49 protein-coding genes and 1 riboswitch are annotated in these 47,963 nt (G+C 44.1%); of the genes, 33 read left to right on the top strand and 16 right to left on the bottom strand.

What is annotated here, in order from left to right; genetic code table 11:
* Nucleotides 1–263 precede the first annotated feature (263 nt).
* From D2910_RS15485 to D2910_RS15415, 16 genes are all read left to right on the top strand, one after another.
* The gene (locus tag D2910_RS15485; protein WP_084242504.1) at nucleotides 264–1,430 is read left to right on the top strand and encodes a dicarboxylate/amino acid:cation symporter; all 1,167 of its coding nucleotides are present in this window, start codon (nucleotides 264–266) and stop codon (nucleotides 1,428–1,430) included.
* A 103-nt stretch (nucleotides 1,431–1,533) separates the two neighbouring features.
* On the top strand, nucleotides 1,534–2,067 hold the full coding sequence (locus tag D2910_RS15480) for a hypothetical protein (RefSeq protein ID WP_084242503.1): 534 nt from the start codon (nucleotides 1,534–1,536) through the stop codon (nucleotides 2,065–2,067).
* Nucleotides 2,068–2,263: 196 nt separating this feature from the next.
* Nucleotides 2,264–2,422 carry a YuzK family famiily protein gene (locus tag D2910_RS17125; RefSeq protein WP_479692240.1) on the top strand — a complete coding sequence of 53 codons (159 nt, stop codon included), beginning with the start codon at nucleotides 2,264–2,266 and terminating at the stop codon, nucleotides 2,420–2,422.
* A 345-nt stretch (nucleotides 2,423–2,767) separates the two neighbouring features.
* Complete coding sequence (gene sufC / locus D2910_RS15475; protein ID WP_280522381.1) at nucleotides 2,768–3,550, top strand: Fe-S cluster assembly ATPase SufC; 783 nt, start codon at nucleotides 2,768–2,770, stop codon at nucleotides 3,548–3,550.
* 18 nt (nucleotides 3,551–3,568) lie between these two features.
* Nucleotides 3,569–4,873 (top strand): Fe-S cluster assembly protein SufD, encoded by a 1,305-nt coding sequence (gene sufD / locus D2910_RS15470; RefSeq protein ID WP_084242501.1) that lies wholly within the window; start codon nucleotides 3,569–3,571, stop codon nucleotides 4,871–4,873.
* Nucleotides 4,873–6,102: a cysteine desulfurase gene (locus D2910_RS15465; RefSeq protein WP_117314113.1), complete on the top strand. Its 1,230-nt coding sequence runs from the start codon at nucleotides 4,873–4,875 to the stop codon at nucleotides 6,100–6,102. Before sufD ends, D2910_RS15465 begins: the two co-directional genes overlap by 1 nt.
* Nucleotides 6,092–6,532 carry a Fe-S cluster assembly sulfur transfer protein SufU gene (sufU, locus tag D2910_RS15460; RefSeq protein WP_084242499.1) on the top strand — a complete coding sequence of 147 codons (441 nt, stop codon included), beginning with the start codon at nucleotides 6,092–6,094 and terminating at the stop codon, nucleotides 6,530–6,532. The genes D2910_RS15465 and sufU overlap by 11 nt, the downstream gene beginning before the upstream one ends.
* A gap of 21 nt (nucleotides 6,533–6,553) precedes the next feature.
* Nucleotides 6,554–7,951: a Fe-S cluster assembly protein SufB gene (gene sufB, locus D2910_RS15455; RefSeq protein ID WP_084242498.1), complete on the top strand. Its 1,398-nt coding sequence runs from the start codon at nucleotides 6,554–6,556 to the stop codon at nucleotides 7,949–7,951.
* Between the two features lie 132 nt (nucleotides 7,952–8,083).
* On the top strand, nucleotides 8,084–8,944 hold the full coding sequence (locus D2910_RS15450) for a DUF72 domain-containing protein (RefSeq protein ID WP_117314112.1): 861 nt from the start codon (nucleotides 8,084–8,086) through the stop codon (nucleotides 8,942–8,944).
* A 27-nt stretch (nucleotides 8,945–8,971) separates the two neighbouring features.
* Nucleotides 8,972–10,315, top strand: a complete 1,344-nt coding sequence (locus D2910_RS15445; RefSeq protein WP_117314111.1) for a bifunctional metallophosphatase/5'-nucleotidase — start codon at nucleotides 8,972–8,974, stop codon at nucleotides 10,313–10,315.
* 66 nt (nucleotides 10,316–10,381) lie between these two features.
* Nucleotides 10,382–10,563, top strand: a riboswitch (Lysine riboswitch).
* Nucleotides 10,564–10,674: 111 nt separating this feature from the next.
* Nucleotides 10,675–12,252 carry a Na+/H+ antiporter NhaC family protein gene (locus D2910_RS15440; protein ID WP_117314110.1) on the top strand — a complete coding sequence of 526 codons (1,578 nt, stop codon included), beginning with the start codon at nucleotides 10,675–10,677 and terminating at the stop codon, nucleotides 12,250–12,252.
* A 195-nt stretch (nucleotides 12,253–12,447) separates the two neighbouring features.
* Nucleotides 12,448–13,968 (top strand): sodium-dependent transporter, encoded by a 1,521-nt coding sequence (locus tag D2910_RS15435; protein WP_084242494.1) that lies wholly within the window; start codon nucleotides 12,448–12,450, stop codon nucleotides 13,966–13,968.
* Nucleotides 13,969–13,981: 13 nt separating this feature from the next.
* Nucleotides 13,982–14,104, top strand: a complete 123-nt coding sequence (locus D2910_RS15430) for a MetS family NSS transporter small subunit (RefSeq protein WP_117314109.1) — start codon at nucleotides 13,982–13,984, stop codon at nucleotides 14,102–14,104.
* A 197-nt stretch (nucleotides 14,105–14,301) separates the two neighbouring features.
* Entirely contained in the window at nucleotides 14,302–14,661 is a 360-nt protein-coding gene (locus D2910_RS15425) for a YutD family protein (RefSeq protein ID WP_084242621.1), read from the top strand.
* An 84-nt stretch (nucleotides 14,662–14,745) separates the two neighbouring features.
* Nucleotides 14,746–15,204 (top strand): DUF86 domain-containing protein, encoded by a 459-nt coding sequence (locus D2910_RS15420; protein ID WP_117314108.1) that lies wholly within the window; start codon nucleotides 14,746–14,748, stop codon nucleotides 15,202–15,204.
* The gene (locus D2910_RS15415; RefSeq protein ID WP_084242492.1) at nucleotides 15,191–15,955 is read left to right on the top strand and encodes a TIGR01457 family HAD-type hydrolase; all 765 of its coding nucleotides are present in this window, start codon (nucleotides 15,191–15,193) and stop codon (nucleotides 15,953–15,955) included. The genes D2910_RS15420 and D2910_RS15415 overlap by 14 nt, the downstream gene beginning before the upstream one ends.
* Before the next feature lie 21 nt (nucleotides 15,956–15,976).
* Here the strand turns inward: D2910_RS15415 and D2910_RS15410 are convergent, their stop codons facing one another.
* Nucleotides 15,977–16,213: a YuzB family protein gene (locus tag D2910_RS15410; protein WP_084242491.1), complete on the bottom strand. Its 237-nt coding sequence runs from the start codon at nucleotides 16,211–16,213 to the stop codon at nucleotides 15,977–15,979.
* A gap of 150 nt (nucleotides 16,214–16,363) precedes the next feature.
* On the opposite strand from D2910_RS15410, the gene D2910_RS15405 reads away from it, so the two are divergent.
* A complete protein-coding gene (locus D2910_RS15405; RefSeq protein WP_117314107.1) occupies nucleotides 16,364–17,431 on the top strand; it encodes an NAD(P)/FAD-dependent oxidoreductase in 1,068 nt (355 codons plus the stop codon).
* Nucleotides 17,432–17,476: 45 nt separating this feature from the next.
* Here D2910_RS15405 and D2910_RS15400 read toward each other — a convergent pair whose 3' ends face one another.
* A complete protein-coding gene (locus D2910_RS15400) occupies nucleotides 17,477–17,800 on the bottom strand; it encodes a YuzD family protein (protein ID WP_101803325.1) in 324 nt (107 codons plus the stop codon).
* Nucleotides 17,801–17,883: 83 nt separating this feature from the next.
* Between D2910_RS15400 and D2910_RS15395 the strand changes: the two genes are divergently transcribed.
* The 6 genes from D2910_RS15395 to D2910_RS15375 all read left to right on the top strand — a co-directional run bounded on the left by D2910_RS15395 (nucleotide 17,884) and on the right by D2910_RS15375 (nucleotide 22,070).
* Complete coding sequence (locus D2910_RS15395) at nucleotides 17,884–18,120, top strand: NifU family protein (protein ID WP_084242488.1); 237 nt, start codon at nucleotides 17,884–17,886, stop codon at nucleotides 18,118–18,120.
* 120 nt (nucleotides 18,121–18,240) lie between these two features.
* A complete protein-coding gene (locus D2910_RS15390; RefSeq protein ID WP_084242487.1) occupies nucleotides 18,241–18,603 on the top strand; it encodes a HesB/IscA family protein in 363 nt (120 codons plus the stop codon).
* 226 nt (nucleotides 18,604–18,829) lie between these two features.
* A complete protein-coding gene (locus D2910_RS15385) occupies nucleotides 18,830–20,044 on the top strand; it encodes an NAD(P)/FAD-dependent oxidoreductase (RefSeq protein WP_084242486.1) in 1,215 nt (404 codons plus the stop codon).
* 213 nt (nucleotides 20,045–20,257) lie between these two features.
* Nucleotides 20,258–20,383: a YuiA family protein gene (locus D2910_RS16975; RefSeq protein ID WP_158241206.1), complete on the top strand. Its 126-nt coding sequence runs from the start codon at nucleotides 20,258–20,260 to the stop codon at nucleotides 20,381–20,383.
* Nucleotides 20,384–20,560: 177 nt separating this feature from the next.
* Nucleotides 20,561–21,643, top strand: a complete 1,083-nt coding sequence (locus D2910_RS15380; protein ID WP_117314106.1) for a YkvI family membrane protein — start codon at nucleotides 20,561–20,563, stop codon at nucleotides 21,641–21,643.
* A gap of 97 nt (nucleotides 21,644–21,740) precedes the next feature.
* Nucleotides 21,741–22,070, top strand: coding sequence for a YuiB family protein (locus D2910_RS15375; protein WP_084242484.1), 330 nt, complete (start codon nucleotides 21,741–21,743; stop codon nucleotides 22,068–22,070).
* Between the two features lie 38 nt (nucleotides 22,071–22,108).
* Here D2910_RS15375 and D2910_RS15370 read toward each other — a convergent pair whose 3' ends face one another.
* Nucleotides 22,109–22,585 (bottom strand): divergent PAP2 family protein, encoded by a 477-nt coding sequence (locus D2910_RS15370; RefSeq protein WP_084242483.1) that lies wholly within the window; start codon nucleotides 22,583–22,585, stop codon nucleotides 22,109–22,111.
* Between the two features lie 150 nt (nucleotides 22,586–22,735).
* Here D2910_RS15370 and D2910_RS15365 point away from each other — a divergent pair, with 150 nt between their 5' ends.
* The gene (locus tag D2910_RS15365; protein ID WP_084242482.1) at nucleotides 22,736–24,229 is read left to right on the top strand and encodes a leucyl aminopeptidase; all 1,494 of its coding nucleotides are present in this window, start codon (nucleotides 22,736–22,738) and stop codon (nucleotides 24,227–24,229) included.
* Between the two features lie 20 nt (nucleotides 24,230–24,249).
* On the opposite strand, the gene mnhG is transcribed toward D2910_RS15365, so the two are convergent.
* From mnhG to D2910_RS15325, 8 genes are all read right to left on the bottom strand, one after another.
* A complete protein-coding gene (gene mnhG / locus D2910_RS15360) occupies nucleotides 24,250–24,633 on the bottom strand; it encodes a monovalent cation/H(+) antiporter subunit G (RefSeq protein WP_084242481.1) in 384 nt (127 codons plus the stop codon).
* A complete protein-coding gene (locus D2910_RS15355; protein ID WP_117314105.1) occupies nucleotides 24,617–24,898 on the bottom strand; it encodes a Na(+)/H(+) antiporter subunit F1 in 282 nt (93 codons plus the stop codon). Before D2910_RS15355 ends, mnhG begins: the two co-directional genes overlap by 17 nt.
* Nucleotides 24,895–25,374, bottom strand: a complete 480-nt coding sequence (locus D2910_RS15350; RefSeq protein ID WP_084242479.1) for a Na+/H+ antiporter subunit E — start codon at nucleotides 25,372–25,374, stop codon at nucleotides 24,895–24,897. The genes D2910_RS15355 and D2910_RS15350 overlap by 4 nt, the downstream gene beginning before the upstream one ends.
* A 5-nt stretch (nucleotides 25,375–25,379) precedes the next feature.
* A complete protein-coding gene (locus D2910_RS15345; RefSeq protein ID WP_101803328.1) occupies nucleotides 25,380–26,861 on the bottom strand; it encodes a Na+/H+ antiporter subunit D in 1,482 nt (493 codons plus the stop codon).
* Entirely contained in the window at nucleotides 26,854–27,201 is a 348-nt protein-coding gene (locus tag D2910_RS15340) for a Na(+)/H(+) antiporter subunit C (RefSeq protein WP_084242477.1), read from the bottom strand. The genes D2910_RS15345 and D2910_RS15340 overlap by 8 nt, the downstream gene beginning before the upstream one ends.
* The gene (locus tag D2910_RS15335) at nucleotides 27,201–27,623 is read right to left on the bottom strand and encodes a Na(+)/H(+) antiporter subunit B (protein ID WP_084242476.1); all 423 of its coding nucleotides are present in this window, start codon (nucleotides 27,621–27,623) and stop codon (nucleotides 27,201–27,203) included. The genes D2910_RS15340 and D2910_RS15335 overlap by 1 nt, the downstream gene beginning before the upstream one ends.
* Entirely contained in the window at nucleotides 27,610–30,021 is a 2,412-nt protein-coding gene (locus tag D2910_RS15330; protein WP_117314104.1) for a Na+/H+ antiporter subunit A, read from the bottom strand. Before D2910_RS15330 ends, D2910_RS15335 begins: the two co-directional genes overlap by 14 nt.
* Nucleotides 30,022–30,278: 257 nt before the next feature.
* Nucleotides 30,279–31,511: an MFS transporter gene (locus D2910_RS15325; protein WP_117314103.1), complete on the bottom strand. Its 1,233-nt coding sequence runs from the start codon at nucleotides 31,509–31,511 to the stop codon at nucleotides 30,279–30,281.
* Between the two features lie 130 nt (nucleotides 31,512–31,641).
* On the opposite strand from D2910_RS15325, the gene D2910_RS15320 reads away from it, so the two are divergent.
* Nucleotides 31,642–32,364 (top strand): peptidylprolyl isomerase, encoded by a 723-nt coding sequence (locus D2910_RS15320; protein ID WP_117314102.1) that lies wholly within the window; start codon nucleotides 31,642–31,644, stop codon nucleotides 32,362–32,364.
* 53 nt (nucleotides 32,365–32,417) lie between these two features.
* Here the strand turns inward: D2910_RS15320 and D2910_RS15315 are convergent, their stop codons facing one another.
* The gene (locus tag D2910_RS15315) at nucleotides 32,418–33,587 is read right to left on the bottom strand and encodes a MalY/PatB family protein (RefSeq protein WP_117314101.1); all 1,170 of its coding nucleotides are present in this window, start codon (nucleotides 33,585–33,587) and stop codon (nucleotides 32,418–32,420) included.
* A gap of 75 nt (nucleotides 33,588–33,662) precedes the next feature.
* Here D2910_RS15315 and D2910_RS15310 point away from each other — a divergent pair, with 75 nt between their 5' ends.
* Nucleotides 33,663–33,923: a DUF1871 family protein gene (locus D2910_RS15310; protein ID WP_117314100.1), complete on the top strand. Its 261-nt coding sequence runs from the start codon at nucleotides 33,663–33,665 to the stop codon at nucleotides 33,921–33,923.
* A 46-nt stretch (nucleotides 33,924–33,969) separates the two neighbouring features.
* Here D2910_RS15310 and D2910_RS15305 read toward each other — a convergent pair whose 3' ends face one another.
* On the bottom strand, nucleotides 33,970–34,188 hold the full coding sequence (locus D2910_RS15305; protein ID WP_084242470.1) for a helix-turn-helix domain-containing protein: 219 nt from the start codon (nucleotides 34,186–34,188) through the stop codon (nucleotides 33,970–33,972).
* A 100-nt stretch (nucleotides 34,189–34,288) separates the two neighbouring features.
* Entirely contained in the window at nucleotides 34,289–35,623 is a 1,335-nt protein-coding gene (locus D2910_RS15300; RefSeq protein ID WP_117314099.1) for a sodium-dependent transporter, read from the bottom strand.
* Nucleotides 35,624–35,774: 151 nt separating this feature from the next.
* Here D2910_RS15300 and D2910_RS15295 point away from each other — a divergent pair, with 151 nt between their 5' ends.
* Nucleotides 35,775–38,399 (top strand): RNA polymerase sigma factor, encoded by a 2,625-nt coding sequence (locus D2910_RS15295; protein ID WP_117314098.1) that lies wholly within the window; start codon nucleotides 35,775–35,777, stop codon nucleotides 38,397–38,399.
* Nucleotides 38,400–38,487: 88 nt separating this feature from the next.
* The gene (gene yugI / locus D2910_RS15290; RefSeq protein ID WP_084242467.1) at nucleotides 38,488–38,862 is read left to right on the top strand and encodes a S1 domain-containing post-transcriptional regulator GSP13; all 375 of its coding nucleotides are present in this window, start codon (nucleotides 38,488–38,490) and stop codon (nucleotides 38,860–38,862) included.
* Nucleotides 38,863–39,008: 146 nt separating this feature from the next.
* Here yugI and D2910_RS15285 read toward each other — a convergent pair whose 3' ends face one another.
* The gene (locus D2910_RS15285; protein ID WP_117314097.1) at nucleotides 39,009–40,325 is read right to left on the bottom strand and encodes a sigma 54-interacting transcriptional regulator; all 1,317 of its coding nucleotides are present in this window, start codon (nucleotides 40,323–40,325) and stop codon (nucleotides 39,009–39,011) included.
* A 140-nt stretch (nucleotides 40,326–40,465) separates the two neighbouring features.
* On the opposite strand from D2910_RS15285, the gene pruA reads away from it, so the two are divergent.
* The 4 genes from pruA (at nucleotide 40,466) to D2910_RS15265 (ending at nucleotide 45,883) form a co-directional block, all read left to right on the top strand.
* Entirely contained in the window at nucleotides 40,466–42,010 is a 1,545-nt protein-coding gene (gene pruA, locus D2910_RS15280) for an L-glutamate gamma-semialdehyde dehydrogenase (RefSeq protein ID WP_117314096.1), read from the top strand.
* 78 nt (nucleotides 42,011–42,088) lie between these two features.
* On the top strand, nucleotides 42,089–43,282 hold the full coding sequence (locus tag D2910_RS15275) for an ornithine--oxo-acid transaminase (RefSeq protein WP_117314095.1): 1,194 nt from the start codon (nucleotides 42,089–42,091) through the stop codon (nucleotides 43,280–43,282).
* Nucleotides 43,283–43,364: 82 nt separating this feature from the next.
* Entirely contained in the window at nucleotides 43,365–44,609 is a 1,245-nt protein-coding gene (locus tag D2910_RS15270) for a Glu/Leu/Phe/Val family dehydrogenase (RefSeq protein ID WP_084242463.1), read from the top strand.
* Between the two features lie 110 nt (nucleotides 44,610–44,719).
* On the top strand, nucleotides 44,720–45,883 hold the full coding sequence (locus D2910_RS15265; RefSeq protein ID WP_117314094.1) for an iron-containing alcohol dehydrogenase: 1,164 nt from the start codon (nucleotides 44,720–44,722) through the stop codon (nucleotides 45,881–45,883).
* A gap of 38 nt (nucleotides 45,884–45,921) precedes the next feature.
* Here the strand turns inward: D2910_RS15265 and D2910_RS15260 are convergent, their stop codons facing one another.
* Nucleotides 45,922–46,659: an MgtC/SapB family protein gene (locus D2910_RS15260; RefSeq protein ID WP_117314093.1), complete on the bottom strand. Its 738-nt coding sequence runs from the start codon at nucleotides 46,657–46,659 to the stop codon at nucleotides 45,922–45,924.
* Nucleotides 46,660–46,764: 105 nt separating this feature from the next.
* Here D2910_RS15260 and D2910_RS15255 point away from each other — a divergent pair, with 105 nt between their 5' ends.
* Nucleotides 46,765–47,667 (top strand): DMT family transporter, encoded by a 903-nt coding sequence (locus tag D2910_RS15255; protein ID WP_117314092.1) that lies wholly within the window; start codon nucleotides 46,765–46,767, stop codon nucleotides 47,665–47,667.
* Nucleotides 47,668–47,963 lie beyond the last annotated feature (296 nt).

The following is a 47,963-nucleotide window of genomic DNA, read 5'->3' as shown; positions in this document are numbered from 1 at the left end:
CGCCGTATACGCGAACCGTACGTACGGTGTTGTGAGAGGGGCGGAAATAAGTTAGCTTATTTTCCCTCTACTCGATTTAATGTAGGATTTGGTAAAAAGTATACATAAAGTTAGGAAGTTCAAACCAGTAGCTATGATTATTTCGATATAGTAAATTAATCTAATATTCCGTGTATTTTCGAAAAGCTTATCTTATTTCATCAACTATGGTAATTTGATAACTATTAATAAAAAAACATTTGTACACATAGGGGGGACATGCAGTGAAGTTTAAATTCGGTTTATTGCCCAGAATTATTGTGGCCATTGTATTGGGAGTTTTAATTGGTTCCATCGCTACGGAAAACATCGTGAGGATTTTTGCTACATTCACATCCATCTTCGGTAATTTCCTGAACTTTGTTGTGCCGTTGATTATTCTAGGTTTTATCGCGCCAGGGATCGCAAAATTGGGCAAAGGTTCCGGCAAGTTGCTTGGCATTTCAACGCTTGTCGCTTACAGCTCAACAGTAATTGCAGGAGTTTTTGCTTTTGTTGCGGCTATGTTCATTTTGCCTGGATTCATGGAAGGCCGGGCACTTACAAGCCTTGATGATCCTGAACATGCGCTGGCTCAAACTTTTATCGATCTGGAAATGGCTCCGCTATTCGGCGTAATGTCTGCTTTGATTTTGGCATTCCTGCTTGGTATCGGAATGGCATCGACAGGAAGCAAAACCATGATTGCCTTTTTTGATGAATTTCAGGCTATTATCGAGAAAACAATTTCTGTCATCATAATCCCGCTATTGCCTTTTTACATCTTCGGCATTTTCGCCAATATGGCATACGGCGGAGCGGTCATGGAAATCCTGTCGCTGTTTGGAATTGTTTTTGTCCTGATCATCATCCTGCATTGGTTGATGCTGCTGCTACAGTACAGTACTGCCGGCACTTTAAAGAAAAAGAATCCTTTTGTCTTGCTTAAGACAATGATGCCTGCCTACTTCACGGCACTGGGCACTCAGTCTTCTGCAGCCACGATTCCAGTGACATTGAGACAAACCCGAAAAACAGGAGCAGATGAGCGCATAGCTGATTTTTCGGTTCCGTTGTTTGCAACTATCCATTTGTCTGGGAGTACGATTACTCTGGTTTCCTGCGCGATCGGTGTAGTCCTCTTAACAGGACAGTCACCTGATTTCGGATCGTTCTTTCCATTCATCCTGATGTTGGGTATTACAATGATCGCTGCTCCTGGGGTACCAGGTGGTGCTGTAATGGCGGCAATCGGTTTATTGCAAAGCATGCTGGGGTTCGATGAAACAATGGTCGCTTTAATGATCGCTCTCTATATGGCCCAAGACAGTTTCGGGACTGCCGCAAACGTCACGGGTGATGGAGCTTTGGCCAATATCGTAGATCGTTTCACAAGCGGACGAAAAGTTTAGAATTATTTTTTGATTCAGTGCATTCCGGCTATTTCCTATTCTCTATACTCTTCTGTAAAGCTATGGTAATATATCAAAGTATTGAGAATAAGGAGGAAACACCATGAAAAAATTATTAGTAATTGGATTATCATCTTTGCTTTTTTTAGGTGCCTGCAGTTCTGAAGAATCCGGTGATACAAGTAAAGCGACGGATTCATCGAACAGCGAAACAGCTTCAACAGATAATGCAGAAGTGAAAAAAGAATTGATGAGATTTTATATGGCAGTCCCGAACACGATCAATGAAGTGGACGGCGATCTGAATACATTTGAACAGCAGCAGGCTGAAGAGATTCTGCCTGAGGGAGACGAATTGACAGCATTGAAAGAAGCGGCGGCAAGTTCTGCAGAAGAAGCTTCACAAGCTGTTGAAGGAATCGAAATTCCGGAAGCTTTGAGCGATAAAGAAGAAGATATCCAGTCAGCACTTGGCATGATTTCTGAATCCTACGATATGAAAGCAGCTGCGTTGGCTGAAGAAGAAACTTCTTTTGAAGCTGCCAATGAAAAATTTGCTGAAGCGGACGAAATTTTCAATTCCATTCTTGAAGAATATGAATTGATTCCTTCAAGCATTCAAAATGAAGTAAACTAATTAAAATCGAAAGTCCGGCATGCAAATGTCGGGCTTTTTCTTATATTTTCCAGAAACTATGACGATAGGTCCATTTTCAGACAAATTACCCTTTATTACGTTTAGCGCTAAATCATTGGGGTATAATTGATATTGAAAGATAATCTGAAAGGAATGATTCATTATCGAGTCAAACGGTATCGAGCATACTGAGAAAATGGAACAGGCATTTAGAAATGCACATGGATTTGGAATCAATGAGTATCAGAACGATCCGGGAAAAATTATTGAAGTGGAACAACGGAGAGAACAGGAGTATAATGACAGTCAAAGAATCGTTTCTCAGTTAGAGCGTCAAGTACACCGTGATATATAAAATAAGCAGTTGAAAACTGAAAGGAAGCCGATGCGTTTAGCATCGGCTTTTTCTTATGCTTGGACTTATGCCTTGCTTTACTGAATATACTGCCAGCATTGCAGCAGCCGCATAATATTTCACTTACTGAAAGCCATTCTCAATTATGCGGCTTTCATTGAAAATGAAATTCACTATTTTTTTTGGTAAATAATCGCTTTTCACTTTAGAAATACTGATTTTTAAATTGTTTTCCCGCAGCCGCAGAACCTGGTTTAATGATTTGCCAGAGCAGTCGATATCGGTTAAGATTAGAATGATACTAATTAAGAATGGTTATCCGTTCAACATTAACTATATGGAGGTATTTACATGTCAACTTTGGTCATCAAGGATTTACACGTTGAAATCGAAGGTAAAGAGATTTTAAAAGGTGTAAACTTAACTATTAATACAAGCGAGATTCATGCAATCATGGGTCCGAACGGTACAGGTAAATCAACATTGGCTTCAGCTATCATGGGCCACCCGAAATATGAAGTGACTTCTGGTTCCATCACATTGGATGGCGAAGATGTTCTTGATATGGAAGTTGACGAACGCGCGCGCGCAGGTCTTTTCCTGGCTATGCAATATCCAAGTGAAATTTCTGGTGTAACAAACGCTGACTTCATGCGTTCTGCCATGAACGCACGCCGCGAAGAAGGCGATGAAGTTTCATTGATGAAATTCATCCGCGAGCTGGACAGCAAAATGGAAGTTTTGGATATGGACCAGGATATGGCACAGCGCTACCTGAATGAAGGATTCTCAGGCGGGGAAAAGAAACGCAATGAAATTCTTCAAATGATGATGATCAAACCGACAATCGCTGTTTTGGATGAAATTGACTCCGGTTTGGATATCGATGCATTGAAAGTCGTTTCCGAAGGGATCAACCAAATGAAAGGCGAAGATTTCGGATGCCTGATCATCACTCACTACCAGCGTCTATTGAATTACATCACGCCTGACCATGTCCATGTCATGATGCAGGGCCGCGTTGTTAAATCCGGCGGAGCAGAACTTGCGCATAAATTGGAAGCGGAAGGCTATGACTGGATCAAACAGGAACTTGGAATTGAAGACGAGACTGTAGGACAAGCATAATTGAAGGGAGAGACTGGCATGACGGTTGAAACAAATTTAAAAATGACCGAGCAAGAGCTGCGCTCCTTTTCAGAAATGAATGGTGAACCATCATGGTTTACCGAGCTGCGCCTTCGCTCGTTTGCAGAAGCGGAAACATTGCCGCTACCAAAACCAGATAAGACAAAAATCCTGAACTGGAATTTTACAGACTATCCGGTTCATACAGTAAAAAGCTCAACATTCGGTTCAATTGAAGATCTGACTGAAGATATCAGAACCATTGTGGATCTTGAGCAAAAGAACCTTTACATCCAGCACAATAATACACCGGCGTTCTCGCGCATTTCAGAAGATCTGGCTGCTAAAGGCGTCATCTTGACGGATATTTTTACAGCTCTTCGCGAACATGGCGACTTGGTGAAAAAATATTTCATGACGAACGGTGTTAAAGCTGATGAGCATAAATTGACTGCCTTGCACGCAGCACTGATGAATGGCGGAGCTTTCCTTTACGTTCCAAAAAATGTTGAGGTTGAAGAGCCTGTGCAAGTCGTGTTCTATCACGATGATGCAGATGCCTCACTATTCAACCATGTGATTGTCGTTGCAGACACGAGCAGTAAAGTGACTTACGTGGAAAACTACTTCTCTACAGTAGCTAAATCAAACGGTTTGGCAAACATTGTTTCAGAAGTATTCGCCGAAGACAATGCGCAAATCACTTATGGGGCGGTTGATGTTCTTGCAGAAGGTTTCACTACTTATGTAAATCGCCGCGGTGTTGCTGCGCGTGACGCGAAAATCGAGTGGGCTTTAGGTTTGATGAACGACAGCGATACGATCTCTGAAAATGTTACGCATCTGGTTGGGGACAACTCAATCGGCGATACAAAAACGGTAGTTGTCGGCAGAGGCAGCCAGAAACAGAATTTCACAACGAAAGTGGTTCATTGGGGCAAGAATTCCGATGGCCAGATTCTTAAACATGGTGTTATGAAAGATTCTGCTTCTTCCATATTCAATGGAATCGGCAAAATTGAACATGGTGCCACTAAATCGAACGCTGAACAGGAATCTCGTGTATTGATGCTTAGCCCGAACGCCCGCGGCGATGCCAATCCGATCCTGTTGATCGATGAAGATGATGTCACTGCCGGCCACGCAGCATCTGTCGGACGTGTGGATCCGCTTCAGCTCTATTATCTGATGAGCCGAGGGATTACTAAACAAGAAGCTGAACGTCTTGTTATTCACGGTTTCTTGGCGCCAGTAGTTAATGTGCTGCCAATTGAAGGCGTTAAAAAGCAATTGACGGAGGTTATCGAAAGGAAAGTCCGCTAATGATCAGTAAAGAGATAAAAAGCTATTTTCCTATATTGAACCAAGAAATCAATGGACATCCGCTAGTATATCTGGACAGCGCAGCAACTTCACAGAAGCCTGTGCAGGTAATCGAAGCACTTGAAAATTATTATAAATTCGATAATTCCAATGTGCACCGAGGCGTCCATACGCTGGGCAACCGTGCCACAGAAAAATATGAAGGTGCCCGTGAAAAGGTCCAAAAATTCATCAATGCCAGTTCCACGGAAGAAATCGTATTTCTTCGTGGGACAACAACGGCTATAAATCTTGTAGCGCAAAGCTACGGGCGTGCCAATGTCAATGAAGGCGATGAAATCGTCATCACTTACATGGAGCACCATTCAAATATCATTCCATGGCAGCAATTGGCCAAGGAACGTGGAGCGATCCTGAAATATATCGAACTAGAAGAAGATGGCACCATTTCACTTGAGCAAGTGAAGGCCGCAATCACTGAACGGACAAAAATCGTTTCAATGGTCTATGTTTCAAATGTCCTTGGAACGATGAATCCGGTTAAGGAAGTTGCGCAGATCGCCCATGAAAATGGAGCGGTGATGGTAGTGGACGGTGCACAGGCTGCACCCCACCTGAAAATTGACGTCCAGCAATTGGATTGCGATTTCTTCGCCTTCTCAGGCCATAAAATGGTCGGACCGACAGGCATCGGAGTATTATATGGAAAGAAAGCATTATTAAATGAAATGGAGCCGGTTGAATTCGGCGGCGAAATGATTGATTTCGTCGGCCTTTACGATTCTACCTGGAAAGAGCTGCCATGGAAGTTTGAAGGCGGAACACCTATAATCGCCGGAGCAGTCGGACTTGGCGCAGCCATCGATTTCCTGAATGAAATCGGATTGGACGAAATCGAAAAGCATGAACATGAAATGGCAGCATATGCCATGAAAAAAATGAGCGGAATCGACGGCCTTGAAATTTACGGTCCGAAAGATCCGGCCAAGCGTGCAGGCATTGTCACATTCAACCTGAATGACGTCCATCCCCATGATGTAGCGACAGTGCTCGATATGAGCGGAATTGCTGTCCGTGCAGGGCATCATTGCGCACAGCCGTTGATGAAATGGCTGGAAGTATCCGCTACGGCCCGTGCAAGCTTCTACCTTTATAATGGCGAATCGGATGTCGACCGCCTTGTAGAAGGATTACGCTCTGCAAAGGAGTATTTCAACGATGTCTTTTAATAACTTAGATCAATTGTATCGGTCCGTGATCATGGACCATTATAAAACGCCACGGAATAAAGGCACTATCGAGAATGACAGCATCAACATCGAAATGAACAACCCGACGTGCGGAGACCGCATCCATCTGACTTTGCAGGTTGAAGACGGAATCGTCAAAGACGCAAAATTCGATGGTGAAGGCTGCTCCATTTCGATGGCTTCCGCTTCAATGATGACACAGGCAGTAAAAGGTAAAGATGTGGATACAGCTCTTGGGCTGTCCAAAACTTTTTCTGACATGATGCTTGGCAAAGAGTATGATGATTCTGTAGATCTGGGTGATATTGAAGCGCTGCAGGGGGTATCACAATTCCCAGCACGCATTAAGTGCGCTACACTAGCCTGGAAAGCCATGGAAAAAGGTGTGCACGAGCAAGAAAAATCGTAACACAAGAACGGAGGAACGATAATGGCTAAAAAAATGCCTGAAATCGGTGATTATAAATATGGGTTCCATGACAAGGATGTCTCGATTTTCCGCTCTAAACGCGGTTTGACAGAAGATATCGTCAGAGAAATTTCTAATATCAAAAGCGAACCTGAGTGGATGCTTGAATCACGTTTGAAAGCCCTAAAATTGTTCTATTCAATGCCGATGCCACAATGGGGCGGCGATTTGGCGCCTTTAAACTTTGACGAAATCACTTATTACGTCAAACCATCTGAAGCAAGCCAAACTTCATGGGATGAAGTGCCTGATGAAATTAAACAGACTTTTGATAAATTGGGTATTCCTGAAGCTGAACAAAAATACCTTGCAGGTGTCTCTGCACAGTATGAATCAGAAGTTGTCTACCACAACATGAAGGTTGAACTTGAAGACATGGGCATCATCTTTAAAGATACTGATGCTGCACTTCGTGAAAACGAAGACCTGTTCCGCGAATACTTCCAGACAGTCATTCCGGCTGCCGACAATAAATTCGCCGCTTTGAATACAGCTGTATGGTCAGGTGGTTCATTCATCTATGTACCGCCTGGCATTAAAGTGGAATCGCCGCTGCAAGCCTATTTCCGCATCAACTCGGAAAATATGGGGCAGTTCGAGCGTACGCTGATCATCGTTGATGAAGGCGCAAGCGTCCACTATGTGGAAGGCTGTACAGCACCGGTTTACACAACGAATTCACTGCACTCTGCTGTAGTTGAAATCATTGTTAAAAAAGATGCTTATTGCCGTTACACAACTATCCAGAACTGGGCAAACAACGTCTATAACCTGGTTACAAAACGTTCATTCGTTGATGCCAACGGCACAATGGAATGGATCGACGGCAACATCGGTTCCAAATTGACGATGAAATACCCTGCAGTTTACCTTCGTGGTGAAGGCGCACGCGGTATGACATTATCGATTGCAATCGCAGGTAAAGGACAGCATCAGGATGCTGGCGCGAAAATGATCCATATGGCACCGAATACTTCATCTTCCATTGTTTCGAAATCGATTTCGAAACAAGGCGGTAAAGTATCGTACCGCGGGATTGTCCGTTTCGGCCGTAAAGCTGACGGCGCCCGTTCAAACATTGAATGTGATACGTTGATCATGGACAACTTGTCCACGTCTGATACGATCCCATACAATGAAATCCTGAACGACAATGTATCTTTGGAGCACGAAGCGAAAGTTTCAAAAGTGTCCGAAGAGCAATTGTTCTACTTGATGAGCCGCGGCGTTTCTGAGCAGGAAGCTACTGAAATGATCGTTATGGGCTTCATCGAACCATTTACAAAAGAACTTCCGATGGAATACGCGGTTGAAATGAACCGTTTGATCAAGTTCGAAATGGAAGGTTCAATCGGTTAATAAATTCTTATACAAATCCCCATTGCTTAATTGCAGTGGGGATTTTTTCTGTGTTTTACGGGTAAAGCTCAGGTAGGACGTTCTATTTTTTCTGTGCTATCATTTAACTAACAGTATCTCGGAGGTGGCGGAATGATTTATGCGGGATTGACGGGGTGGGGAGACCATCCGGATGTCTATAGTCCAGGCTCGAAGCAAAAAGACAAGTTGACCGATTACACAGGACATTTTCCGATCGTTGAATTGGATTCTTCATTTTACGCCGTGCAGCCGGAAAGAAATATCCGGAAATGGATTGCCGAGACACCAGATTCTTTTCAATTCATCGTGAAGGCATATCAGGCAATGACCGGACATTTGCGCGGAGAAAACCCGTTTGATACAGAGGAGGAAATGTATGAGGCGTATATTAAATCCATCAGGCCGCTGAAAGAAGCGGGCAAGCTCGCGATGGTGCTGTTGCAATTTCCTCCATGGTTTGATTGTGTCAAAGAAAATGTGGACGAAATCAGGCGAATAACAAGCAAGCTGAGTGAATTCGATTTGGCGATCGAATTCCGCCATCAATCCTGGTATGCAGAAGGGTTCCGGGAGAAAACCTTCGAGTTTCTGCGGGAGCATAACTTGATCCATTCAGTTTGTGATGAGCCGCAAGCGGGTGATGGCTCGATTCCGCTGGTGCCAGTCTCAACCCGAAAAGATAAGGTACTGTTCAGGCTGCATGGCCGCAATGTTCACGGATGGCAGAATGTAGGGAACTCGAAAAAATGGCGTGAAGTCCGATATTTATATGACTATAACCAGGAAGAGTTAACAGAAATTAGCAGAGCGGCAAATAAGCTGGCTGAACAGGCCGACAATGTCTATGTCATTTTTAATAATAACTCCGGCGGGCATGCAGCAGGAGATGCAAAGCAATTCCAGCAGATGAATGACTTGACCTTCGAAGATCTGGCTCCCAAGCAATTGGATCTGTTTGAAGGGGAATTTTAACGAGAGGCGATAAAGAGGTGTTTTAAAATGGCTGAAACTATTCATATCTATCACACAAATGATCTGCACAGCCATTTTGGCAATTGGCCAAGTATCCATGCTTTTTTGGCTGAACGGAAGCAGTGGCACGAAGAAATGGGCGATTTCTGTCTCATTTTGGATATCGGTGACCATGTGGACCGTTCGCATCCGTTCACTGAAGGCACAGCGGGGAAAGGTAATGTGAAATTGTTGAATGAAGCGGGTTACGATGCAGTGACAATAGGTAATAACGAAGGCATCACTTTATCGAAAGAGGAATTGGATGAATTATACAGGGATGCGGATTTTGATATCATCCTATCCAACCTCATAGCTGAAAACGGCGAACGGCCGGATTGGGCCAAGCCGTATAAAATCATTCGGACACCCGAAGGCAAACGGATTGGCCTTGTCGGTGCCACAGCCGAATTCACACCTTTTTATGAAAGGCTGGGCTGGAAAGTGACTGCAGCCCGGGACTCCATTCTGCAGGCCGTCGAAGAGGTCAAGGCTGAAACAGATTTTATTGTCTGCTTGTCGCATCTGGGGATAAGAGAAGATGAACTTCTAGCTGAAAGCTGTCCGGAAATCGATTTGATATTAGGGGCGCACACCCACCATATTTTTCATGAAGGAAAAGAAATTGGCAATGTACTGCTCGGAGCTGCAGGCAAGTTCGGCGCTTATCTCGGGCACGTTATTATAGAAGAAGATCTGAAAAAGAAAAAAGCGTATTTAATTGAAACAGAGAAATTAGAGAATCCTGACGAAAATTATGACCAGAAGCTGCGGGAACACGGGAAAGAATTGATGAGGGATGCTGTGTTTTATAATGATGCAGCCCTTAAAGCCGAATGGTTTAAGGAATCTGAGATGGCCCAGTTGTTCGGCAAGGCCATGATCGAGTTCTCGGGGGCGGATTGTGCGCTGTTCAACGCCGGCTTGTTTATGCAGGACATGCCGCTTGGTGAAATAACACGCTACGATTTCCATCAGATGCTTCCTCATCCCATAAATCCGTGCATGATCGAACTGAGCGGTGCTGAGCTGAAGGAGATATATCTTCAGTCAATGAATGCTGAATGGCCACAGCTTGAGTTGAAAGGATTGGGTTTCAGAGGTGCAGTTTTCGGTAAGATGATCCGTACGGGGATGGATCTGGACAATCATCAGTTATATATAAATGGGCACATTGCTGACAGTGATCAAATTTATAAACTCATCACTTTGGATATGTTCACATTCGGATATTTCTTTCCGGAATTCAAACGTTCAGCCAAAACCTATTTTATGCCGGAGTTTATCCGGGACGTATTCAGCGGTTATTTTTCGCGGAACATGGTGCGGTAGGAGAACTGGATGAAATTGACCTTGATTTCAAAACAATTTTAGTATATGCTAACAAAGAATTGTATATCGATGGGTAGAGGCTGCAAAACCGATGAGTAAGATATGTGAGCGTGACAGCGATGATCATATTTGAAAGGCGGTTTTGCCGAAGTCCATTTTCCGTTGTCACCGGAAAGTGAGGCTGGGGGCATCCTTAACAGGGATGTCACTGTCATTTATGCTTGCATAAATGGAGAGCTACAGGGTTGTTTGATGTTTTACCGCACAGACGAATTGTAGGAAGCCGACTTGTCCCTTAGGATAGAGCCGGCTTTTTTTTTCTCCATTCTATTCCATCAAAAAATAGGAGGAAACTATTCATGGAAAACACGATCTTCTCGATCCTGCCGCCGATTATCGCAATCGTCATGGTATTGCTGACCCGGCGGGTATTATTATCATTGGGCGTAGGTATCATTTCAGCGGCGCTCATTCTAACGTCATTCGCGCCAGTTGGTGCAATGCAGGAATTATTTACATCATTTCAAGTGATCTTCTGGGATGAAGGCTTTAATGCATATAATGTCTATATTCTTCTATTCCTATTATTGCTTGGCATCATAACTGCTTTCGTCAGTTTGTCCGGAGGCAGCCATGCGTTTGCTGACTGGGCTTCAAAACGGGTCAAATCACGCCGCGGAGCAAAAGTTCTTACAGTAGCGCTCGGCATTGTCATTTTCATCGATGATTATTTCAATGCATTGGCGGTCGGACAGGTTGCTCGTCCCATAACAGACCGTTATAAAGTATCTCGTGCGAAACTCGCTTATTTCATCGATTCTACGGCAGCTCCTGTCTGCGTGGTTTCACCGGTATCGAGCTGGGGCGCCGCAATCATCGGGATCATCGCTACGATTCTTGCTGGGCAGACGTTCGTAGAGTATTCGGCTTTGGAAGCATTCCTATGGATGGCGCCGATGAACTTCTACGTGATTGCTGCACTGGCGATCGTCTTCTTCGTTGCCTACCGTGATGTCGATTTCGGGGAAATGAAAAAACACGAAATTAATGCAATCGAAAACGGTCAGCTTTACGATCCGGATAAATCGATTCCTGGAGAGATGAAAGAAGAATTTCCATCCCATTCCCACGGGCGTGTTCTTGATTTACTGCTTCCAATTCTTGTATTGGTTGCCGGCACCATCGCCGCAATGTTGTGGACGGGTTATCAGAACGCAGGCCAGCAAATGGATGTCTGGCTGATTTTTGAAAATACGGATGTTCCTTTATCGTTATTGGTGGGTGGACTTCTTGGGACCATCACATCCATCGTGCTTTACTTGCTTCAAATGAATAAAAATGAAACTGCCAATGCCGGATGGATCGGCAAAGGAATCTGGGCAGGGATCAAATCAATGATCGGTGCAGTTCTGATTCTGATCTTCGCCTGGTCATTGACTTACCTGATCGGAGCGCTTGAAACAGGTACGTATCTTGCAGGGATTGTAAGTGAAGGAAATATACCGGTTTCAGTTCTTCCGGTATTATTATTCCTGCTGGCTGGTGTCATGGCATTCTCAACAGGCACATCATGGGGTTCTTTCGGTATTCTATTGCCGATTGCCGGAACCATCATGATTGAAGCCGCACCGGAATTATTATTGGCGTCATTATCTGCAGTTCTTGCAGGTGCGGTTTTCGGTGATCATTGCTCACCGATTTCTGATACAACGATCTTGTCTTCGACTGGAGCCGGAAGCAATCACATGGACCACGTCGCTACACAGCTTCCATATGCGCTCACAGCGGCAGCAATTGCTGCAATCGGGTATTTAGTCATAGGCCTTACAGGGTCGCTGATATGGTCGTTGCTGGCTGTTGTTGTTATCCTGGCAATACTATTCGTTGTTTGGTCACAGCGTACAACTATACTCGAAAAAACCAGAAATGCTCAATAAAATGGAAGCGGAGAGAATTTCTCTCCGCTTTTTTATTATTGCTAGAATAGTTTTTTGAAAAAAATATGAGAAATCGTCTTTACTTTGAACAACCTGCTCGGTATACTATTTTTAGATTAGATAATAATCTGAAAATATACAAACTTCCCATTTTTCTGTAAGGAAATTGGAAGTTCGTAAAGAGGGGGAGAAATTATGGAACGTTCGCAATGGGGGACACGCGCCGGTTTTATCATGGCGGCAGTGGGCTCGGCAATCGGTTTGGGAAACATTTGGCGTTTTCCGTATGTGGCCTATGAAAATGGTGGAGGAGCATTCTTTATACCGTACTTATTCGCTCTGTTAACCGCAGGGATACCGATTCTAATCTTAGAATTCACCATCGGTCACAGATACCGGGGATCAGCACCATTATCATTCTTCCGCATGAGCGGCAAGAAAGCGGAATGGCTCGGCTGGTGGGCTGTACTTGTATCATTCGTCATATCCGTATATTATGCTGTCATCATCGCTTGGGCAATGCGTTATACAATATTCGCAGTCAACCAGGCTTGGGGAGATGACACACAGGCCTTCTTATTTGGAGATTTTCTTCAACTGGGAGACGTCCCGGGGCAAACCGGCGATATCGTATGGGGAGTCTTTATCCCATTAGTACTGGTTTGGGCAATTACACTTGGTATATTACTTGCTGGTGTCAAGAAAGGGATTGAAGCTGCCAACCGGATCTTTATACCGACATTGGTTGTGATTTTCCTGATCATTGTCATCCGTGCTGTTACGTTGGACGGAGCAATGATGGGTCTGAACGCATTCTTCGAACCGAATTTTGATGCAATCATGGATCCTTCGGTTTGGGTTGCTGCATACGGACACATCTTCTTCAGTTTATCCGTAGCATTTGCAATTATGATCACTTATTCAAGTTATCTTCCGAAAAAATCGGATATTACAAATAATGCTTTCATTACCGGATTTGCAAACTCAAGCTTTGAGTTGCTTGCAGGGATTGGGGTATTCGCTGTACTCGGCTTCATGGCCGCACAATCCGGAGTTGAAGTTTCTGAAGTGGCAACTGCCGGCGTCGGTTTGGCGTTTGTCGTGTTCCCGCAGATCATCAATGAATTCCCTGGATTGAATGGACTCTTCGGCGTCCTGTTCTTCCTGTCATTGACGTTGGCTGGATTGACTTCGTTGATGTCGATCACTGAAACATATGTAGCAGCAATTGCTGAAAAATTCGGCACATCACGCCGCAAAGCGGTTGCATTCGGTGGGGGATTGGCTGCAGTCATTTCCATCTTGTTCGCTACTCAAGGCGGTCTTTACTTCCTTGACCTTGCAGATTACTACATCAACCAATTCGGTGTTGCAGCAGTCGGGCTTGTCGAAGTTGTCATGGTGGTTTGGATCCTGCGTAAAGCAGACAAGCTTAAAACGCATGCGAATGCTATTTCTGACATCCAGCTTGGCGGATGGTGGAAATTCTGTCTTGGCGTCATTACACCGATCGTATTGGGCTATATGATGTTTGGCTTACTGAAACTTAACATTCTTAAAGAGTTCGATAATGATACAGGAAACTACGAAGGCTATTCCGATATGTTTACGTTATTCGGAGGAGTCGCTGTAGCAGCTGGGGCTCTGATCTTAGGAATCTTGTTCTCACTCGGCAAATGGCATAAGAGCCACGCGGAATTCGAGGAAGAAAAATAAGGGGGTTAACGCAATGGAAGTAAGTGCAATCGTAGTTATGATTATTGGTATCGTGCTTTTATGGGGCGGATTGGCTGCCAGCATATTCCATGCAATACGAAGCGGCAAAAAGAATAAGGCTGATAACGCAGCTTGATAAAAGACTCCGGAAACTAAATGTTTCCGGAGTTTTTATTTTGACAGGACTGTTCCTTGTTCGGGTAACGGCTTTATGGTACATTTGGGAAAGAGAATGGTTGACAGGCTTCCTGGTTTCATATGGCGATCATCTGCAATGCGCCAGTGAAACGCAAGCCTTTGCCTGAAGGCTAAAGTAAATGGATGGTGAATGTTTTGATTACTATAGACCAGTGGAATTATGAAATCGTCATTGATTACCGTGAAGGATTTCAGGAAGAAGCGATCAATAACCGTTATAGCGAAATTTTAGGCAAGTATGATTACATCCTTGGAGACTGGGGCTATGGCCAGTTGCGCTTAAAAGGTTTCTTCGAAGACACCAACCATAAGGCAAGCTACGACACAAAAATCAGCACGCTGCAGGATTATCTATATGAATACTGCAATTTTGGGTGTGCTTACTTCGTCATCAAAAAAGTCGGAAAAGCTCCTGTAGCTGAACCGGATACAACAGATACAGAAGCTGATACAACAGATCACTTGAGTGAGAAAAATCCCGTTGCGGAATCATGATGCAGCGGGGTTTTTTTGTGCCATTATGCTATTATAGGAAATGATATCAGATAGAAAGAAACTATACCTGTTGGAGGGTTACAAATGTACTTTATTGATCGCAGCAAAATTACAGAAACTATCGCATATATGAATTCCTTGTTGGAATTATATAAAACCAAATCGGGCTGGAGCAGCCTCGAAGATCAATTGGCGTTGGAGCGGCTGACGCATAATGTGATTGAATCCATAATTGATGTCGGCAACAGTATGATTGATGGGTTTATCATGAGAGATCCAGGCAGCTATGACGACATCATTGACATTCTGACAGATGAAAAAGTCATTTCCCCTGAAATGGATGCACCTTTGAAGAGTGTGATCGGGTTAAGGAAATCATTGGTGCGTGATTTCATGAAGATGGATCATGCGGCTATTATTGAAGTTCTGGACGGTGCGTTAACTGAATTGGAAGCATTCGGGCCTAAAGTGGAATATTACCTTGTCCACGAACTTGGACCTGTATCTGCATTCATCCCGGAGACAAAAAATGAAGGACTATAAAGTATATTGCCTCGACTTGGATGGTACGGTATTCAGAGGCAGTGAAGTGATACCTGAAACTGCTGATTTTATTCAACGTTTGCAACAAAAAGGCATTGAACCTTATTATGTAACGAATAATGCCTCTATGACACAGCTGCAATTTGCTGAAAAACTGAAGTCTTTTGGTATTTCAGCACCTGCTGAACACATCATGACTTCCTCCATTGCAGCAGCAAAATATATTAAAAGATGGTATCCGGATAAGAAGGTCTTCATGATCGGCACTGACGGCGTGGAAGAAGCCTTGAAGAGCGAAGAGATTGAAAGGGTTTATGAAGATGCTGATATCGTGCTGATGGGCATTGACCGGAACATCAACTTTCAAAAACTGGCGACAGCCTGCCTGGAAGTCCGTAAAGGAGCGGTCTTTTTATCGACGAACAGGGATTTGGCTTTTCCTTCGGAAAAAGGTTTCATGCCTGGAAACGGTGCTTTTACAAAGGTGGTTTCTTCATCAACAGGTGTGGAGCCAGTCTTTATCGGCAAGCCGGAAATGCATATGCTGGAAGCGATCCAATATGAAATCGGATGCGAGAAAGAGAACATGGTCATGATCGGAGATAATTACGATACCGATATACAAGCGGGAATCCGTTTTGGTGTTGAGACAATCCATGTCAATACTGGCGTAACGCCAATGGAAGATGCGGTAAAAAAAGAAATTCCTCCCACGTATGCGGTCGAAAACCTGAGCTTCTGGGAAATATAAAAAAGCCATCGGAAAGATGGCTTAAAATAAAGGATTTTCTTCTATAAACTCATACACTTTTTGTGTAAGTTCTTCAGGTGTATCCGCCTCGACAATTTCGCCATTCACTAAGGCATAAAGGGTCTCGGAGCATTTAGTGCAATAACTCAGGCAGCCATATTCCAACACGTCGAGATTTGGGTCCCGATCTAGTTTTTCAAAAGCATCCTGGGCTCCATTTACGATATTGCTGACGCAAAATTCAACAATTGGATTCATTAAGGTCACCTCGCTACTTCGAAATCCTACCTTTTTTCAGGGGGAAAGTCAATTATTTGATTTCTTCTGGAGATATTGTGAAAGTTATCACAATCCTTTATAATTTGATGTGGGAAAGCAGTAGACAGAAGAAAGTTAAAGGAGATATTTATGCGAAAACTAGTCTTATTAGGCGGCGGTTACGGCAATATGAGAATATTGCTTCGTTTATTGCCAAGCAGTTTACCACAGGATGTCGAAATCACGCTGATCGATCGGACTCCGTTCCACAGCATGAAAACTGAATTTTACGCTTTGGCAGCCGGTACGGAATCAGATCAGGATGTTCGGGTCGATTTTCCGGAGCATGAGCGCCTAAAAATCGTAAATGGCGAAATTTTGGAAATCGGAATCGATGAAAAATGCGTCTTTATGGAAAACGGACAACGGATCGACTTTGATGACCTCGTTATTGGACTGGGTTGTGAAGATAAATACCATAGCGTTCCTGGTGCTGACCAATACACTTACAGTATTCAAACCATCGGGCAATCAAGAAGGACATACCAGGCGTTGCTGGGTTTACCGGCTAATGCGGTTGTCGGTATAGTAGGAGCGGGACTAAGCGGAATCGAACTGGCAAGTGAACTTCGTGAAAGTCGTGAAGATTTACAGATTAAGTTGTTTGACCGCAGTCCACGGATTTTGCGTGATTTCCCGGAACGCTTAAGCAACTTTGTGAAAAAGTGGTTCGACAGCCATAATGTTGATGTGGTTTCAAACTCCAATATCACAAAAGTGGAGCCGAATCTTCTATATAATCATGAAGAGACGATCCCGGTTGATGCGGTCGTATGGACAGCCGGCATTCAACCGGTTAAACCGGTGCGGAATTTGGGGCTTGAGAGTGATTCAATCGGTCGCGTAGTCATTAACCAGTATCACCAGCTGCCTGCCAATGAAAACGTCTATGTAGTAGGCGACTGTGCAGCTTTGCCGATGGCGCCTTCTGCGCAGCTTGCTGAAGAGCAGGCGGAACAGATTGTCAAAGTGCTTAAGATGCGTTGGAAAGGTGAGGCTCTTCCTGAAACGATGCCTGAGATCAAGCTGAAAGGTTTCCTTGGCTCACTCGGCAAGAAACAGGGCTTCGCTTATCTTGCAGACCGGACAGTTACAGGCCGTATTGCACGTCTGATGAAATCCGGCGTATTGTGGATGTACAAATGGCATAATGGCTGATATAAAAATTCAAAACAAAAAGCGCTCAGCAATGAGCGCTTTTTTTCATTCTGCCGTAAAACCGTGTTTTTCGAGTTCTTTATAAATCGGTTTTAATTGGACGTAGCCTTCAGCTGCAACTTCATCTTCAACAAGTACCAAAGGATAGAAGAATTCATCATTTTGGATGCGTTCGATATAATCTTTTTGGCGATCATTCTCCGGCTCTTTCTCAATATCGATGTAAGTAATTGAAAATGGCTGATCTTTATATTTTCTTGGTATGGCAGCCTGGAGCCACTCGAATGTATCGAGTGAAGATGGTGCATTTACACAGCTGGCGCAGATTACTTCTGCCCCGTATACTTCGATGGCAATATTTTTTGTCATAAACTTGGACCTCCTGGAAATTCAATAGTGGCTTTTTCTCTCTAATCACATTATAATGATTATAATGAAAGGAGTCGATATAAATGACTGAAGCTTTGATGGAAGAGCAAGTAATGGAAGTCTTAGATAAATTACGTCCATTCCTTTTACGTGACGGAGGAGACTGTGAACTCGTCGACATAGAAGATGGCATCGTGAAACTTCGTCTGCTTGGAGCATGCGGAAGCTGCCCGAGTTCGACAATTACATTGAAAGCTGGAATTGAACGCGCATTAACGGAGGAAGTTCCTGGCATAGTGGAAGTAGAACAAGTATTTTAAAGCCAAGGGACCTGTTGCAGGTCCCTTTTTCTGTTTGTATAATAGAAGAAAGTAAGCCGGTTTTCTGGAATGCCGGCGGGATTTATTGATATGATAATCGAAAGGAAAGGGTGACAGGTAATGGAACAGATAGTCGAAATTACAGAAGCCGCTTCTTTTCAGGTAAAAGAAATGATGCGACATAACGAAGAGGAAGATTCTTACTTGCGTGTAGCCGTTAAAGGCGGAGGCTGCAGCGGTTTGACGTACGGTATGGGATTTGAAAAAGAACAAGGGACGGAAGACGACCTTTACGAACAATTCGGTATTCCGATCCTCATTGCGAAAGACGATGCGCCGATATTAAAAGGCACGGTAGTCGATTATAAACAATCGCTGATGGGCGGAGGCTTTACGATTGAAAATCCGAACGCCATCGCTTCATGCGGATGCGGGACATCATTCCGCACTGCGAAAAAAGCAGGCACACCTGAAAGCTGCTGATTCAAAAATGGGAAAACCTTCTGCTCACGCTGGTGATGCAGAAGGTTTTTTTATGAAAAAAAGGGAATAATCTGTTTACTCTTATAGGAGGATTATCTGGTACTATCCAGTTGAAATCACTAGTTAAAAAGGCTAATATAGAGTGTAGGAGTAAATTGGAAACATCAACAAACATTAATTAGGGTTTTCCGATTTAAAAAATGACTCGAAGGTGGTTGCGATTAGATTGAAAAGACCGTCAATTTTAGTATTAGGTGCAGGCTATGGTGGCTTGACTACCGTAGTGAATCTGCAAAAAATCATGGGTACAGACGAAGTCGACATCACGTTGATCAACAAAAACGAATACCATTACGAAAGTACATGGCTTCATGAAGCTGCAGCAGGGACAATGACTCCTGAACAGGTCCGTTATGATATCAAAGAAGTAATCGATCCTGTCAAAGTCAGATTTGTTCAGGCTACTGTTGAAGAAATCGATGTTAAGGGCAAAAGAGTTCTTACTGATAATGGCGAATTTACATATGATTATATCGTCATCGCTCTTGGTTTCGAAGGTGAAACATTCGGTATCGAAGGACTTGATAAATACGCTTTATCAATTGCGAATGTCAAAGCGGCACGTTATATCCGCGAACATATCGAATTCCAATTTGCTACATGGTCTACGGAAGAAGTCAAAGATGACAGCCGCTTGAACATAGTAGTTGGGGGAGCCGGTTTCACTGGAATCGAATTCCTGGGCGAACTCGCTAACCGTGTGCCTGAACTCTGCAAAGAGTTTGATGTGCCTCGTGAAAAAGTCCGCGTGATTTGTGTAGAGGCTGCACCGATGGTATTGCCTGGATTTGATCCTGAGCTTGTCAACTATGCAGTTGGCCATCTTGAATCCAAAGGAATAGAGTTCTCGATCGGAACTCCGGTTGTTGAAGCGACTCCAGAAGGCGTCAACATCAAGAAGAGCGACGATGAGTTTGAATTCATCAAAGCTGGCACAGTGGTCTGGGCTGCCGGAGTCCGCGGCAACAGATTGATTGAATCCACACCTATTGAAAATATGCGTGCCCGCGTTAAAGTTGAAAAAGATTTGCGTGCTCCAGCTTTCCCTGACGTATTCATCGTCGGTGACTGCGCATTGATGATCAACGAAGAAACAAACCGTCCATATCCACCGACAGCACAAATCGCTATGCAGCAAGCAGAAACAGCAGCTGCCAACATCAAAGCCTTGATTCAGGGCGGTACAACTCAAGAATTCATTCCTGACCTTAAAGGTACAGTGTGTTCTCTTGGTGATGATGATGCGATTGGTGTCGTATTCGGCAAAAAAGTGACTGGCAAGAGAGCTTCTTTCATGAAGAAAATGATCGATAACCGTGCACTATATATGGTTGGCGGACCGAAACTGGTCATGAAAAAAGGGAAGTTCAACGTATTATAATCTCTGATTTAATAAGCCTCCTTATGGAGGCTTCTTTATTTTGCCAAGATTGGTATCGAAAAGTTAATAATTGCGAAAATTGTGTCCATTTTATGATATTGTTAAAGTATTTTTAATGTATCCGCTTACATTCAGTTCTTTCTCTTGCCAGTTTTAAAACTCCGTGTTATATTATCAGAATATTAAAAACAATAGCAGGAGGAGGTGTTTCGGATGAAGAATTTCAAACAAGTCAAATCAACGAACCAATGCCCATATTGTGCAGGCCAAGGTTATTTCCAATTGCGTTTGGGCGGATCGGAAACGTGCTCTTGCTGCTCAGGATCAGGAAAAAAATAACATAGTCCATTCTAAAAAGCACGGCGCTGACTTGCGCCGTGCTTTTCATTTTGTAGTCATGGAAAGCAAAGAATTGTTTGATGACATCTCTTTTTAGGGTATTTTAAAACCATCTATATATATTGTAGATTTACATATCACCCAAGTATAAGACCATCAGGAAAAGGAGAGGATATTATGAAAAGAAGCTTAAAAATAGCCAGTGCCTTTATCGGGATTGTTGTAGGCGCTGGTTTCGCTTCAGGACAAGAAATTTTGCAGTACTATACAAGCTTCGGTTATTGGGGTCTTGGCGGTGTTCTTGTAGCCACAGCGCTATTCGGTTATATCGGAATGATTCTGACTCGGCTTGGGAGCCGCATGCAAACGACTTCCCATGAAGATGTCGTCTATCGCATCAGTGGGAAATGGCTTGGTAAAGTGATTGACTATACATTGATTTTGACCTTATTCGGTATTTTGGTCGTCATGATTGCCGGAGCCGGCTCAATTTTCTCCCAGCAGTTCGACCTCGCGCCAGCATTCGGCCGTGGAATCATGGTCGTGCTGGTCATCGTGACAATCATGATGAATGTGAAAAAAGTCATCACCGTCATTTCCAGCATCACCCCATTCTTGATCTTGATGGTCGTAGGTATCGCCATCTATAGTGTTATGACGATGGACAGCAGTTTCAGTTCACTGGATCCGGTGGCTAAGGAGCAGCTGTCAGCAACGCCGAACTGGCTGTTATCAGCAATCAATTATGTATCGCTTGCGATTGCGTTGGGTGCCTCGATGTCGCTCGTCATGGGCGGTGCAGAAAAGGATGAGAAAGTGGCTGCCCGCGGTGGTTTGATTGGGGGACTCGGATTTGGCGTCCTTATCCTGCTGAGTTATGTGGCAATATTTGCGAAAGTCGATGTTGTCGGAAGAGCAGACCTTCCAATGCTTGCCATCGGTGATGATATCTCGCCCATACTCGGCATTATCATGGCAGTTGTCATCTTCGCAATGATCTATAATACTGCAGTCAGTATGCTGTTATCATTTTCTGCCCGTTTCACGGAAATCGGTACAAAGAAATTCCGCATTTTCGTAATCATTGCTGGACTTATTGCTTTTGCACTCAGCTTCCTAGGCTTTACATCACTAGTGAACTGGCTCTACCCAGCAGTAGGCTATCTTGGCTTATTGCTGATCGGTGCATTAATTTTGGCAGATATCCGCAAAGTAGGTAAAAACGACAGAGCAAACAATAAAAAAGCAACGAATGAGTAAAGGCTTGTGTCAATGTCATGAACTATGGGCAAGCGGATTGAAAGGCTCTGATATTTCGGGTAAACTGATGTAGGGAATATCGGAGGTTAGAATTACTATGAATAGTTCATTCACTATTGTTCAATTGATCATTTCAATGCTTTTATTTTACGTTATGTTTTTCGGCATCGGCTTTTTGCTGAATATGCTGTTGCGGATGACCTGGCTGATGGCCATTGTCTATCCGATCGTCATTCTTCTTGTAATAGATGATGTAGGTGTTTTTGATTATTTCACCAACCCTGGAGAATCTTTCAGTATGCTGGGTGATACAATCACATCTCTGACAGGAACGGATATTGCTGTTCTGTTGTCGGGGTTTGCTGGTGCCATAACAGCTGGCTTTGTAATGAAAGTCCTTCGTAAAATGGGCTATCAAATGTTTTAAAAAAATCCGTGCGGGCCAAAATGGCCCGCACGGATTTTTTATAGGATCAGACTGTAGACGATCGCGGATATCGCAATCCCTGTCAATGCGCCCATAAAGACTTCACTGGGTTTATGGCCCAGCAGGGTTTTCAATTCTTCTATTTTTTCTTCTTCTTTTTTCTTTGGCCAGTTTCTGGTTTCGTTCATGAATAATTGCAGGTCCATCCGCATCTTATTGATCGTCAATGCCTGCTGTCCAGCTTGGAATCTTACGCCTGTCGCATCATACATGGTAATGACGGCGAACATGGTTGAAACCGCAAAAATAGTTGACCCTACACCATGCTCGTATGCGACTGCGGTTGTGAGAGAAGTAACGGCAGCAGAGTGCGAACTTGGCATTCCGCCGGTAGAAGTAAAGAGCCTCCAGTCCAGCTCCCTGGTCACTGCATATTGAATGGGGATTTTTATGAACTGGGCAAAGATGATGGCAAACAATGCGATCATTAAAGGGGTATTCGAAAATAACTCCATCCAATTATCAACCTTTCAAAATAAAATCTGTTGCTTCAGTATAGCATACTCCCTTTTTTCTACGTGCTTGAAACAATTTCGACTGTCGAACTACTAAGCTTTTGGATTACGTGCTAAACTTAAATAGAACAGATATTGAGGAGGAGAAAAATGAATATATCGGTGCAAAACAACGAACAGAAAAACAATGCAGAAATTTTGATTGTCGGACTTACCCGTCATCCTGAAAATACAAAAGGATGGGATGGTTTCGCAGAACGATTCGAGGGGAAATTGCAGGATTGGGTTAAAAACGAACTGTCTTTCGATAAAAAAAACATCATTACATATCCGGCTTTGGCGGGTGACATCCCGAGAATTATGTTTATCGGCATGGATGACCGCAAGAAAATGAATGAAGATGACGTCCGTGCAGCTTTCGGTTTAGCGGGAAAAGAGCTCGTAAAGAAAAAAATCAAAAACGCTGCGATATACCTTGATTCATTCCAGAACGAGGACATCACTGCAGAAGATGCGGCTTATCTTGCAGCTGAAGGAATCGGTATGGGCATGTACAGTTTTGCCGACTACAAGACATCATCCAATGAAGTGGAAGTGGAACTTGAGACTCTCTCTCTTCTTACAGAAGAAAACGCCGAAGACATCGAGGCAGCCGCACGAATCGGACAAGTATTCGGTGAATCAGTTAACGAAGCACGCACCTTGGTCAATATGCCAGGCAATATCCTGACGGCTACGGCTCTCGCTGATTATGCCCAGGAACTCGGTGAGCAATATGGATTTGAAATGGACATCCTGGACAAAGCACAGATGGAAGAGCTTGGGATGGGTGCCATTCTGGCAGTCAACCAAGGGTCTGTAGAAGAACCGCGCTTGATTGTAATGAAATACAAGGCGACAGAATCCTTTGAAGATCCGCTTGCGCTTGTCGGGAAGGGAATAACTTTTGATACTGGCGGCTATTCATTGAAACCGAAAGACGGCATCGTCGGCATGAAAGGTGATATGGGCGGAGCGGCAGCCGTTCTTGGTGCGATGAAAATCATAGGGGAGCTGAAACCCGATAAGAACGTGATTGCTGTCATCGCATCAACGGATAATATGGTATCAGGCAATGCATTCAAGCCAGATGATGTCATCACTTCGTTAAGCGGCAAAACAATTGAGATCCTCAATACGGATGCTGAAGGAAGACTTGTACTGGCGGATTCCGTTACATACGCCAAGCAAATGGGTGCCACACGCATCATAGATGTGGCGACTTTGACAGGTGGCGTTATCGTTGCTCTCGGTATGGACAAAACGGGTGCACTTACAAATGACGAAGCATTTTTCGAAGAATTTTTGGAAGCCTCCAATGAAACAGGGGAATTTGTCTGGCGTTTGCCGTTAACGGAAAATGATAAGAAGCGCTTGCGTAAAAGCGATGTCGCTGATTTGAATAACTCACCGGGACGCGATGGCCACATGATTTTCGGAGGCGGATTCGTAGGCGAATTTGTTGAAGATACACCGTGGATCCATTTGGATATTGCGGGTACATCATTTACATCAGCAGCCCATGATCTTGGCCCTAAAGGCGGGACAGGGGCGATGGTAAGGACATTAGCAATGATGGTCGAAAGTTTGGCTGACGGGAAATAAGCAAAAGAAAACCTGCAGACTCAATTGTCTGCAGGTTTTTTTAATGCATATCTTTTTTTCTTGCGATCGACTGCAGGACCTAAATCGTCCCGTACGGTCTCCTCAGCCACTTTGGTGCCTGAAAGATAGGCAGCCCGGCCAATCAGGTGGCCTCCCACCGGCGCGGTAATAAACAGGAACGCGATGGCAATGAGCATTTGTGTATTGAAAATGCCTTCAATCAGCCAGAAGTGGATGAAGGTACCCGATAGGATAGCCAATACCCCCAGTGTGGAACTCTTTGATGCGGCATGTGTACGCGTATAGACATCTGGCAGCCGCACAAGCCCAAGAGCTGTTACAACACTGAAAAGGACACCTATGCTGATAAGAATTATGATGAGGATGTTAGCGATTGTGGTCACGATCGAAAATCTCTCCTCTCTCGATGAATTTAGCGAATGCTGCTGTACCGATAAAGGACAGGATACTCAGCAACAGGATAATTTCCAGGAAGAATTCCGTTTCGATAATCAGTGAAAGAAGGGCTACGATGGACACCAGGCTGATTCCAAGTGCATCCAGGGCTACAACCCGATCTGCTACTGTAGGTCCTTTCACTAATCTGACCAACAAACCGGCGAAAGCCACACTGATGATAGCGAGTGAAATCCAATAGAACATCATCATGGACGGCTCACCTCCATAATCGCGCGCTCAAAAGTATTCTTAATGGAAGAAACAGCTTCTTCAATATCATCGAAATCGAGCGCATGGATATAGAGTCTTTTTTGGTCATCGGAAATTCCGACGACCAAAGTGCCAGGTGTCAGCGTAATCAAAGCTGAAAGCAGGGTTATTTCCCAATCTTGCTTCAACTCAGTCTCCATTTCGAAAATGGCTGGTTTAATGTTCATTTTAGGGCGAAGAACGATGCGCAATACCTGAAGACTGGATAATGTCAATTCCTTCATGAAGAGGATGATCAGTGAAATGACAGCCCATACCCTTGTCAAATACAATCTCCCTTTAAAGAATCGGCGCATCATGATGATGATTCCCAAGCCGACCAAAAAGCCGATGGCGAATCCGGAAGGAGTAAAGGACACAGAGATGAACATCCAAACGATTGCCAGAAAGAAGTTCAATAGGATTTGTGAAGACATATCATCTACTCCTTAAATACCGCTTCGATATAAAGCGTTGGATTCAGCAGCACTTCAGCCGCACCAGAAACGAATGGCATGAAGAGTTCCGCACCGACTCCGAAGAATACCGTAATGGCAACCAGTATCATCGAAGGAATCAACATAGCTTGATATGCTGATTTTTTCAAAGGTTTTGTTTCGACAGGTTCACCCCAGAAAGCGTAGATGAATATGCGAACCGCACTTAACAAAACAATAAGGCTTGTTGCAAGAATGACAATGCTGCCCCAGAATTGAGGGCCTTCAAAGCCGCCTTGTACAATCAATAATTTACCTGGGAATCCGCTAAGGGGCGGGATGCCCGCTAGGCCGAATGCAGCAACCAGATAAGTCCAGCCAAGGACCGGATAGGTTTTCATCAGTCCGCCCATTTTGCGCAGATTGGAAGTACCGAATATCACAGCTACAATTCCGACAAGGAAAAATAACACCGCTTTAATCATCATGTCATGAATGAGGTATAGAATCGAACCTTGAACGCCGGCTTCATTCAGCTGTGATACGCCGAACAGGATGACTCCGACCGCAATGATAATGTTGTAGATGATGATTTTCTTTACATCGAAATAGGCAAGTGCACCGACACAGCCGGCCAGAATGGTCAGAATGGCAATGATGGCCAATAACTCATGAGTAAATCCGACATTCATGGTAAAGAACAGCGTGTATGTACGCATGATGGCATAGACGCCTACTTTAGTCAGCAACGCTCCGAATAATGCAAGAATCGGCATCGGAGGCGCATGATAAGAAGCAGGAAGCCAGAAGTACAATGGAAAAATCGCGGCTTTGAAGCCGAAAACCACCAGGAACAATACAGCAATAACCGTCAGGATACCGGTGTTCTCGATCTGCGGTATTTTGATGGCCAGATCCGCCATATTCAATGTGCCTGTCACTGAGTACAGCAGCGCGACAGCAACCACAAATAATGCGGATGAGATAATATTTACCAGTAGATACTTGATCGATTCACGAAGCTGCTGGCGTTCACCGCCGTGGACGATCAGTGTATACGAAGCCATCAGCAGCACTTCGACAAAAACGAATAAGTTGAATATATCACCCGTGGTGAATGCGCCGTTGACACCTGTCAACAGGAACAGCACTGCAGGGTAGTAGAACGACTGCTCACGTTTTATGCCGATGGTCGGGAAGCTGTAGAGTACCACAAACAGCACAATCAGCGATGTCGTTACGACCAGTAACGCCGAGAACAGGTCGGATACCATTGATATACCGAATGGCGCCGGCCAGCTGCCGAGCGTCACCACTTGTATCCCGTCATTATAGACTTTGAACAACAGGAATAGAGAAGAGGTCAGAGTGGCCAAAGCACCGAGTAATGCGAATAAACGCTGCATTTTGATTTTATTTGGAAACAACATCAGGATTGTAGCCATTATCAATGGAATGATGATCGGGAACAATAATAGATTACTCATGGTCTTCAGTTCCTTTCAGCAATTCCATATTGTCAGTACCAAGCTCCTGATAAGCCCGGTATGCAACAACCAGAAAGAAAGATGTAACAGCGAATGAAATAACGATCGCTGTCAATATCAGAGCCTGTGGCAGTGGGTCTGCATAATCGGAAACAGACACGCCGTCCGCGACAACCGGCGGCGATTCCCCGCCAAGGCCGCCCATTGTCAATAGAAGCAAATGGGCGCCATGGCTGAGGAGGCCGGTACCGATGATGATGCGGATCAGGCTTTTTGAAAGCATTAGGTAAACAGCTGCCATAAATAGAAAACCGATGACAACCGACATGATAATTTCCATTATTCATCCTCTCCAATCGTTTGAATAATGGTCATCGTAACTCCAACAACAACCAAATAGACACCTGCATCGAACAGCATAGCTGAATGCAGGGAAGTTTTGCCGAATAGCGGCAAATCGAAATAATCATATGCGTGTGTAAAGAACGGAACATCAAACAGGATCGATGCGGCAGCTGTTGCAATCGCCAACAGCAAGCCGACAGAAGTCATTACGACATAATTGACCGGAACGATTTTTTTGACTGTCTGGATTCCGAAGGCAAGCATCAACAATACGATGGCGCTAGCTGTCAGCAAACCACCGACAAATCCGCCGCCTGGAGTATAATGCCCAGCAAAAAAGATGTGGACAGCAAACATTAGAATGATGAAAGTTACGACTTTCGTAACCGTTTGAAGCATGACATCATTTGTTTTCATGCTGACCCTCCTTTTTCGTAAGCCTCAGCTTAATCAGAGTAATGATGCCGATTCCTGCAATTCCAAGAACACCGATTTCAAATAAAGTATCAAATCCTCGATAATCGACAAGAATTACGTTGACGATGTTTCCGCCGCCCGCTTCCTTGTAAACCGTCTCTTTATAGAATTCGGAAATGGAAGGGAGGGCTTTTCCGGAATGTGCCGCCAAGGCGACCAACGTCATTGTGACACCCACTCCAAACGCAATTAGCGCGTTTCCGAAACGGAAGCGCATACGTTCTTCTTTTCTGCTGATCTGTGGCAGATGATAAAAGGCCAACAGGAACAATGCAACGGAAATGGTTTCAATGACCAATTGAGTCAACGCGAGATCCGGTGCACGGAAAATGACGAAGAACAAGGCCACTGAATAACCGACTGCTCCCAGCGCGATAATTGCGGTAAGACGGGATTTTGAAAACAGGATTGTCACAGTCGAACCGACAAGTGCCAGCATGATGACGATTTCGTACAAACCGACCGGAGCAGTATTATTCATATCAATCGCGAATGCGTCATTTAAAACAAATGTGCCAAGTACGATAATGACAAGGAAACTGAACATATAGACAAGATATGAGCGGATAAAGCCTGTCATATAAGTTCGCGAGAAGCGGTTCGCTCCTGTATCGCTCAGGAACATCAAATTATCGTAGAGGCTGTTCAACGTATTCGGGAAGCGATCATACAGATGCTGCCATTTGCGGAGCGTCCAGAACATCAGGCCGCCAACCGTAAAAATAGCGATGGTCATCCATAGTTCGGTCGTAATGTATCCATGCCAAGCAGCAACGTGTACATCTACTGCCTGCGGCGAATCATACATGAATGGCTGAATAGCGGCTACAGCTGGCTTAACGAGCCATTCACCGACAATATTCGGTATGAAGAAGATGACAACTGCCAAGATAGCCAGAAAGACCGGTGAAATCAGCATGCCTTTAGGCGCTTCATGTGCCGGCTTCGGCAATTCTTCGGGTTTGTGTTTTCCAGCAAACGTATGGAATACGAAATAAAAACTGTAGATGAATGTGAAAACTGATCCGATCCAAGCGATGACCGGGAACATGATTCCCCAGACATCCATTGAGAATAAATCAAACTCAGTTAAAGCGACCATACCGGTCAGGAACATTTCCTTGCTCAGGAAACCGCCGAAAGGCGGCAAGCCCGCCATCGAAAATGCGCCAATCATAGCTACTGTGAAACTGATCGGCATCAAACTCATCAATCCGCCAAGTTTGCGGATATCGCGTGTTCCGGTTTCATGGTCGACTATTCCAGCAATCATGAACAGGCTGCCTTTAAAGACAGCATGGTTGATCAAGTGGAAGATCGCCGCAAAGCCTGCGTAGTTCAATGCGATTTCTGTAGCGTTTTCCACATGGAAGCCAGCAGCGGACACGCCGAGCAGCGACATAATCAAACCAAGCTGGGAAACAGTAGAGAATGCCAGAATGCCTTTCAGGTCTTTTTGCTTCAAAGCGAAGAAAGAACCCCAAAGCATGGTGAACAAACCGATTCCCGTGACCAGCCATACCCAAGTGCCGGATGCGGCGAATATAGGGGTGAAGCGGGCAACCAGATACAAACCGGCTTTTACCATAGTTGCGGAGTGCAGATAAGCACTGACTGGCGTTGGTGCCTCCATGGCATCAGGCAACCAGATATAGAACGGGAACTGTGCAGATTTCGTAAAGGCTCCAAGAAGAATCAGCACGAGCGCCCAGACGAAAAAGTCGTGGCTAACCAATTCAGGCGCCTGAGAAATCAGCTCACGGATTGAATAAGTGTTGCCCATGATTCCGAGCAGCACAAAGCCCCCAAGCATCATCAGTCCGCCAAACACAGTGATCATCATTGACTTCAACGCCCCGAATCTTGAACGGTCGCGCGTATACCAATATCCGATCAGCAGGAAAGATGAAATGGAGGTCAACTCCCAGAACAAGTACAGCGAAATCAGGTGGTCAGACTGAACAACCCCGAGCATCGCTGTCATGAACATCAGGAGATACACGTAAAAATTATGTAATTGTTCACGGTACTTATCCAAATAGAATATGGAATAAAGTACGACCAGTGCTCCAATGCCCGTGATAAGCAATGAAAACAATAAACTCAATCCGTCGATATAGGCGATGAATGCGATATCAAGCGAAGGAATCCATTGCAGTTCGGACACACGATTGCCGCCTTCTGCAATTGAGGGTAGCAAAGTGGAGTAATAGATGAATAGAGCTGCTGGAACCAACAAGACGAACCAGCCCGTATGGATCTGTCCGACTTTTTTGAACAGCAGCGGAATAAACAAGGCTGCAATTATGGGCAGAAAAATTAATAATACGAGTGACAAAAGAATCCTCCTTTCAAGCATAAACATGATGAGTTGCTAAAAAAATTATAACGTAAATTCAGCCGCTTTGCATTGTTGGGCGTTTATTTAGAAGGAAACGGACACTTTTTCAATGGTTTATAAAGATAGGAAGAAACTCACTCGGAATTTCGAAATTTTTTTTAGGCAGATTTAATTTTTTGAACATAAAAAGACGGACTTCAAGATGAAATCCGTCTTTCGGAAAAAAATATGTCTGCAAAATTCACATTTCAAATCTACATGGATTTCATTTCTTGCTCAAGGAGTACGTCCTCGAAATCCTGATCCGGTTTAGCCAAAGTGAAGCGCAGGAAGGCAAAAGCCAAAACGAACAACACACCGGTAACGATGAAGACGGAAGAAATTCCGATGAAACCGCTGACGATACCACCGAAAACCGGACCGATTATGTTTCCTAGAAAACGGAAACTGGTGTTGTAGCCCATGATTTCACCCTGTATTTCAATTGGAGCTTCCCGCCGCATAAGTGCAGTAGTAGTTGGAATCATACCGCCAACTGCAACACCAAACAGCAAGCGAAGCACCATCAATTGCCAGAGATCCGTAACGAAAGCCTGCGGCACGATAAAGGCGAAAGACAGAAGTAGCAAAAAGCCAAGAACCTTTTCGTAGCCGATCGAATCGCCCAGCCGTCCCCAGCGGCGAGCGAAAAGCAGATTGCCGACACCAGCGGCACTGAATGTTACACCAGCCAGGAAAGCTACCTGTGAACTGTCGACTGTCAACTCTGCAACATATAATGATAATAACGGTTGGATACTGAAATTGCCGATCTGGATCAATGAAGTGATAATCATGACATTGATCAGTAGGCGATGATGGAGGATTCCCTGAATAATGGTTTTGCGCGCATAGACATGGGCATCTTTATTTGCAATCTTTTTAGTTTCCTTGATTCCAATAGCCACAAGAGATGCCGCAATACCGATGACAACCGCTGTAATTATGAAAGTATAATCAAAACCGAAAGAGTCGGCCATGAGACCGCCGATCACGGGACCGAACAAAGTGCCGGAAACACTGCCCATCTGCAGCGTGCCAAGCGTTTTACCAGCAATCTCCTTAGGTGTCTGTGTGCTCACAAATGCCAGCGAAGTCGGGATGAACCCAGTGACAACCCCCATGAACAGTCGGATTATGAATAATTCGTGGACTGAATCTGCGGCGCCCATGAGGTAGATGCTGATGGCAATCCCGAAACCATTGATGATGAGTATCGGTTTATAGCCGTACCGGTCTGCGATGCGTCCCCAAATAGGCGACATGAACAGAGCTGCAACAAAGGTGACGCCAAATACCAGCCCTGCCCAGCGCTGGACATATTCAGCTGAAAAGTCGCCGAGCGATTCTATATATAAAGATAAAAAAGGCATAATCATCGTAGTGCTTCCCGCTACCAGGAAGTTCGTGAACATGATTATCATGAAATTTCTTTTTTGCACATCCATAGCGGATACCTTCTTTCTGAAACGTGCATCTTCCTCTATTATATATTATTTCGTCACTCGAAAAAAGAAAGATAAATTACCAGTGAATTCCGAAATCTATTGTGCTAGAATAAAGCGGGGTGAATACAAAATGAAAAAATTATTGATGCCCGTATTTATGACGGCTGCCTTGCTGGCCGCATGCGGATCGCAGGAAGCAGATAAAGAAACAAATGAAACAGACAAAGAACCGACAGAACAACAAACTGCTTCGACTGCGGAATCCAGTGGAGATTTTCCGCAATTGACGGATGAAATCGCAGAAGACGAAGCACTGGTGGATATGAACACATCCATGGGGACGATCAAGATCAAATTATTTCCGGAACTCGCTCCCAAAACAGTGGAGAACTTCCTGACTCATGCAAAAGACGGTTATTATGACGGCGTGATTTTTCATCGGGTCATCAAAGATTTCATGATTCAAGGTGGAGATCCTGAAGGAACAGGCCGAGGTGGAGAAAGCATCTACGGTGAAGGCTTTGAAGATGAAATTTCAGATCGTCTCTATAATTTCCGCGGAGCATTATCTATGGCAAACGCTGGCCCTGGAACAAACGGCAGCCAGTTTTTCATTGTCCAGCTTCCGGAATTGCCTGAAGAAGGAATGCCTTCTGCCGAAGTTCCTGACGAAGTCAGGGAAGAATATGCCGCAAATGGCGGAACACCTTGGCTTGACGGCAAGCACACTGTATTCGGACACGTGGTCGAAGGCATGGATATCGTCGATGCCATCGCTGAAGTCGAAACGATTCACGGAGACCGTCCGGTTGAAGATATAGTCATCGAATCAATCGACATAATCCAGGAATAGCAAAAAGGAAGATCCCCTGTGGATCTTCCTTTTTCTTGCTTATAGGAGCATTTTCATCCAAGTGCTTTAATGATGCGGTTGACTCCGTCTTCGAGGACTGATGGAGGACATGCGACATTCAGACGCAGGAATCCCGTGCCGGCTTCGCCGTACTTAGAACCAGGTTCCAACGCAACTTTGCCGACGTTCAGCAGTTTATCCATGATTTCGGATTCTTCCATTTCAAGTCCCCGGCAGTCCAGCCACATCAGATAGGTAGCTTCAGGTTTAGGCGCTTTAATTGCAGGGATGGCTGCATTCAGGTTGTTGATCACCATATCCATATTGGAAGAAAGGACATCCAGTAATTCATCGAGCCAGACATCTCCTTCTTCATATGCCGCTTTTAAAGCGACCGGTGCAAAGGCGTTCATCATGCCGGTGCCATTTGCAGCGGCATGATTTTCCAGGCGCATCCGTTTTTTTGGATCTGTAACGATCAGCATCGAAGCTTGAATGCCGGCCAGATTGAAAGTTTTGGTTGGTGCGATGCAAGTGAAAATACGGTGCGCCTGATCACCTGCTAATTGGGCCAATGGAATATGCAGATGTGGTTTCAGAACCAGGTCTGAGTGGATTTCATCCGAAATGATCAGTACATCATGTTTTTCAGCCAGGCGAAGTATTTCTTTCATTTCATCCTCTTTCCATACTTTTCCGCCGGGATTATGCGGATGGCAGAAGATGAAGAAGGTGGCTTTTGAAAACTTTTCTTCCAAATCAGTGAAGTCGAAACTGAATTCGCCGTCTTTCTCTATCAATTCGCTGTAAAGCACTTTTCTTCCCTGGTTTTGCGGAATTGAAAAGAATGGCGGGTAGACGGGCGGTGTAACAACCACTGCGTCTCCTGGATTGGTAAATACTTGCAGAATGGCGGCAATCGCAGGAATGACTCCGGTTTGGAACATGATTTCATCATTTTTGATTTGCCAGTCATTGCGCTTGGACTGCCAGGCTGCCACCGCGCTCTTAATCTCTTCATCCATGTACGTATAGCCAAGGATCGGATGCTCAAGCCTGTTTTTAAGCGCTTCCGTAACAGGGGGAGGAGCTGGGAAATCCATGTCTGCGACCCATAGTGGCAATATTTCTGATGCATCTTCCACTTCGTAGATCATCTCCATCAGATCCCATTTGACTGAGCGGGTTTTTCTTCGTTCATGCACGTCTTCGAATAAACTCAACACAATCTCCTCTTTTCTTTTAGGTTTCTATGATATTATAGCTGTTAGCACAACAGAATGTTAGGTGAAAAACTTATGGTTAACGAAGAAATGAATAAGCAGGCTGGAATTATAATGGAAGAATGGGACCCTCTTGCTATGGGCGGAGGTATGTATAGTAATCCGATTATCGATGTGATTGAACAGCTGCAGCTGCTTGATGATCCGAGTGGACTGGCGAAACAGATCCAAAGCATCTATCAAATCTCATTCGGGATCTGGATACCGCTGGAGAAATGTGTGGCTGTTTCCTATAAACTGTTGGCATTGAAATTTGAAGCGAAAAACATCATATAATTAGAAAAAGAGTTTCCGGCTATTGATGGCCGGAAACTCTTTTTCTTTATTGTTCTACAGGTTCCATTCCGTCCAGCAGATTGGAAGCGGGAACTTCAAGTGCATTCGAAAGCTTCATGATGGTCTGGACAGAAGGGATTTCCTCTCCTGTTTCATATGAGTGAAGTCGCGCCACTCCGACTCTTGTTTTTAAGGCAAGATCGTCGAGGGACAAATTGCGCTCTTCCCGCAGGAATTTAAGCTGGGCGTGTAAATCTTTACGCATATTCATACACTCCTTTTTTAAATGGTACTTTCTTCTAAATAAAGCATAACATAAAGCAAGCGTTTCGTTTTGCGAAATTATGTCATTTTCAGAACAGTTATCAGAAGATACCGATGATTCCCTGCACAAAGACAAAAATAATCGCCACTGGCGCAACATAGCGTAAAAGTACACGCCAGACATCCACAAGCCGTTGCTGTTCGTGCATTTCAGCATGCGCGTCTTGCTTGGTCAACACATAGCCGGCAAATAACGAGATGAATAGCGCTCCCATCGGCAGGCCGATTCGGCTCGTCAAAATATCAATGAAATCGAAGAATGTGTAGCCGAAGAATATTGGATCTGAAAAGACGCCGTATGATAATGCGCTCGGAATCCCGACAATGAAAATCGCGAGTCCCGCAAGCCATGAAATTTTACCGCGTTTATCATATTTATCCTTGACTGCTATCGAGACAGTGATTTCAAGCATTGAAATGGAAGAAGTCAATGTTGCGAAAAGAAGCAGGATAAAGAATAGGATGATCAGGAACTGGCCCATGAATAATTCATTGAATATTGCCGGCAAGATGATAAACACAAGACCTGGTCCCTGGTCCGGCAGATAATCCAAAGCAAAGACGGCCGGAAAGATAATCAGTCCCGCCATAATCGAAATGACGATGTTCAATGTAACGACACTGACTGCGGAACGGCCCAGATTTTCTGTCTTCGGCAAATAGGAAGCATAAGTGATCATCCCCGCAACTCCGACACTCAGTGAAAAGAACGCCTGACCAAGAGCGGTCAATGCAGTATCAAAATTAAAGAAAGACCAGTCCGGCACAAACATGAACTTTACGCCTTCCATTGCCCCGTCCAATGTCAATGATCTGATCATCAGGATGACGAAGAAAATCAGCAACGCCGGCATCATGATTTTGCTGGCACGTTCAATACCCGATTTGATGCCGCCTTGTACGATGAAAATCGTCAAGAACATGAATGCGGCTTGTGCTATCAGGACTTCTAAAGGATTCGCGATGATATTCGTGAACAATTCCCCAAAGCCGCTGTCGCTGTAATCGGATAATTGGAATAGGATCGCTCTTACCAGGTAGGAAAGGATCCATCCGCCGACTACACTATAGAAAGACAGGATCAGGAACGCAAAGATGAAGCCTGACCAGCCGATCAGAAACCACGGTTTACCAGGTGCCTGTTTCTTAAGACCGGTGACGGCATCAGCCTGTCCCCGGCGCCCAATGACAAATTCTGCGAGCAATATCGGCAGTCCGATGAATATGGTGCTGATGATGAATAATAATATAAAAACACTGCCCCCGTTGGCCCCCGTTTCATAAGGGAATTTCCAGATTGCACCCAGTCCGATGGCACTTCCGGCAGCCGCCAGGATGAATCCGAGTTTTGATGCCCATTGCTCACGTTTCTCCATTGTTTTCACTCCTATTTCAAGTAGATTTTTTCATTCTACACGAGCAACCCGCAAAAAAATAGATAAATTTGAAACTTCACTGATTTCGTAGCGTATAATAAACATATAAAGGAAGAGATTGAATATTTCAATTTTAAAAGGGGTTCTTCGAATGCAAACAGATGATTTGTTAAATAGAGCAAAAGCGGGTGACAAAGAGGCGTTGATTGCCTGGAGCAGGAGCTTTGCGCCAGCGATTGCCCAGTTCGCATACCAAGCCGGCATTGTAGAAGAGAACATGAGCTATTTTCGGCTGCAAGTCCTTAAGGATTTCAGCAACAACATTAAAGCCATTGAAGCAAATAACGCTGACAATAAAATATACGAATCGGCATTTCGAATATTGAAAGACGAACAGCTGGCTCAAAGTGAAAGGTCCAATGAACTTGCTTTGAAGTTCGAGGAAGATAAAGAAACACATAAAGCGATCCAAGAGATTTCGCTAATTGAAAAATTGGCGCTGATCCTTTTTCAATTCCATGGGAAAGATTATCACGATGTTGCGGAAATCCTAGGTCTATCTGAAAGCTCCGCTGATTCGGCTATAAGTGAAGCGCAGACCGAATTAAAAAAGTCCCTCATTATTGAAAGTGATGGAGATGTGCAAAAGCGGCTGGACTTACTTGCAAAATCCTATAGCAGAGTCCAATTCACCGAAATGGATGAGATTATACCTGAAGAAGTAATCGTGGCAGAAGAACTGCCTGCTGAAGTGAAAAGAGAAGAGAAAACATCGGTCAATAAGAAAACATTGGCTACTTTAGCTGGTATAAGTTTATTTCTGTCAACAGTAATCGGCGCTTCCTTCTTATTCAACGAGCAGCCTGCCGAAACTCAACAGTCAGCCGCAGAAGAAGAGAATCCGACGACCGTCACCAAGGCGATGGTCCAAAAATGGGAAGCTGAGTACGAAGAGATCCGTACAGCAGCACCTGAAAGCCTTGGTTTATCGATGGAAACTTTCGAACAGCTGGAATATGTCAAAAAAGCGGATGCTCTAAAAGAGCGTACTTTCAGCCGCCAAAATGTAAAGCAGCTTCAGGATGATCCTGAACGGATGCAGGAACAGGTCGATGTCCTGATGTGGAATATCCATACGCCGAAAGGGATGCTTGATTCTGTTGAGAACTATAGAATCTTAAGTTCAGAAACCAGTAAATTCCTCGTGATTTATACGGAAAAAACAGAGCAGTTGATGACAATAGCCGACGGTTTGCTGGAAAAATATAAAGACGAACTGATGACGGCGGAAGTGAACGGTCTGCTGTCTCCGGAAAAACTCATGCATAGCCGTCAGGCCTATCCGGAGGAAATTGAAAATCTGACATCTTCTTTAAGGGAATATACTTTCCAATATTCAGTCCATCCCAACGAAGAGCGCTTCCGTACTATGAGGGATATCACCAAATTCTATCAAGTACATCCATTTGGGTCGGATATGATCAGCAGTCAATACCTGGAGATTCTGTGGAGTACGCCAGTTTTTGACGAGACGGGTATGCTATGGCCGGTGGAACTGTTGCCCCAAACGATCGTTACGATGTCGGTATTCATGAGTGATCCGCTTGCAGATCCGGTATTGAAAGGTGAAGTTGAGCCACAATTGCTGACTGCTTTCTTTACATTATTGAAAGGGGACGAACATATCGAAGTTTTTGACGATAAAGGAGTGGTGAAAGAAGAATTTCAGATTGCCTGGGAAAGTTTGCTTCAGTACAACAGCAATCCGGTCACTTTTTTGATGTTGCCGATTCTGGAAGAATTCGAAGAAAGCGGCTGGAGAGAATCCGCGCATTACGACCAGCTTGCATACCCGGATATTCTTTATGCAATTGACCTGGAAAACAGCGGCGAACTGGCTGCAAAACTGCCAAATGGCGATTTGCAGATAGAAACAATGAGATTTGATTTGGAAGACTACGATTACAGCGATATTCAACCGCTATATGAGGAATTCTCAGCAACATACGATCTTCAACTTCTGTCTGGAGTTGAACCGATGGACATCATCAAGCTGTATTATTATGCCAATAAAATTGAAGATATTGAAACGATGTGGCATCTGAAAGCTGATGATGAGCTAAAGCCATCTTTAGAGGAGTACACCAAAAAGTGGAGAGAACAACCAGAGATTACGGAGACCATGCGAAACATAGAGATTTTCAGTGATAATTTGCACCGACAAGGCAGAAAAATTTATATTACAGCTTTCGGACAGCCTGTCGAAGCCGGCATTGAATATCAGATGGGAGCCAATTACTTTACCCTAATAACTGAACGGGACAAAATTTGGCTGATGCAGCATCAAATAAACGAGCATTACACTAAAGAAGAAAATTTCGAAGGTTATGACGCCAATGTCCAGAACTACTATAAGAACATTGCAGAGAGCGGAAATAGAGATGCCATCCATCTGGCTACTCCAGCAGAAATTGCTGGTATTTTCCTGCTGGCTCTCGAAAATGAAGACGTGAAAACGATGAGATTGCTGGTGAATGAAATGGATGATACCATCAGCGACGACATGTTTAAGCAACGATGGATGAATGGCCATCTGATAGCTTATTCGAAAATGACCGGTATTTCGTTTACTGCAGATGCTATTAACGCTGGCTCTGATCGAATACATGGCGGCGTCGATATCAGTATGAAATCAGATTCAATGGATGACAGGCGCTATTTACAGATGGAAAAAGTGGAGGATTCCTGGATGATTTTAGACATGTTCGGCTATTAATTTTACGAAGCTCATCTATCTGTGCTATAATATACAGATGCCAATAGGTGTATAGGATAATATAGATAAGACTAGGAGCGGGTAGAACATGACAAAAGCATATCAAACAGGTGACACAGTATCAGGTAAAGTAACAGGAATCCAGCCATACGGAGCTTTCGTGGCACTCGACGAACAGACTCAAGGCTTGGTCCACATCTCTGAAATTACTCACGGTTACGTAAAAGAAGTAAGCGAGTATCTGTCAGTTGGACAGGAAGTTGATGTTAAAGTTTTGGAAGTTGATGAGAAATCGAAAAAAATCAGCCTTTCAATCCGTGCATTACAGGAGCAGCCACCAGCGGCTCAACGCACAGAAAAGCCGAAACAATCACTTCAGTCGCATGTAAACGAAAATGATTCAGAAGGATTCAATTCGTTGAAAGACAAAATGCAAGAGTGGATCAAGCGCTCTGGACAGTAAGAAAAGCGAAAGCGCCCGTTAAGCTCTGAAAGGCATAAGCCAGAACAGCGGCGCGGTCCTGACCGCAGAGCTGGGCTGGCTTATGTCCCGAAGAGCTGGGTGCTGGAGTCTAGAGAGTAAGAAAAACGAAAAATGAAGCACAGACATCACGTCTGTGCTTCATTTTTTTTTATTTTCCGTAAGCGGTACTGCAAGTTCTGCCGGCTCATGCCAAGTGACGCAGCAGCTTTTGTGACATTGCCGTTATGCAGGTCCATCGCTTTTTGCAGGTAATAGATTTCAGCTTCAAACAAATACTCTTCCAGTGGAAGCAGTTCTTTATTGGATTGCACAATGAAATCCTCCGGCTGAAGAGTCCCTGTCATTTCTGTTTTCAACTTGAAATGGTAGGGGAGCAACTCTACACCGACCGTTTCTTCAGTCGTCAGCATGGAAGTGATTTCATCGAGCAGCAACTCCAATTCCTTCAAATTCCCCGGCCATTCATAAGATAGCAGCAATTTTTCAACCTGTCCGTCAACCCGCCGCACCATGGAACCGAATTTCATCCGGTGCCGCGAGAAATAATCAGCGACGAATGGGAGGATGTCTTCTTTTCTTCTGCGAAGCGGCTGAATGGGAATAGCTATCGCTGAAAAGAAATAATACAGTTCCTTCAATAACTTCTGAGCCGCTATCAATTCTACGGGATCTTCACCGACACTGGCGATAAAATAAACATCGCTGCCAGAATGTTCCTTGACCATTTCAAGAAGTTTCAATTGCAAAGGGATCGACAGCATATCAATTCGCTCGCAATATACAGTACCGCCAGCCCGGTTCTTCATTTCCGCTGATAACTGAGTGATCGAATCCGTTGAAGTGCCGTGGGAAAAGAGGATCGACATCTCTTCAGACCCATCGTGGTGTGCACGGTGTATTGCCTCAGCGATCAATTCCTTGCCTGTGCCTGATTCGCCAACCAACAGGACGGGCAGTTTTGCCAAAGCCGCTTTCTCGGCTGTAGCAATCACTTTTTTCATGCTTGCCGAAACTGCCGTGATGCTATTGAACGTAATCGGTTCCTCATATTTCTTCAATGGCTGATAGACGACCTTCTCTAAAGTCGTAACATCCCGCGCCAATTCGATGGCGCCGATCATTTGGCCGTTTTCGTACACGGGATATGTGTCGTTGATTGTTGTGATTTCCTGTCCTTTGCGATTCCAGTACGTTTGTTTGGAATTCAAAACCGGAGACCCGCTTTGCAGAACTTTCAGCAAAGTGCTTTCAGCTTGGTCAAAACGGAACATTTCCAGCAGCGACCGATCAGCCAATTCCTCAAAATCGAATCCTTCGATATCTTTCATCTTTTTATTGTACAAAATCGTCTTCCCTTTCGGATCAACAGCATGGACACCTACTCCCACATGCTCTGAAGCGAATTTATAAAATGGGTTAAGATCCACTTCCACTTGCTTCATATTAGCCACCCCAAAATTTTTTTAATATTTCAAATGAAAATGCTTGAATTATGCAGAGATCTTTTGCATTATTATAAGTGGAAACGCTTTATTAGTGCAAATTTTTTTTGCGCTTAAACCATATTCAAGGAGGATTTATAATGATTCCCTACAAACACGAACCATTCACAGATTTCTCGATCGACAAGAACCGCAACGATTATTTGGAAGGCTTGAAAACTGTCGAGGCATACCTTGGCCAGGACTATCCATTGATCATCGGTGGAGAGCGAGTGACGACTGATGATAAAATTGTTTCATTCAACCCGGCAAATAAGGAAGAGATTATCGGCCGCGTTTCAAAATCAAACAGAGATTTGGCTGAAAAGGCGATGCAGTCTGCCGATGAAGCCTTTAAGACTTGGAAGAAAGTAAAACCTGAAGTACGTGCAGATGTATTGTTCAGAGCAGCGGCAATCATCCGCCGCCGCAAGCATGAATTTTCAGCTTTGCTGACAAAAGAAGCAGGCAAGCCATGGAACGAAGCGGATGCAGACACTGCAGAAGCAATCGATTTCCTTGAATATTACGGCCGTCAGATGCTTGAAATGAAAGATGGCAGACCAATGGAAAGCCGTCCAGGCGAATACAACCGCTATGACTATATTCCTCTTGGAGTAGGCGTTGTCATTTCACCATGGAACTTCGCATTCGCGATTATGGCCGGTACGACTGTTGCGGCAATGGTTGCCGGCAATACAGTCCTATTGAAACCAGCTTCTACAACACCTGTAGTAGCATATAAATTCATCGAAGTGCTTGAAGAAGCAGGTATGCCAAAAGGCGTCGTTAACTACATTCCAGGACCAGGTTCTGAAGTAGGCGACTACCTTGTAGACCATCCGAATACTCGCTTCATCTCATTCACAGGTTCAAAAGAAGTAGGTCTTCGCATTGCGGAACGTTCTTCTAAAGTGAATGAAGGCCAAATCTGGATGAAGCGCCTGATTGCCGAAATGGGCGGTAAAAACACGATGGTCATCGATTCTGACGGCGACCTTGAACTTGCAGCGCAGTCGATTGTAAAATCAGCATTCGGTTTCAGCGGACAGAAATGTTCTGCAGGATCCCGTGCAGTTATCGTTGAAGATGCTTATGATCAAGTACTTGAGCGTGTAATCGAATTGACGAAAGAATTGACGATCGGTGATCCGGTTGATCAAAACAACTATATGGGGCCGGTCATTGACGGCAACTCTTATAAAAAAATCATGGATTATATCGAAATCGGCAAAGGCGAAGGCCGTCTGGTAGCAGGCGGAGACGGAGACGATTCAAAAGGTTTCTTTGTAAACCCTACAGTTTTTGCTGATCTTGATCCAAAAGCCCGCATCATGCAGGAAGAAATTTTCGGGCCGGTTGTCGGCTTGATGAAAGCGAAAGATTTCAAAGAAGCGATCGATATCGCCAACAACACCGAGTACGGTTTGACTGGTGGCGTAATCACGAACAACCGCGAACATCTTGAATACGCGCGTGAAGAATTCCACGTAGGTAACCTATACTTCAACCGTGGATGCACTGGCGCAATCGTCGGCTATCAATCTTTCGGCGGATTCAACATGTCAGGTACAGATTCAAAAGCGGGCGGACCTGATTACATCGCGCTTCACATGCAAGCAAAAACAACTTCCGAAATGTTCTAATCAGCATTTTAATGGGTAGGTAAATATAGATGAGAAGGCAGACTGATGGTCTGCCTTTTTCAAAAGGAGGAATTTTTAATGACTAAGACACAAGAGATTATCAACCAAACTGAAAAATACGGTGCACCGAACTACCATCCGCTTCCAATCGTCATTGCGGAAGCTGAGGGTGTATGGGTAAAAGATCCGGAAGGCAATAAATTCATGGACATGCTGTCTGCGTATTCCGCTGTCAACCAGGGCCATCGCCATCCAAAAATCATACAGGCGCTGAAAGACCAGGCTGACCGTGTGACACTTACTTCGCGTGCTTTCCATAACGATATGTTGGCGCCGTGGTATGAAATGATCTGCAAAGTTTCCGGCAAAGAAATGGCTCTGCCGATGAATACTGGTGCAGAAGCAGTCGAAACGGCTGTGAAAGCAGCTCGCCGCTGGGCATATAATGTTAAAGGCGTTGAAGAAAACAAAGCGGAAATTATCGCCTGCGAAGGAAACTTCCACGGCCGTACGATGACAGCTGTTTCATTGTCATCAGACCCTGAATACCGCAAAGGATTCGGACCGATGCTTCCAGGCATCAGCATTGTTCCTTACGGTGATTTGGACGCTTTGAAGAATGCGATTACTCCAAATACAGCTGCATTTTTAATCGAACCGATCCAAGGCGAAGCAGGAATCATCATTCCGCCGCCAGGATTCATGAAAGCTGCAAGAGAACTATGCCGTGAAAACAACGTGCTTTTCATTGCTGATGAAATCCAGGCTGGTCTTGGCCGTACGGGTAAAATGTTCGCTTGTGTATGGGAAGATGTTGACCCTGACATGTATATTCTGGGGAAAGCACTTGGAGGCGGCGTATTCCCGATCTCCTGTGTTGTAGCAGATCACGAAATCCTTGGTGTTTTCAATCCGGGTTCCCACGGTTCAACATTCGGCGGAAATCCATTGGCATGTGCGGTATCCATTGCGTCAATCGAAGTTCTGCAGGACGAGAAGCTGGCTGACCGTTCACAGGAACTGGGCGAATATTTCATGAATCAACTGAAAGAAATTTCACATCCTTCTATTAAAGAAGTTCGTGGACGCGGTTTATTTATTGGAATGGAATTGAATGAAGCTGCACGGCCATATTGTGAAGAATTGAAAGAACTCGGTTTATTGTGCAAAGAAACACATGATACGGTTATCCGATTCGCGCCGCCGTTGGTTATCAGTAAGGAAGACCTTGACTGGGCTTTGGAGCGGATCCGCAAAGTATTCACTAAATAAGATCTATATGGCAAACGCTTACTGAACTGTGTTACACTGTATGCGGAGTAATTACTAAAATACAAAGAGGCGAACTAATAAAATGGCTGAAAACTTGAACTTGTTGACGTCAACGCAGAACGTTATCAGAACTGCATTGGAAAAGCTTGGATACGAAGAATCGATGTACGAACTACTGAAAGAACCTATGCGAATCATGGAAGTCCGTATTCCGGTTCGTATGGATGATGGAAAAACGAAAGTATTTACAGGATTTCGTGCACAGCATAACGACGCGGTAGGACCTACTAAGGGGGGCGTACGCTTCCACCCGGATGTCAATCGTGAAGAAGTTATGGCTCTATCCATGTGGATGACTTTGAAATGTGGTATTGTCGACCTTCCATACGGCGGCGGTAAAGGCGGGATCATTTGTGATCCGCGTGAAATGTCCATGCACGAGATTGAAAAGTTGAGCCGCGGTTATGTCCGTGCCATCAGTCAGATAGTTGGACCGAACAAAGATATTCCAGCACCGGACGTCTTTACGAATTCACAAATTATGGCCTGGATGTTCGACGAATACAGCAAAATTGATGAATTCAACTCGCCTGGTTTTATTACAGGCAAGCCGATTGTACTTGGCGGTTCGCAAGGACGCGACAAAGCGACTGCACAAGGTGTTACAATTGTCATCAATGAAGCAGCTAAAAAACGCGGTCTAGAAATGAAAGGTGCGCGTGTAGTAATCCAGGGATTCGGCAACGCTGGCAGTTTCCTGGCGAAATTCCTTCACGATGCTGGAGCTAAAGTTGTCGGCATCTCTGACGCATATGGTGCGCTGCACGATCCGAACGGCCTGGATATCGATTATCTTCTTGATCGCCGGGATAGCTTTGGAACGGTGACAAACCTGTTCGATAACACGATCACTAACAAAGAATTATTTGAACTTGATTGTGATATCCTTGTGCCTGCTGCAATCTCTAACCAGATTACAGAAGAAAATGCCAATGATATCAAGGCTTCAATTGTTGTTGAAGCAGCCAACGGCCCTACGACAGCAGAAGCGACGAAAATGCTTACTGATCGTGGAATCCTGTTGGTGCCTGATGTTCTGGCAAGTGCCGGCGGCGTTACTGTATCCTACTTTGAGTGGGTGCAGAACAACCAGGGCTATTACTGGACACAGGAAGAAGTGGACGAAAGACTTAATAAGAAATTGGTTGATGCTTTCGAAAACATCTACAATGTTGCTACTACACGTAATATCGATATGCGTCTCGCAGCCTATATGGTTGGAGCCCGCAGAACAGCTGAAGCCGCGCGTTTCCGTGGCTGGGTATAAAACATCGAAAACCGCTTGGATTTTAAATCCGGGCGGTTTTTCTAATCCAATCTTTTGCAATTGAAAATCAGAAGCTACATAATAAGTGAGGAAAAGGAGGCTGAATTATTTTGAATAAATTCACATTTTACAATCCGGTTAAACTAATTTTCGGTAAAGGCCAACTAGAGGCTATCAAATCTGAGTTGCCTCAATACGGCAATAAAGTTCTCGTTGTATACGGCGGGGGAAGCATCAAGAAAAACGGCTTATATGATGAAGTTATGGAAAATTTGGCTTCTGCAGGAATGGAAGTATTCGAACTTGCGGGTGTAGAGCCGAATCCTCGTTTATCTACAGCAAAAAAAGGCATCGAAATCTGCAAAAAAGAAAATATCGACGTACTATTGGCTGTAGGTGGAGGTTCAGTCATTGACTGTACCAAACTTATTGCCTCGGGAGCTAAATATGACGGTGATGCATGGGACTTTGTTTCCCGCAAAGCCCAGCCAAAAGAGGCCTTGCCATTCGGAACGGTGCTGACACTAGCTGCGACAGGCTCGGAGATGAATGCTGGATCAGTTATTACTAATGAAGAAACACAAGAAAAATATGGGTGGGGTAGTCCTCTTTCATTCCCGAAATTCTCGGTATTGGATCCTACATATACAATGACTGTTCCTGAAGACCAAACGGTTTATGGGGTTGTTGATATGATGTCCCACATGTTCGAACAATATTTCCACAATGCAAAAAATACGCCAGTGCAGGATCAGATGATCGAAGGGGTATTGCGGGCAGTGATCGACACAGCTCCGAAACTTATGGAAGATCTGCAAAGCTATGAACACAGAGAAACGATTCTCTTTGCAGGAACTATGGGATTGAATAACTTCTTGCAAATGGGTTATAACGGAGACTGGGCGACGCATAATATTGAACATGCGGTTTCTGCGGTCTATGACATCCCGCATGCAGGAGGTTTGGCAATTCTGTTCCCGCACTGGATGCGCCATAATGTCAAAGTGAACCCAGAGAGATTTGCTCAATTGGCTGTCCGCGTATTTGGAGTTGACAGTGAGGGCAAGTCTGATGAAGAAACAGCTCTGGAAGGCATTGATCGTTTGTCGGCATTCTGGACGTCGTTGGGAGCGCCATCTAAACTTGAAGACTACAAGATTGATGACTCCAATTTCGAATCCATTATCGAAAAAACATTGGTATATGGAGAGTTCGGCAACTTCAATAAGCTGAATGACAAAGACGTGCGTGAAATCCTGCAAGCGTCCGTTTAATATAAAAACTGCTTGAGCCATTCAGCTCAAGCAGTTTTTTAATTCGTGATTTCAATATCCACTTGTTCGACATTTTCGATGGAATATAAATCCTGATATAAATCCAGCGTATCTTTTTCTTGAAGATATGAAACGCGGATAAAAAGTTCATGGTAACCTGACCCAGTATTTTTTTCATTATCTGGATGTGTAATGGAAATACCTTCGATGGCAATCCCGGATTTTTTAAGCTCATCAATGACTGGTTTGATATATTGTCTTTCTACTATAAATATTGTTACATTTGCTTCGGTCATCCGGAGTCGCGCAGGTCCCAGCTTAATCATCAATGGCGGCAATAGTTCTATAGCCAGCAATACGATCAGAACTGCAAGTGTAGCTTCTAAATAAAAACCGGCTGCGACAGCTATGCCGATACCTCCAGCACCCCAAATCATAGCAGCGGTGGTCAAACCCGATATGGAATCATTTCCTCTTTTAAGGATTACTCCAGCTCCAAGAAAACCGATTCCTGAAACAATCTGCGCGGCTAAACGTAAAGGGTCCATCGTAATATTTACATTTTCATATTCACTGCCTTGCGCAATATATGCTGATTCGATGGATATAATAGTTAACAGACAGCTGAATGTAGAAATTACAACACTCGTTTTTAATCCGACGGGCTTCCGTTTTAATTCTCTTTCTAATCCAATAACTAAACTGAGTGCAGCTGCAATAAGCAGTTTGAGAAAAGTTTCTACAGAAGAAATCTGTAAAGCACTGAAAAATTCCATTAATAAACCCCCGCTCTTTATTTCTGGTTGCTTCTATTAGTTGTAAATGGCAAACTAAACTTTAATGATTTAATTACATCAGAGAATGAAATTTGAGGTGCAAGCATGGAAAAACCAGCAATCCATCCCTATATTCCAATTATAGTAGGTGTAATATCAGTTGCAATGTCTGCAATATTTGTGAAAATGACAAATGCTGACTCAGGAGTGACTGCATTTTATAGAATGTTATTTTCAATACTGATCATGAGTCCATTATTCTTTTTTAAATATACCCATGAAGTAAAAAAGCTAAGCAAAAGAGATTGGTTCTTTACAACCATAGCCGGTATATTTTTAGCTTTTCATTTTATACTATGGTTTGAGTCTTTAAACTATACCAGTGTAGCTAGCTCGACGGTGCTGGTTACATTGCAGCCACTATTTGCATTTGCTGGCACTTATTTTTTCTTTAAAGAAAAGTTGTCTGTCAAAACAATTGTTTCAGCACTTATAGCAATCGGCGGCAGTGTTTTAATAGCATATGGAGATTTTAAAATAAGTGGACAAGCATTATTTGGCGATATTCTAGCGTTGATTGCCTGTGCATTAATAACAGCTTATTTATTATTCGGCCAGGATATCCGAAAACGTCTTTCGTTGGTGACGTATACATTTGTAGTTTATGGCGTTAGTACAATAACATTATTCTTCTATATAGTTTTAAAAGGTGAATCTTTTGGACCGTATCCAGCTCAAGAATGGATGTGGTTTGTGCTTTTGGCTATTATCCCAAACCTCCTCGGGCATACGCTCTTTAATTGGGCGTTAAAGTGGGTGAGCACCAATGTGATATCCATAGCAATACTTTTTGAACCAGTTGGGGCAGCTATATTAGCTTACTTTATACTTGGCGAGTATTTGAACGCCAGCCAAATCATAGGTGGAACAGTAGTGATTTTGGGGATAATGTTCTTTATAATAGACTATGAAAAAGTAAAAAAAATCTTTTTTAAGATTTTCCCTTGATTTTTATCGTTCAAGGGTTTATATTAATACATGTCCTTAAAACAGCCCGAAAAAATATTTTAAAATAGTATTGACTTCGCCGCTTAAACAGGATATATTAATAAAGTCGCCAATGAGCGCGGCGTTATCATTTGAACCTTGAAAACTGAACAGCAAAACGTCAACAAACAATCTACTGATCAGTGCAAACAGATCAAAGCGAATCGTGCGTTCTTCGGAACGGCGATGCGCCAGCAGTATTGAGCAATCAACTACTTCTATAATGGAGAGTTTGATCCTGGCTCAGGACGAACGCT

The organism is Planomicrobium okeanokoites, from assembly GCF_003428875.1.
Lineage (GTDB): Bacteria > Bacillota > Bacilli > Bacillales_A > Planococcaceae > Planococcus > Planococcus okeanokoites.
Note: the sequence above shows the minus strand (reverse complement) of the source record. Positions and strands in the feature narration are given on the sequence as shown.

Bases quoted from the DNA above. Each gene is read 5' to 3' on its own strand.
- D2910_RS15480 (WP_084242503.1), top strand. From the start codon at position 1,534: ATGAAAAAATTATTAGTAATTGGATTATCATCTTTGCTTTTTTTAGGT.
- D2910_RS17125 (WP_479692240.1), top strand. From the start codon at position 2,264: ATGGAACAGGCATTTAGAAATGCACATGGATTTGGAATCAATGAGTAT.
- sufD (WP_084242501.1), top strand. From the start codon at position 3,569: ATGACGGTTGAAACAAATTTAAAAATGACCGAGCAAGAGCTGCGCTCC.
- D2910_RS15465 (WP_117314113.1), top strand. From the start codon at position 4,873: ATGATCAGTAAAGAGATAAAAAGCTATTTTCCTATATTGAACCAAGAA.
- sufU (WP_084242499.1), top strand. From the start codon at position 6,092: ATGTCTTTTAATAACTTAGATCAATTGTATCGGTCCGTGATCATGGAC.
- sufB (WP_084242498.1), top strand. From the start codon at position 6,554: ATGGCTAAAAAAATGCCTGAAATCGGTGATTATAAATATGGGTTCCAT.
- D2910_RS15450 (WP_117314112.1), top strand. From the start codon at position 8,084: ATGATTTATGCGGGATTGACGGGGTGGGGAGACCATCCGGATGTCTAT.
- D2910_RS15445 (WP_117314111.1), top strand. From the start codon at position 8,972: ATGGCTGAAACTATTCATATCTATCACACAAATGATCTGCACAGCCAT.
- D2910_RS15440 (WP_117314110.1), top strand. From the start codon at position 10,675: ATGGAAAACACGATCTTCTCGATCCTGCCGCCGATTATCGCAATCGTC.
- D2910_RS15435 (WP_084242494.1), top strand. From the start codon at position 12,448: ATGGAACGTTCGCAATGGGGGACACGCGCCGGTTTTATCATGGCGGCA.
- D2910_RS15430 (WP_117314109.1), top strand. From the start codon at position 13,982: ATGGAAGTAAGTGCAATCGTAGTTATGATTATTGGTATCGTGCTTTTA.
- D2910_RS15420 (WP_117314108.1), top strand. From the start codon at position 14,746: ATGTACTTTATTGATCGCAGCAAAATTACAGAAACTATCGCATATATG.
- D2910_RS15415 (WP_084242492.1), top strand. From the start codon at position 15,191: ATGAAGGACTATAAAGTATATTGCCTCGACTTGGATGGTACGGTATTC.
- D2910_RS15410 (WP_084242491.1), bottom strand. From the start codon at position 16,213: ATGAATCCAATTGTTGAATTTTGCGTCAGCAATATCGTAAATGGAGCC.
- D2910_RS15405 (WP_117314107.1), top strand. From the start codon at position 16,364: ATGCGAAAACTAGTCTTATTAGGCGGCGGTTACGGCAATATGAGAATA.
- D2910_RS15400 (WP_101803325.1), bottom strand. From the start codon at position 17,800: ATGACAAAAAATATTGCCATCGAAGTATACGGGGCAGAAGTAATCTGC.
- D2910_RS15395 (WP_084242488.1), top strand. From the start codon at position 17,884: ATGACTGAAGCTTTGATGGAAGAGCAAGTAATGGAAGTCTTAGATAAA.
- D2910_RS15390 (WP_084242487.1), top strand. From the start codon at position 18,241: ATGGAACAGATAGTCGAAATTACAGAAGCCGCTTCTTTTCAGGTAAAA.
- D2910_RS16975 (WP_158241206.1), top strand. From the start codon at position 20,258: ATGAAGAATTTCAAACAAGTCAAATCAACGAACCAATGCCCATATTGT.
- D2910_RS15380 (WP_117314106.1), top strand. From the start codon at position 20,561: ATGAAAAGAAGCTTAAAAATAGCCAGTGCCTTTATCGGGATTGTTGTA.
- D2910_RS15375 (WP_084242484.1), top strand. From the start codon at position 21,741: ATGAATAGTTCATTCACTATTGTTCAATTGATCATTTCAATGCTTTTA.
- D2910_RS15370 (WP_084242483.1), bottom strand. From the start codon at position 22,585: ATGGAGTTATTTTCGAATACCCCTTTAATGATCGCATTGTTTGCCATC.
- D2910_RS15365 (WP_084242482.1), top strand. From the start codon at position 22,736: ATGAATATATCGGTGCAAAACAACGAACAGAAAAACAATGCAGAAATT.
- D2910_RS15355 (WP_117314105.1), bottom strand. From the start codon at position 24,898: ATGATGATGTTCTATTGGATTTCACTCGCTATCATCAGTGTGGCTTTC.
- D2910_RS15350 (WP_084242479.1), bottom strand. From the start codon at position 25,374: ATGTCTTCACAAATCCTATTGAACTTCTTTCTGGCAATCGTTTGGATG.
- D2910_RS15345 (WP_101803328.1), bottom strand. From the start codon at position 26,861: ATGAGTAATCTATTATTGTTCCCGATCATCATTCCATTGATAATGGCT.
- D2910_RS15340 (WP_084242477.1), bottom strand. From the start codon at position 27,201: ATGGAAATTATCATGTCGGTTGTCATCGGTTTTCTATTTATGGCAGCT.
- D2910_RS15335 (WP_084242476.1), bottom strand. From the start codon at position 27,623: ATGAAAACAAATGATGTCATGCTTCAAACGGTTACGAAAGTCGTAACT.
- D2910_RS15325 (WP_117314103.1), bottom strand. From the start codon at position 31,511: ATGGATGTGCAAAAAAGAAATTTCATGATAATCATGTTCACGAACTTC.
- D2910_RS15320 (WP_117314102.1), top strand. From the start codon at position 31,642: ATGAAAAAATTATTGATGCCCGTATTTATGACGGCTGCCTTGCTGGCC.
- D2910_RS15310 (WP_117314100.1), top strand. From the start codon at position 33,663: ATGGTTAACGAAGAAATGAATAAGCAGGCTGGAATTATAATGGAAGAA.
- D2910_RS15305 (WP_084242470.1), bottom strand. From the start codon at position 34,188: ATGCGTAAAGATTTACACGCCCAGCTTAAATTCCTGCGGGAAGAGCGC.
- D2910_RS15300 (WP_117314099.1), bottom strand. From the start codon at position 35,623: ATGGAGAAACGTGAGCAATGGGCATCAAAACTCGGATTCATCCTGGCG.
- D2910_RS15295 (WP_117314098.1), top strand. From the start codon at position 35,775: ATGCAAACAGATGATTTGTTAAATAGAGCAAAAGCGGGTGACAAAGAG.
- yugI (WP_084242467.1), top strand. From the start codon at position 38,488: ATGACAAAAGCATATCAAACAGGTGACACAGTATCAGGTAAAGTAACA.
- D2910_RS15285 (WP_117314097.1), bottom strand. From the start codon at position 40,325: ATGAAGCAAGTGGAAGTGGATCTTAACCCATTTTATAAATTCGCTTCA.
- pruA (WP_117314096.1), top strand. From the start codon at position 40,466: ATGATTCCCTACAAACACGAACCATTCACAGATTTCTCGATCGACAAG.
- D2910_RS15275 (WP_117314095.1), top strand. From the start codon at position 42,089: ATGACTAAGACACAAGAGATTATCAACCAAACTGAAAAATACGGTGCA.
- D2910_RS15270 (WP_084242463.1), top strand. From the start codon at position 43,365: ATGGCTGAAAACTTGAACTTGTTGACGTCAACGCAGAACGTTATCAGA.
- D2910_RS15260 (WP_117314093.1), bottom strand. From the start codon at position 46,659: ATGGAATTTTTCAGTGCTTTACAGATTTCTTCTGTAGAAACTTTTCTC.
- D2910_RS15255 (WP_117314092.1), top strand. From the start codon at position 46,765: ATGGAAAAACCAGCAATCCATCCCTATATTCCAATTATAGTAGGTGTA.